General features: G+C 63.4%; 39 protein-coding genes (1 of these 39 only partly in view). 20 read left to right on the top strand and 19 right to left on the bottom strand.

The window, feature by feature from the left end:
• Positions 1–189 precede the first annotated feature (189 nt).
• Both HU767_RS03875 and HU767_RS03870 read left to right on the top strand, forming a co-directional pair.
• Positions 190–825: a ferric reductase-like transmembrane domain-containing protein gene (locus tag HU767_RS03875; RefSeq protein ID WP_186704926.1), complete on the top strand. Its 636-nt coding sequence runs from the start codon at positions 190–192 to the stop codon at positions 823–825.
• 17 nt (positions 826–842) lie between these two features.
• Entirely contained in the window at positions 843–1349 is a 507-nt protein-coding gene (locus HU767_RS03870) for a DoxX family protein (RefSeq protein WP_186704925.1), read from the top strand.
• 152 nt (positions 1350–1501) lie between these two features.
• Here HU767_RS03870 and HU767_RS03865 read toward each other — a convergent pair whose 3' ends face one another.
• The 3 genes from HU767_RS03865 to HU767_RS03855 form a co-directional block, all read right to left on the bottom strand.
• Positions 1502–2251, bottom strand: coding sequence for a putative DNA-binding domain-containing protein (locus HU767_RS03865; protein ID WP_186728568.1), 750 nt, complete (start codon positions 2249–2251; stop codon positions 1502–1504).
• A complete protein-coding gene (locus HU767_RS03860; RefSeq protein ID WP_186728567.1) occupies positions 2244–3089 on the bottom strand; it encodes a DUF692 domain-containing protein in 846 nt (281 codons plus the stop codon). The genes HU767_RS03865 and HU767_RS03860 overlap by 8 nt, the downstream gene beginning before the upstream one ends.
• Before the next feature lie 261 nt (positions 3090–3350).
• Complete coding sequence (locus HU767_RS03855; protein WP_072404447.1) at positions 3351–3737, bottom strand: EF-hand domain-containing protein; 387 nt, start codon at positions 3735–3737, stop codon at positions 3351–3353.
• Between the two features lie 426 nt (positions 3738–4163).
• Between HU767_RS03855 and HU767_RS03850 the strand changes: the two genes are divergently transcribed.
• From HU767_RS03850 to HU767_RS03840, 3 genes are all read left to right on the top strand, one after another.
• On the top strand, positions 4164–5963 hold the full coding sequence (locus HU767_RS03850; protein WP_186704922.1) for a thiamine pyrophosphate-requiring protein: 1800 nt from the start codon (positions 4164–4166) through the stop codon (positions 5961–5963).
• Between the two features lie 11 nt (positions 5964–5974).
• Positions 5975–6655: a DUF2238 domain-containing protein gene (locus HU767_RS03845; protein ID WP_186728566.1), complete on the top strand. Its 681-nt coding sequence runs from the start codon at positions 5975–5977 to the stop codon at positions 6653–6655.
• A gap of 107 nt (positions 6656–6762) precedes the next feature.
• On the top strand, positions 6763–9336 hold the full coding sequence (locus HU767_RS03840; protein ID WP_186728565.1) for an EAL domain-containing protein: 2574 nt from the start codon (positions 6763–6765) through the stop codon (positions 9334–9336).
• Positions 9337–9624: 288 nt separating this feature from the next.
• On the opposite strand, the gene HU767_RS03835 is transcribed toward HU767_RS03840, so the two are convergent.
• From HU767_RS03835 to gspG, 9 genes are all read right to left on the bottom strand, one after another.
• Positions 9625–22086 carry a filamentous hemagglutinin family protein gene (locus tag HU767_RS03835; RefSeq protein ID WP_186728564.1) on the bottom strand — a complete coding sequence of 4154 codons (12462 nt, stop codon included), beginning with the start codon at positions 22084–22086 and terminating at the stop codon, positions 9625–9627.
• Between the two features lie 279 nt (positions 22087–22365).
• The gene (locus HU767_RS03830) at positions 22366–23547 is read right to left on the bottom strand and encodes a substrate-binding domain-containing protein (protein ID WP_186728563.1); all 1182 of its coding nucleotides are present in this window, start codon (positions 23545–23547) and stop codon (positions 22366–22368) included.
• 515 nt (positions 23548–24062) lie between these two features.
• The gene (gene gspF, locus HU767_RS03825; RefSeq protein ID WP_186728562.1) at positions 24063–25274 is read right to left on the bottom strand and encodes a type II secretion system inner membrane protein GspF; all 1212 of its coding nucleotides are present in this window, start codon (positions 25272–25274) and stop codon (positions 24063–24065) included.
• Positions 25274–26692 (bottom strand): type II secretion system ATPase GspE, encoded by a 1419-nt coding sequence (gspE, locus tag HU767_RS03820; RefSeq protein WP_186728561.1) that lies wholly within the window; start codon positions 26690–26692, stop codon positions 25274–25276. The genes gspF and gspE overlap by 1 nt, the downstream gene beginning before the upstream one ends.
• Before the next feature lie 175 nt (positions 26693–26867).
• Positions 26868–29234 carry a type II secretion system secretin GspD gene (gene gspD, locus HU767_RS03815; protein ID WP_186704915.1) on the bottom strand — a complete coding sequence of 789 codons (2367 nt, stop codon included), beginning with the start codon at positions 29232–29234 and terminating at the stop codon, positions 26868–26870.
• Entirely contained in the window at positions 29231–29800 is a 570-nt protein-coding gene (gene gspM, locus HU767_RS03810) for a type II secretion system protein GspM (RefSeq protein WP_186728560.1), read from the bottom strand. The genes gspD and gspM overlap by 4 nt, the downstream gene beginning before the upstream one ends.
• Positions 29793–30965: a type II secretion system protein GspL gene (gene gspL / locus HU767_RS03805; protein WP_186728559.1), complete on the bottom strand. Its 1173-nt coding sequence runs from the start codon at positions 30963–30965 to the stop codon at positions 29793–29795. Before gspL ends, gspM begins: the two co-directional genes overlap by 8 nt.
• Positions 30962–31948, bottom strand: coding sequence for a type II secretion system minor pseudopilin GspK (gspK, locus tag HU767_RS03800; protein ID WP_186728558.1), 987 nt, complete (start codon positions 31946–31948; stop codon positions 30962–30964). Before gspK ends, gspL begins: the two co-directional genes overlap by 4 nt.
• Before the next feature lie 8 nt (positions 31949–31956).
• On the bottom strand, positions 31957–32406 hold the full coding sequence (gspG, locus tag HU767_RS03795) for a type II secretion system major pseudopilin GspG (protein ID WP_186728557.1): 450 nt from the start codon (positions 32404–32406) through the stop codon (positions 31957–31959).
• Between the two features lie 148 nt (positions 32407–32554).
• Between gspG and gspI the strand changes: the two genes are divergently transcribed.
• Entirely contained in the window at positions 32555–32929 is a 375-nt protein-coding gene (gene gspI / locus HU767_RS03790; RefSeq protein WP_186728556.1) for a type II secretion system minor pseudopilin GspI, read from the top strand.
• Positions 32930–33060: 131 nt separating this feature from the next.
• Here the strand turns inward: gspI and HU767_RS03785 are convergent, their stop codons facing one another.
• Complete coding sequence (locus HU767_RS03785) at positions 33061–33504, bottom strand: type II secretion system protein N (protein WP_186728555.1); 444 nt, start codon at positions 33502–33504, stop codon at positions 33061–33063.
• A 117-nt stretch (positions 33505–33621) separates the two neighbouring features.
• Here HU767_RS03785 and gspH point away from each other — a divergent pair, with 117 nt between their 5' ends.
• Positions 33622–34074 (top strand): type II secretion system minor pseudopilin GspH, encoded by a 453-nt coding sequence (gspH, locus tag HU767_RS03780; protein ID WP_186704908.1) that lies wholly within the window; start codon positions 33622–33624, stop codon positions 34072–34074.
• Positions 34071–34682, top strand: a complete 612-nt coding sequence (locus tag HU767_RS03775) for a type II secretion system protein GspJ (protein WP_186728554.1) — start codon at positions 34071–34073, stop codon at positions 34680–34682. Before gspH ends, HU767_RS03775 begins: the two co-directional genes overlap by 4 nt.
• 211 nt (positions 34683–34893) lie before the next feature.
• Here the strand turns inward: HU767_RS03775 and HU767_RS03770 are convergent, their stop codons facing one another.
• Genes HU767_RS03770 through HU767_RS03760 form a run of 3 tightly spaced genes read right to left on the bottom strand, consistent with a single transcriptional unit; the run spans position 34894 to position 37047 of the window.
• On the bottom strand, positions 34894–35835 hold the full coding sequence (locus HU767_RS03770; RefSeq protein ID WP_186704981.1) for a FecR domain-containing protein: 942 nt from the start codon (positions 35833–35835) through the stop codon (positions 34894–34896).
• Between the two features lie 37 nt (positions 35836–35872).
• Complete coding sequence (locus HU767_RS03765) at positions 35873–36418, bottom strand: sigma-70 family RNA polymerase sigma factor (RefSeq protein ID WP_053119708.1); 546 nt, start codon at positions 36416–36418, stop codon at positions 35873–35875.
• The gene (locus HU767_RS03760; protein ID WP_186704980.1) at positions 36415–37047 is read right to left on the bottom strand and encodes a secretin and TonB N-terminal domain-containing protein; all 633 of its coding nucleotides are present in this window, start codon (positions 37045–37047) and stop codon (positions 36415–36417) included. The genes HU767_RS03765 and HU767_RS03760 overlap by 4 nt, the downstream gene beginning before the upstream one ends.
• A gap of 205 nt (positions 37048–37252) precedes the next feature.
• Between HU767_RS03760 and HU767_RS03755 the strand changes: the two genes are divergently transcribed.
• The gene (locus HU767_RS03755; protein WP_186728553.1) at positions 37253–37594 is read left to right on the top strand and encodes a hypothetical protein; all 342 of its coding nucleotides are present in this window, start codon (positions 37253–37255) and stop codon (positions 37592–37594) included.
• A 136-nt stretch (positions 37595–37730) separates the two neighbouring features.
• Here the strand turns inward: HU767_RS03755 and HU767_RS03750 are convergent, their stop codons facing one another.
• On the bottom strand, positions 37731–38171 hold the full coding sequence (locus HU767_RS03750; RefSeq protein WP_186704905.1) for a carboxymuconolactone decarboxylase family protein: 441 nt from the start codon (positions 38169–38171) through the stop codon (positions 37731–37733).
• Positions 38172–38366: 195 nt separating this feature from the next.
• Between HU767_RS03750 and HU767_RS03745 the strand changes: the two genes are divergently transcribed.
• From HU767_RS03745 to HU767_RS03735, 3 genes are all read left to right on the top strand, one after another.
• Entirely contained in the window at positions 38367–39800 is a 1434-nt protein-coding gene (locus tag HU767_RS03745) for a PLP-dependent aminotransferase family protein (RefSeq protein ID WP_186728552.1), read from the top strand.
• A 121-nt stretch (positions 39801–39921) separates the two neighbouring features.
• A complete protein-coding gene (locus tag HU767_RS03740; RefSeq protein ID WP_122566412.1) occupies positions 39922–40215 on the top strand; it encodes an antibiotic biosynthesis monooxygenase family protein in 294 nt (97 codons plus the stop codon).
• Between the two features lie 300 nt (positions 40216–40515).
• Positions 40516–40920, top strand: coding sequence for a cupin domain-containing protein (locus HU767_RS03735; protein WP_186728551.1), 405 nt, complete (start codon positions 40516–40518; stop codon positions 40918–40920).
• A gap of 186 nt (positions 40921–41106) precedes the next feature.
• On the opposite strand, the gene HU767_RS03730 is transcribed toward HU767_RS03735, so the two are convergent.
• Entirely contained in the window at positions 41107–45975 is a 4869-nt protein-coding gene (locus HU767_RS03730) for an NAD-glutamate dehydrogenase (RefSeq protein ID WP_186728550.1), read from the bottom strand.
• Positions 45976–46403: 428 nt separating this feature from the next.
• On the opposite strand from HU767_RS03730, the gene HU767_RS03725 reads away from it, so the two are divergent.
• Entirely contained in the window at positions 46404–46757 is a 354-nt protein-coding gene (locus HU767_RS03725; protein WP_186728549.1) for a hypothetical protein, read from the top strand.
• Between the two features lie 206 nt (positions 46758–46963).
• Here HU767_RS03725 and HU767_RS03720 read toward each other — a convergent pair whose 3' ends face one another.
• Positions 46964–49117 (bottom strand): WG repeat-containing protein, encoded by a 2154-nt coding sequence (locus HU767_RS03720; protein WP_186728548.1) that lies wholly within the window; start codon positions 49115–49117, stop codon positions 46964–46966.
• Positions 49118–49350: 233 nt separating this feature from the next.
• On the opposite strand from HU767_RS03720, the gene HU767_RS03715 reads away from it, so the two are divergent.
• The 7 genes from HU767_RS03715 to HU767_RS03685 form a co-directional block, all read left to right on the top strand.
• Entirely contained in the window at positions 49351–50376 is a 1026-nt protein-coding gene (locus HU767_RS03715) for a substrate-binding domain-containing protein (RefSeq protein WP_186728547.1), read from the top strand.
• 86 nt (positions 50377–50462) lie between these two features.
• A complete protein-coding gene (locus tag HU767_RS03710) occupies positions 50463–51245 on the top strand; it encodes an AP endonuclease (protein WP_186728546.1) in 783 nt (260 codons plus the stop codon).
• Entirely contained in the window at positions 51238–52248 is a 1011-nt protein-coding gene (locus HU767_RS03705; RefSeq protein WP_186704897.1) for a sugar kinase, read from the top strand. The genes HU767_RS03710 and HU767_RS03705 overlap by 8 nt, the downstream gene beginning before the upstream one ends.
• A gap of 55 nt (positions 52249–52303) precedes the next feature.
• On the top strand, positions 52304–53602 hold the full coding sequence (locus HU767_RS03700; RefSeq protein WP_186704896.1) for an MFS transporter: 1299 nt from the start codon (positions 52304–52306) through the stop codon (positions 53600–53602).
• Between the two features lie 15 nt (positions 53603–53617).
• Complete coding sequence (locus tag HU767_RS03695) at positions 53618–54595, top strand: NAD(P)-dependent oxidoreductase (RefSeq protein WP_186728545.1); 978 nt, start codon at positions 53618–53620, stop codon at positions 54593–54595.
• A 567-nt stretch (positions 54596–55162) separates the two neighbouring features.
• Positions 55163–56335: a YcaO-like family protein gene (locus HU767_RS03690; RefSeq protein ID WP_238349409.1), complete on the top strand. Its 1173-nt coding sequence runs from the start codon at positions 55163–55165 to the stop codon at positions 56333–56335.
• A 33-nt stretch (positions 56336–56368) separates the two neighbouring features.
• Positions 56369–57671 carry the 5' portion of an ATP-binding cassette domain-containing protein gene (locus tag HU767_RS03685; protein WP_186728544.1) on the top strand. 413 nt of this gene lie beyond the right edge of the window, so 1303 of the gene's 1716 nt are visible here — the first part of the coding sequence; its start codon is at positions 56369–56371; its stop codon lies off the right edge, out of view.

Here is a 57671-nt window from a genome sequence, read left to right as displayed (position 1 = left end):
TTACCCAAATTCCCCTGTGGGCCTGCTCGCGATAGCGGTTTGTATACCAGTGTGTCTGCGGATGATCGGCATACACGAACTTGCACAATGCTGCGCCGCGGACACACCCCGCTTACACCGGCTTGAAAGACTCCCTCCCATCCCCGGCGACTATCACGACCGGGCCCTCGACATCCAAGGAGTCTTCCCATGCCTACCCCTATCGCATCCCCCTTTCGTTACCAAGGCTGGTCGCTGTTCAGCCTGCTCGCCGCCCTGGTGCTGTTGATGACCGGGTTGATCCTGATACTCAACCCGGACCTGACCGAAGGCGTGCGCAGCGCCATTCGCGCCACGGCTCGTTCGTCGTTCATCCTGTTCCTGCTGGCCTTCACCGCCTCGGCATTCGCGGTGCTGGTGCCCTCGCCCCTGAGCCGGGCGCTGGTGCGTGAACGGCGCTTCATCGGACTGGCCTTTGCCTTTTCCCACCTGGTCCACGCCGTGCTGATTTACACCTACGGCCAGCTCAATACCGAGTTCTGGCCCGGCCGCACCACCCTCGGCAACGTGCCCGGCACCGTGGGCTATGTGTTCATCCTGCTGCTGGCGCTGACCTCGTTCAAAAGCACCACGCGCCTGATCGGTTTCAAGGCCTGGAAGCGCCTGCATGTCACCGGCATGTGGGTGCTGGCGGCGATCTTTGCCTATTCCAACTTCAAACGCATCCCCATGAGCGACTGGTACGTGCTGCCCTTCGGCCTGATCTGCGCCGCCACCGCCGTCCGCCTGGTGGGCAAGCTGGCCCAGGCCACCCAGCGTCGCCAACGGCCGCAACACGCGGCTTGAGACCAGGGAGATCGATCATGTACGCAAATACCTTGAAAACACTGCATACGCCGCTGGAGAACCTCGGGGCATGGCTGGCGCCGCTGGGCCTGCGCCTGTTCCTGACCTGGGAGTTCTTCGAATCCGGCCTGGAGAAATGGAACGGCGCGAACTGGTTCGCCGAGATCCAGTCTGCCTTCCCGTTCCCGTTCAACCATGTACCGGCCCAATGGAACTGGGAACTGGCGATGTGGGCCGAGCTGATCGGTGCCATTGCCCTGTTGATCGGCTTGGGTACTCGCCTCTCGGCCCTGGTGCTGATCGTCGTCACCGTGGTGGCGACCGCTGCCGTGCACTGGCCGGCGGACTGGTCGAGCTTGAGCGAACTGGCCCAGGGTTATGCGATTACCAACAAGGGACACGGCAACTTCAAGCTGCCGCTGATCTACCTGGTGGCCTTGCTGCCGTTGCTGTTGCAAGGGGCTGGGAAGTTGAGTGTGGATGCGGTGCTGAGGGCAGGCCTGCATCGCCGAAACAAGGCCTGACAAAAAACCTTGTGGGAGCGAACTTGCTGTGGGAGCAAGGCTTGCCCGCGATACAGACGACTCGGTCAATCAGTCAGACCGAGGGGGACCCATCGCGAGCAAGCTTTGCTCCCACAGCAGGGCCGCACAGGGGTTAGCATTTCAATGGCAGATTACAACGCTACGCCAACAACCCCTTCCTCCTGCATCCGCCGCAACAGCGCCACGGCGTTGTCCATGAATTCTGCCGAATCCACCCCCGCCTCCCGCGCCAACGCCAGCAACTGCCCTCGCCCCGTCAACCCTGGATAGGCCTCGATGCGCTCCAAAAGCCGCCAGGCCAACGGGCTGAGTTCGGAGAAACGCACCTCGAAACCAGGCGTTCGCCGCACCAGCAGCAGCGTCGGTTGCGCCGGTGGTGCCGAGGGCTGATAACTCGGCGCCAGGCGATGCACCGGCCATTGGTACGCCAGCGGCCAGGCCAAGGGCGAGACTCGCAGCGGCGAGCCGAGCAAGGACGTCTCGTCATGGGACGGCAACGGCTCGGCCTCGGATTGCAGCAGCGCCATCTCGACCCACTCGTAGTGCGCCAGCTCCGCCACGAACGGCGGCCAGTCCGGCGAAGGATGGTCTGCAAGGTAGCCAACGAATTCCTCGGCGATTTCACCGAACTTGGGCGTGGTACAGCGATGTTCACGCAGGAATCGGCGCACGCAGGCACGCCAGGGGTGCTGTCCCAGCAGGTTTACCAACACGGGAAAGGTGCCGCTGAGCAGCGCACGCATGTTCTCGAAGATCAGGTCGCGATACACCTGGGCCCGCGCCGCGTCCATGCCGGACGGGATCGGGCAGTGATCCGGGTCGCGCAGGTAGCTGGTCAGCGCTTGTTGCTGCTGATGCAGCGTCTGCCGGGCCTCAGCCATGGCTCACCGCCTGCCAGGTGCCGGCCTGGTGCTGTAACTGGCGAATCGTCTGCAGTTCGGCCACCAGGGCGGCGTAAGGCGGGAAGTTGAAGTCCCGTTCGAGCAAGGTCGGCTGTACGCCGAAACGTGCATAAGCCTCGGCCAGCAGCGCCCAGACCACCGGCTTGACGGGCGCGCCATGGCTGTCGATTTTCAGCGTGTCGGACTCGTCATAGTGCCCGGCCACATGCATCGCGACCACCCGCCCCGGCTCAAGACCCGCCAGGAATGCCTGGGGATCGAAGCCATGATTGACCGAGTTGACGTAGACGTTGTTGACGTCCAGCAACAGGTCGCAATCGGCTTCGCGCAACACCGCCCGGGTGAAATCCAGCTCGCTCATGTCCTGTTGGGGGGCGGCGTAATAAGAGACGTTTTCCACCGCCAGGCGGCGTCCCAGCACATCCTGGGCCTGGCGGATCCGCGTCGCCACGTGATGCACCGCTTCCTCGGTGAAGGGCAGCGGCAACAAGTCATACAAATGCCCCTCGTCGCCGCAGTAGCTCAAGTGCTCGCTGTACACCGGCACCTTGAAACGCTCGAGGAAAGCACGCACCTGGCCGAGAAACGCCAGGTCCAGCGGCACCGGCCCACCGAGGGACAACGACAGGCCGTGGCACGTCAACGGATAACGTTCGGCCAACGAATGCAAGGCGGCGCCATGGGGGCCGCCGATGCCGATCCAGTTTTCCGGAGCGACTTCAAGAAAGTCGAAATCCCCGGGCGGTGCCTGGCGCAGTTCAGCGAGCAAGGCCCGGCGCAGGCCGAGGCCTGCCGAGGGTTGGGGTAGATTCAACATGACACATCTCCTTGGAAAGCAAGAGATGAGGGGGGCGCAGCGAATGGTGCCAGTCGATCATCAAACTTGTGGCGAGGGGATTTATCCCCGCTGGGCTGCGCAGCAGCCCCAATGCAGCAGACTCAATCTTCCTAGCATACCGAGTCGGCAGGTTTCAGGGCTGCTTCGCAGCCCAGCGGGGATAAATCCCCTCGCCACATAGACAGCGCATGGCTCCTGTCTCATTGCAGCCATTCGCATACGCCCCTCACTCGTTAGAAGTCAGGACTCGATAGCCGCCCCGCACTTGCCTTCGCCACATTTGCCTTCCGCGGTCTTCGCCTGGGCCGACAGGTATTGCTTGGCTTCCGGCAACGAGATACCGCCGTCGTGGTTGGCGTCGATCTTGTCGAACTCAGCGGCTCGTTCCGGCGCGGCGGCGATGAATTCGTCGCGCGATACCTGGCCATCGTGGTTTTTATCGGTCTTGGCGAACTTGTCTTCGCCGCACTTGCCTTCGGCGGGTTTCTTCACCGTATCGGCGGCCGCCAGGGTGTAGCCCTGGGCCAGGTCGTTCATGGTCAAGGCCGAAGCCGCCGTGGAGAGACCCAGGCCACCGACCAAAGCCAGGCCAAGTGCAAGGGATGAATGACGGGAGAAGTTGAGCATGGGGTATTCCTCTGACGATTGACGATTAATCCGCCAGTCACCGGCACCGAGGCTCGGGGCCGGCTGGCTGGCGTAGTTAATCGACGGTGTGTATCCGGCCTGTGTCGCCGGCCCGGTGCTTCGTCAAGCAGATGTATCCGGGCCTGCGCGGTACACACTGCGATACACGCCGTCCCTCATCGCGGGCAAGCCTTGCTCCCACAGGGATCAGCTGTGAACAGCGTATTTTGAGTTCGAGCATCAACCCTGTGGGAGCAAGGCTTGCCCGCGATGTCGTTCGCCCTGACATTGCCAGGCCCAAGGCTGACGCCGCGCACCTGGTTGAAAAAATCGAAACCTTGGACGGCGTGCACCGGTCAAGTCCTGTATGAACGTCAACCGCTGCACGTCGCGCCGAGCGACCACAGCCCGAAACGAGGGACAGACATGAGCATGACCGTCGGTGATTTCCTGGTGGAACGTCTTTATGAATGGGGGGTTCGCCGTATCTATGGCTATCCGGGCGATGGCATCAACGGCGTGTTTGGCGCCTTGAACCGCGCCCAGGGAAAAATCCGCTTCATCCAGGCCCGCCACGAGGAAATGGCCGCGTTCATGGCCTGCGCCCACGCCAAGTTCACCGGCGAACTGGGGGTCTGCATCGCCACTTCCGGACCCGGCGCGTCCCACTTGGTGACCGGCCTCTACGATGCCCGAATGGATCACATGCCGGTGCTCGCCATCAGCGGCCAGCAGGCCCGCGCCGCGCTGGGCGGGCATTACCAGCAGGAACTGGACCTGGTGAGCCTGTTCAAGGACGTGGCCGGGGCGTTCGTGCAGCAAGCCAGCGTACCCGCCCAGGTGCGTCACCTGCTCGACCGCGCCGTACGCACGGCGGTGGGCGAACGCCGGGTCACGGCGCTGATCCTGCCGAACGACCTCCAGGACATGGAATACACCGCGCCGCGCCACAAGCACGGGACCGTTCACTCCGGCGTCGGCTACCGCAAACCCAGCGTCGTCCCCTACGAAGAGGACTTGCGCAAAGCCGCCGAGGTGCTCAATGCCGGCAAGAAAGTCGCCATCCTGGTCGGTGCCGGCGCGCTGCACGCCACCGACGAAGTCATCGCCATCGCCGAGAAACTCGGCGCCGGTGTGGCCAAGGCATTGCTGGGCAAGGCCGCCGTGCCCGATGACCTGCCCTGGGTCACCGGCACCATCGGCCTGCTTGGCACCGAGCCCAGCGACAACCTGATGGCCGGCTGCGACACGCTGCTGATGATCGGCTCCGGCTTCCCCTACGCCGAGTTCCTGCCCCCTGAAGGCCAGGCCCGGGGTGTGCAGATCGACATTCAAGCGGACATGCTCAGCCTGCGGTATCCCATGGAAGTCAGCCTGCACGGCGACAGCGTCGATACCTTGCGCGCCCTGCTGCCGCTGATCGAAGAAAAAACCGACCGCACCTGGCGCAAGAAAATCGAGCATTGGCGGGAACGCTGGGAGCGCACCCTGGAAAAACGCGCCTTGGTAGCCGCCAAACCGATCAACCCGCAGCGAGTCACCTTCGAGCTGTCGCCGCGACTGCCAGAGCACGCCATCATCACCTGCGATTCGGGCTCCTGCGCCAATTGGTACGCCCGCGACCTGAAGATCCGGCGCGGCATGATGTGTTCGCTGTCGGGTGGCCTGGCGTCGATGGGCGCCGCCGTGCCCTACGCCATCGCGGCGAAGTTCTGCCATCCGCAGCGCCCAGTGATCGCCCTGGTGGGCGATGGCGCCATGCAGATGAACAACATGGCCGAGCTGATCACCGTCGCCAAATACTGGCGCACCTGGGCCAACGGCACCTGGATCTGTGCGGTGTTCAACAATCGGGACTTGAACCAGGTGACATGGGAACAACGGGTGATGGAGGGCGATCCAAAATTCGAAGCCTCCCAGGACATTCCCGACGTGCCCTACCACCTGTTTGCCGAGTCCATTGGCTTGAAGGGCATCCTCGTGTTGCACGAAGACGACGTGGCCACGGCCTGGGAAACCGCGCTGGCGGCGGATCGTCCGGTGCTGATCGAATTTCGCACCGACCCCGACGTGCCGCCGCTGCCGCCGCATATCAAGCTGGAACAGGCCAAGAAGTTTGCCTCGACCCTGCTCCAGGGCGACCCGAACGAGCGAGGCATCGTGGTGGAGACCGCCAAGCAGGTATTGAGCAGCCTGCTGCCGGGCCATCGCACGGATAAAGAGTGAGGCGTGACACGATGCCCACCGTTGAGCTGCATCGTCGCTATGAAAGGTCCCTACTGCTGGCGTTCTGCGTGGTCTGGGGCTGGCTGGCCATCGCCCCCCTGAAACGCAGCGACTGGCTGGCGGAAAACCTGCCGGTGGTTGTGTTGCTGGTCGTGCTGGTGGCCGTTCATCGGCGATTCAGCTTTTCCCGGCTGTCCGCCACACTGCTATTCGTGTTTCTCTGCATCCATGAAATCGGCGCCCACTACAGCTACGCCAAGGTGCCCTACAACCAGTGGTGGCAGGCCTTGACCGGGGGCCCTTCGCTTGACCAGCTCATGGGGTTCCAACGCAACCAATTCGATCGGCTGGTGCATTTCAGCTATGGCCTGCTGCTGGCCTATCCGCTGCGGGAGGTTTTGCTGCGGGTAATGCCTGCAAAGGGGTTCACGGGCTATTTGCTGGCCTGGAGCCTGATCCTCGCGTCGTCGGCCATTTACGAGATCATTGAATGGTTGGGCGGTGCCTATATCGGCGGTGATACCGCCAAGGCCTTTGTCGGCGCCCAACGGGACCCGTGGGATTCACAGAAGGACATGGCCTTGGCCGCGCTTGCCGCGTTCATCGCCCTGCTGGCCGCCGCCGGGGTCAGCTACCTGCGCCAACGGGACGTCGCCCTCCAATGGGCATCCCGCTTCAAGGCCCGCACATGACAACAACGCAGTCTGTCGGCTGCTTCGTTAACACGACTAAGTAAATCAGCCCACCCGCCGATACAAGACAGGTGCGGGTGAAATCGCTTTTGGCTGATGACTTTTTTATGACTGAAAATGCTGGCAATGACTCGACTGTCCTTTCCCCGGGCTCGCCAACCCGTAGTTTCACCCGTCGCACGTTCCCGGCCATCATGCTCCTGCTGTTTGTCATGTCCGCACTGGCGATCGCCGTGCTGCTTAACATCACCGCGGCCCAGGACCGGCGCGCCCGCGAACAGAGCCTGTTTTTCGCCCAACGGGCCATCGAGGGCATCCGCACCGGCATCGGCCGCGACCTGAGCGACTATTCCAAGTGGAGCGACGCCTACCGGCACCTGCATGTCGACGTCGACAAGGAATGGGCCTATGACCAGGAAAACGTCGGCAGCAGCGTGTTTTCGCTCTATGGCTACCAGGCGGTGTTTGTCATTTCCCCGACCGGCAAGACCGTTTATTCGGTGATCGATGGCCAGATGAGCGAGGTCGATGCCGACACCTGGCTGACCGGCGACCTGCGAGCACTGCGGAACAAAGCCAGCACGGCGGAAAATCACGACGAAGTGGTCGTCGAGCTGCTGCACCACGACGACGCCCCGGCGTTTGTCGCCGTGTCCGCCATCACCACCGGCACGGACAACAGCGTGGCGCAAATTCCCGGCCCGCCCAGCCTGATGCTCTTCGTCAAGGTCCTGGACCCCGGCGCCCTGGAAAACCTGGCGCGGGACTTCGCCCTGCCCGACGCCCATATCGCCAGGACCCCGGGCCCCGCCAATACCGCCCAGTTGCTGCTCGACGATCTGACCCAAGAGGCCCTGGCGTGGCGACCGCAGACCCCGGGCCAGGATCTGCGCAAAGTCCTGCTGCCGTTGCTGGCCGTGGCGTTACTGGTGCTCGCGATCCTGGCCCTGGCCGTTCTGCGCCACGCCTTGACGATGCTGCGCGCCCAGGAAAGCCAATACGCCAGCCTGCTGGCCCACCGCAAGGCTTTGGAGCGCAGCGAAGAACGTTTCCGCGACATTGCCGAAGTCTCCTCCGACTGGTTGTGGGAGGTCGACTCGACCGGGACGCTGACCTACCTGTCGGAACGCTTCGAACAAGTGACCGGATTCAGCCCCACGGAATGGCTCGGCAAACCGCTGCATCGGCTGCTCCACCCCCATGGTGGCTCGATCTCGATTGCCCAATGGTTGCTCGGCGGCGCCAACAGCCTCTCTTCGGCACCGCTGCTGTGCGAGTACACCGCGCGCAACCAGCGCATCCGCACCTGCAAGCTGTCGGTACGGGCCATCGAAGCCGGCACCTTGGGTTTTCGCGGCACCGCCACGGATATCACCGACGAGTTGCGGGCGCTGGCCCAGATCAAGCACCTCTCCCTGCATGACCCGCTGACCGGGCTGGCCAACCGCAACCGTTTGTTCGATTGCCTTCGCGAACACCTGGATCGACCTGATCGCCCGCCCCTGGTGCTGCTGAACCTGGACATGGACCGATTCAAGCCGGTCAACGACTCCCTGGGCCATGCCGTGGGCGATAAAGTGCTCAGGGAAGTGGCGCATATCCTCCAGCAAAACGTCCGTGGCACCGATCTGGTGGCGCGCCTGGGCGGTGATGAGTTTGTCATTGTCATGCCCGATCCCGGCGATCCCGACGATCTCGATCAACTCTGTGCACGACTGATCGACTGCATGCAACGGCCCATGCACCTGGACGGCAACACGCTGTACCTGGGGGTGAGCATCGGCGTCGCCTGGTCGCAGCCCGGCGACGAACGGGCCGATGAGCTGTTGCGCCACGCCGACATCGCCTTGTATGCGGCCAAGGCGGCGGGCCGCAACACCTGGCGCGTGTATGTGGAAGCCATGGGCAACCTGGCCCGCGACCGGCGGCAATACGAGCAGCAACTGCGCAACGCCATGCAGCACGACCAACTGGAACTGCGCTACTTGCCTCGCTTCGACGTGATCGCCGAGCAACTGCACGGTTTCGAAGCCCAGATCTTCTGGCACCACCCCGAAAAGGGTGAGCTGGGTGGGGCCGACTTCATCCCCGTGGCCGAAACCTCGGGTCAGTTGGAAGAACTGGGTACCTGGGTCTTGATCAACGTCTGTGAAGAAGCCGTGACCTGGCCGAGCGATGTCAATGTCTCCCTCGCGGTTTCACCCCGGTGGTTCAACAGCAGCTTCCTGCTCAACCAGGTGCAGGAGGCGCTCGAAACGAGTGGCCTGGCGCCTCACCGGTTAACCTTGGAAGTGGCCGAAGGGGTGCTGCTGGCCGACCACAAGGCCGTCGCTGCCACCCTCCATGCGCTCAAGGATCTTGGGGTGCGGATCAACATCGATAAGTTCGGCACCAACATCGCCTCCCTGCGAGAGGTGCTGGACCAGCCGTTCGATGGCATCCGCTTCGATCGCAACATCCTCTCGCAGTTGGGCCTGGAGGACGACAAGGAAGGTGTCCTGGCGATGATCCGGTTGAGCCGCAGCGTCGGGCTCATGGTCACCGCCGAGGGTATAGAAAATGCCCGGCAATTCAGCCAATTGCGCAACGTGGCCTGCGACCATGTCCAAGGCCCCTACTTCGGCGCGGCACTGCCCCGCTCGGAAATGGCCTCGTTCTTCACTACGCCGAGGTGGCTGTAACCCGTCGCGCCACGGCTATCGCGAGCAGGCTCGCTCCCACAAAGGGGCCTGTGTCGTACCCAAACCTCAAGGCCACCCAATAACCCTGTGGGAGCGGGCTTGCTCGCGAAGGCGGTGGACCTGCTGGCATATATGTTGGCTGTGCCGCCGTCTTCGCGAGCAAGCCCGCTCCCACACTGAGACCTGCGGTGCATGCAAAAGCTCATGAACACCGCAGCCCCCCCTTGTGGGAGCGAGCTTGCTCGCGATGAGGCCAGCACTGCCAACATCACCGCAAGCTGAATTCCCCTACAAACTCAACCGCCCCCGCTCCTCCTCCGTCAGCCGCTGGCGGCTCTGTTCATCCAAAGGCCCCGCGCCCAGGACCTGGACCGGGCTGGCCGGGTCGTAGGCCCGTGGGGCTTCGCGGCTGGCGCCATCGCGGGACGGGGCCAGTTGCTCGGAGCCAAAGCTCACCACCTGCACGGTGAACACCGACGCCTGGTTCTGCCGCGCGGCGTTCTGTTGCTGGCGGGCCACATCCTCAGCCGCCTGCGTCGCCGAAGACGCCGCCGAACTGGCCGAGGTGATCGCCCCGGTGTTCACCGAAGCCGCCAGCGGCACGCCAGAGGATTTGCCCTGGGTCTGGATGTTGGCCGCGTTCACCACGGTCAAGGCCGCGATGTTGACGTTGCCCGACACCCGGATCCCCGCCTCGCCCGCATCGATGGTGCCCAACGGCGCGATCAGGTCGATGTCTCCCGGCGTCACTTCGGCAATCGGGTTGAGGGTGGCGATACCCGCGCCGGTACTCGGTACCGATGGCGACAAGGTGACGTTGCCCCAAGTGTCATACACGCGCCTTGGCGGCGTGTAGACCACCGTCGTCTTCGAACCACGCCCGGCGTTGATATCGCCCCCGGCCGACCAGCCGAGGATCGAACCGCCAAAGGTGGTCATGATCCGGCTCTGGCCCAGCAAAATGCTGCCTTGGGCGTACAACTGAATGTCACCCTGGCCCTGGGTGATGACCCCGGCCGAGGCCGGTGGCGCGTCACCTTCGATCCCGAATACCTGCTGCCCGCCCGGGGTCAGCACCTGGATATCGCCGCCAAAGTCAGTGTGGATCCCCGAACCGCCGTAGAGCGTGATGTCACCGTCGTAGCGAATGGTGTTGCCCGCCACATCCTTGCTGGGGAACAGCGCGGCAATCGCCTCGCGCCCCCGGCGGTAACTGCCACTGCGCTCGCCACCGACGGTGTTGTATTCGCGCCCCCCGGCCTTGAGTTCGGCGAAGTAGATCTGCCGGGCGAAGACGTTCTGCTGTTCCGTCGGCAGGCCGGCGAAAAACGCCAGGGCCTGGTCTTCGCCAGCGCTGTAGCCGAAGCGTTGACTCAGCCACTGGTTCAGTTCGCCGCGATAATCTTTCAGCGCCGCGCCTGGTTGCAGGTAACGCGCCAGCAAACCCCGATAGTTCGGCCCTTGGGGGCCAGCCCCGGCAATCAGCGCGATCGAGGCGCCACCGTCACGGACCTGCGCCGCCGGGTCGACATTGCCAATGCTGTTGAAGCCGCTCTCCTGGTACAACTGCCCCACGCCCGGGCCCGACCCGTACAGGTTGCGCCCGGCACTGACCTCCAGCAGGCCGGGACCGGCAATATTAAAGGTGCTCAGGCGGATGTCACGCCCCGCGGAAACCTGGGAAATTTCATCGCTTCGACTGTGCACGATCAAGTTACCGGTGGATTGCCCGCCAGCCGAACCACTGACGGCAGCAGGCACATCAGTCGCGGTGTTCAACGGCAAGCCGGAGTTGACAATGTCACGCCCAGCCATCACCCGCAGCGGGCCGCTGCCTTCGTAGCGCACCTCGTCACCCGACGCTGGATAACGAATCACTTCGCCGGTCCGCAGGCCGACGATATCGCCCTTCACCGCATAAAAACGCACCGGCTCGCGCCGGGTATACGGCTGGACGCTGAAGGTATTGGCGCCAAAACTGAATAACGGGAATTCGCTCGGCGCGACATAGACCCCAGTGCCGTAATTATCATAGTTCGGATTGCTGTTGATCCCGCTGTAGCCGGCGAAGGCCGGGCGCAACGGACTGGACAACAGGGCCGGATCGGCCCCCGACTGCGTGACCGCATAACCGCCGGCATAAATCGAATCGGCGGCGATCAGTTGCAACTCGGCATTGGCCGAGGGCGCAGTCATCAACGAGAACCCCGATGCCACGTCACTGACGCCACGGGCCGATGGTCCGTAGTAAAGGCTGCCATTGGCGGCGACGGCCCGCAGGATCGAGGGGTAGACAAAACGTCCGCCGGAGACTGAGGCATTGAGACCGGCCAGTTTTTCAATGGCGACGATGGGCGTCAGGTTACCGCCGACACTAAACAGGTCGATGGCGGTATTGCCGGTCCACAGGGAGAATTGGCTCAGGCCACCGCCACTGCGATAGGCACCTTCGCGGTCGGTGTAGCCGGTGGAGTTCTGCATCAACACCCGTCCCGGATCGCCCACTCCCTGCAACACCAGGTCGCCACGGCTGTCCAGGCTGACGCCGGCATCCCCCGGCATCAGGGTCACGCCGCCGCGAGCGGTGGCCATGGTGGAAACGTAAGCGTCATAGGCCCGAGACTCTTTCGGATCCTGGAAAGCGTCATAGCTGCCGTAGGTCAGGCCCAACGCTCCGATCGCTCCAGCCTGCAACTGCAATGAACCGCGCAGGTTGGCCAGCATCCCGTTCAGATCAGCCGCCGCGCTGACACTCTCTCGTGCCGCCTGGGAAGGGTTGAGTTCACCGCCGATGCGCAACCGCAGGTCGCCGCCACCGGTCAACACCAGGCTGCCATCGGCGGCAACCCGGCCACTGCTGCCCACGGCCAGCACCAGCCCCTGGCTGCGCTCCACATCGGCGCCCAGGACACCGAGTTGTTGGGAAATCAAGCCGGCGTCGCCGCCCACATCGACGCTCAGGTTGCCGCCGCCCAACGTGCCGATCCCGGTAAAGCCCGTCAGGTAGGGATCTCCTGCCTCGGTGGAAGGCTGCTGGGCGAAGGTGCCGAAGTTGATCCACCACGCGGTAGGGATTTGCGTGGCCGGATCGGCCGTGGTGCCTGTGCCTTGGCGCCATAACCAGTTGCCCATTGCCGCAGACGTGTTCTGTGCCCCACTGCCGACGTTTCTCTTGGAGAACGAATCGCCGTGCAGGTCACCGCCCACCGTCAGCTTGAGGTTACCGCCTTGCTCCGGGTACCAGGCCTGGTAAGCGCCACCGGTGGTGAGCGATTCATAGGCGGCACCCGCAGTGCCCAGCACACTGCCATCGGGTTGTCGGCCACGGGCCTGCTGATAGGGGTCGTTGGCGCCCGGCGCCAACGAGGCCGACTGGGTGCCGGCGGTGTAGACCCCGAACAGCGACCGCATAGTGAAATCACCGGCACTGAGCAGTTCCAGATCGCCGGTCCCGGTGCGCAAGACGCTGAACAGCTGGCTGCCGGGAGTGACCTTGGTGCGGATCGGCTCCGGAGGGTTGTCGGGAACCACAGCCAACACGCACCAGTCAGGAAACCAGGTGCAGAAATCCAGCGCATCAGGCGGCACAGGCTCCCCTGGTACACCATAATTGTTGGTCGGAGACCAGACCAAAACCGTTTTGGGCGGTGCTGGGATACATTCACCTGGAATCCAGGTGCAAAAATCCAACATATCGGGTGGTACGGGCTCTCCTGGCACGCCGATATTGCTGCCTGGCGCCCAAACCAACCCCGTTCCGCCACCCCCTCCGCCACCGCCACCGGTCTGCTCGCGCTTGGCCAGGTAATGCCCATCGGCCAATTGCAAACTGCCCGCCTCTGCATGAGGGCGGGTGATGCGGGTATCAGCCGCCTCGGTATCGGCCCCCGCCACCCAACGCATCGACCAGGATTGCGAGCCGTCCGGCAGCAGGCTTGCGACCGCCCAATTTCGGCCCTGGATACCGTTTTCGACCGGGCGCAATTCGATCAGGTCGACCCCCTCCGCCAGCTTGACGTCGGTGCCGGAAGGAATCAGCGCGCCGGAGCCCAACGCCAGGGCGCTCCGCAACGTCAACCCGCTGCCCGGCACTGCGACCCCCTTGGGCCAGGTGCCGTCCTTGACGGTTATGCCCATCGGCAAACGGGTACCGGCTTCCAGGCGCGTGTCGACCGGCAAGCTGACCGCCTCTTTGAGCAAGGTGCCAGCGGCATATAGGAGGTTGCCGCTGGCATCGCGGATGGCGGCCTGCAACAGCGTACCCGCCGGCAGGTTCAGCGCCTCGCCCAGGCTCAGCGTGGTCGGCAGCTCGAGCCCCGCCGGCAGGCTGCCGCCCTTGAAGGGTACGTCATAGTTGAGCAGGCTGCCGGCCGGATACAGGGTACCCTCAGCCAATTCGACACCAGCGCCCGGCACCACCAGGTCAGCACCGAACGGCTGTTTCCCAGCGATCAGCAACCAGCCATTGCCATCGGTGCGCAACGTCGGGTCGCCAGCCTCCGGCGGCGCGAAACCATCGTTGATGCTGCCATAGATATTCAGGTTGCCACCGGCGCGCACCACCAGGTTGCCCGCCTCGCCGGAGCCATACACATCGGTCTTTTGCGTGTGGCGGTTGAGGCTGGCGTAGCGATAACCGGACAGGTCCAGGTCACCCTCCACCACCAGGTCGCCGTCCGGTGTCTTGCTGAGGATTTCCACGCCGGGCCGCAGGTGCAGCGCATCGGCGTAAGCCGCATTGTTCAGCCCGGCCAGTTTGCCGTTGAGCAGATTGCCGTTGTTCAGCGCGGCATTGATGAACGCCTCGCTGTCATTGTGTTTATCGTTCAGGTATCGCTGATCGATCACTTGATAAGGCCGCCCATCCACCGCCGGCGCGGTGCCGTAACGGGCATCGGTATAACGAGCAATCGCATTGACGTTGATGGAGCGCGCGCCGAGCACCGACACGTTGCCGGAGGCATCGATGGCGATATCGCCGTACCGCGGATCATCGACCCGCAGCCGCGGGGCATTGAGCTCCAGGGTGCCACGGGCCCGGCCGTCGTTTTGTCCCGGGCCATTGCCCAGCGGCGCGCCGGTGCCGTGGCGCAGGTCCAGGCGCGCACCGCTGGCCAGGGTCAACTGGCCGTCCCCGGAGTTGAGTTCGATCAGCGCCCGGTTGGGGCTGTCGATGATCTTGCCGTAGCTGTCGACCCGCAAAATGCTGCCGTGGGTATCGAGCAGCGCGCTGCCGGCGACGGTCAGCCCGTGTTTCGCCGCCAGACGGATACTCCCGACCGCTTGCCCGCTGGCATCGACAGTGCCGAGCACGGTCAGGCTGCCGTTGTCCACCGAGACATTGATGGCATTGGCCTTGAGTTCGTTGCCGATCACCAGGTCGCCTTGCTTGAGTTGGAAGCTGCGCGAGCCAAACACTTGGTCACGGTTCAGCCGCCCGTTCAGCGCAGCGAAATCCCCCAGGGTTTGCCCGCGCAGGTCCACCGCGCCGCTGGCATAGGGCACCAGGGTGCCGCCGGCGTTATAGGTGCCGGTGGCGGAACCGAGGATGCGGCCTTGCAGGTCGATCAGGCCGGCATCGGGGTCGAGGGCGATCGCACTGAGCAGGCCGGCGCGGTTGTTGCGGGCGCTGAGGTCGACGGTCGAACCGGCGGCCTGACGGATATTGCCGGTGCGGCTGTCGAGAAACAGATCACCACCCCAACTGTATTTGCGCACATCGTTGAGCACCACCTCGCGCCCGGCCAGGTCGATCCGGGCGTTGTCACCCAGCACCACGTCGCCGCTGGCGCCGAGGGTGAGCTTGCCGCTGGGCAGGCGGACCGTGCCGTCAAGCAGCAGGCTGCCGGCCTGTAGCTGCAACTCAGCCCCCAGCGCCGCGTTGTCGACGGCTGCGGCCGACACCCCGGCAATGCCCGCCACCGTCAGCGCGCCACCGGCGGTGATGCGGTTGACCGAGCCTGCCTCGCCGGTCCACAGCGGTGTGTTCACCCGCAGGTCGCCGCCGCTGTAGCTGTAGCCTTTGCCGCTGACATAGTCGCCACGGGACTGGTACACCTGCAACGCGCCTTTGTGGTTGGCGGTGATGCGCTGGCTGGCGGTGAGGTTGACCTGGCTGAAGCCCAGCGTGAGGCGCTGCGGGTTGTCGAGGTTGTTGGCCTGGGCATTCGGGCCGTAACCGAATTCCAGCACCTGGGCCTGGATATCCAGCACCCCGCTGCCGTTGCCAGGTCCGGCCAGCAGCGGCGCGCCGGCCGGCGTCAGCGCACCGTTCCACACCAGGGTGCCGGTGCGAATGCTGGCATGGTCACCGGCCGCGCCGTAGCCGTAGATCGCCGGCGTGCCGAGGACCAGCCGCTGGAGGCTGGACTTGCCCGTCAAGGGGTCCAGGGTGCTGAGCTCGACGCTTTCGTAGAAGTTCACCGAATCCCGGGCATTGAGCACCAGGTTTTCCAGGGCGGGCGCGCCCTTGAGGCGATCGCCGCGCAGCAGGCGGTCAAGCACCTGCTGGTTGAGGGTCAGCCCCTTGGGCAGCGCCTGGCGTTGTTGGGCCGCCGCCAGCGCCTGGGCCGAACCGATGTTGATCGCGCCCACCGCCAGCGTCAGGTTGCGCGTGCCGAAGCGCACCGACTCATCGAGGTTGAAGACATTGTCGGTCGCCGCGGTGATGGTGCCTTGGGAATAGAGTTCGGTGGTGCCGCTGCAATGGCCGGTGTCGCATTGGCCGATCAGGATCGAGCCCGGACCTCTTCCCGAAGCGCCCGCAGAGGGCGGCAGCACATCGAGCCAGCCGTTGGACACCGCCAGCAAGCTGTTCAGGCCCGGGTCGTAGACGAAACCGCTGCGGGAATCGAACGGTGCGCTGCCTTGGCCCAGGGTATTGATGCTCGCCCCCTGCTCGACCACGATGGCACCGGCCTTGACGTTAGTGGCAAGGAACACCTCACCGGCCTTGAGGCTGCTGCCCTGGCGCAGAACGATGTCGGACAGCGTCGAGTTGAAGGTCACCAGATTGCCGCCCTGGCCGTAGATGACTCCGGGCAGCATCCCGATCGACAGGCGCGGAGCCTGTAGAGCATTGAGCGCCTGATCATGGAGCGAGGCACCGGCGAACCCCGCCGTGGCCTGTTGGCCGACCGGCAGCACTTCGAGGCGGGTGGCGTCGGCGAAAATGCCGACGCTGCCGCCCAGGCCGCCCTCGGCCGGTTTGAAACGGGCTGTTCCGTTGAATCGGAACGTCTCGGCAGGGTCGCCCACCCCTTTGAACTTGAGCTTGAGGGTCTTGCCATCGGCCTCGATCATCGCCCGCGGCACGCCTTTGAGCGTGGCGTCGGCCTTGGCGAACGCTGCGTAGCCGGTTTCGTTGTATTGCGAATAACGCCGCAGCACGGCCGCCGAGGTCAGGATCACTTGGCTGGACAGCGCATCGCGAATATTGCTATGGGCAATCGACAACCCTCCCGAGGTGGCCCAGGAGCCGTTGCGCATGGCCAGGCTGCTGGTCATTCTTCCGCTGCCAGCCAGGCCATTGAGTTCGACCCGGAACGCCCCCGGCAACAAGGCATAAGTCGAGGGCAGCAAGGTGTAGGTGCCCGCCGGCAGGCCTGGAACACCCGCGTCCAGGGTAATGCGCTGGCCAATCAGCGGATCGCGCGCCCCGGCCTCCCCTGACGGCGGCGCGTAGCCGCGCTGGTCGCCGGGGACGATGGCGTACACCGGGTTGGTGTCCAACCCCGGCAATACCAGGCTACCGTCCGCACCGATCTGCACCAACGGGTTGTAGCGCGCGTCGGTCGAGCCGCCCCGCCCGGAAATGAAACCGGCGCCGGCCAGTTCGCCGCCACCGGACAGATCCAGCACGGCACCGGGTTGCACGTCGATGCTGTGGCCGATCATCGAGACGCCCACCGACAACACGTTGACCGACGTGCTGCCCCCCGCGCCGATCAATTGGACGTCCTTGCCGTTGTAGCGATAGGACAAGCCGTCGACCGTGCCGCCATAAGGCATGTTCAAACCGGCCCCGCTGACCGACGTGACACTGCCCGGCAACAACTTCAAGGTCTGGATATCGCCCCCTTCTTCGCCCAGGCTGAGCAGCCCCAACGGCGCCCGCAGCACGCCGCCCTGCAATAAGGTGCCGGCGTCCAGGCTCAGCGAACCGAACACCGAATACGGTTGGGCCGGCAACGTGTCGGTGGTACGCCCGATCCGCAGGGTCGAATCGGCGGTGGTCTTGACCCGCGCCGTGGCCCCCGTGGTCGGATAGATCTGCGCCGCCAGCAGGGTCAGGTCAGCGTTGCTGAGCAGTTGCGTGGCCGTACTCTCGATATTCAGCGGCGAGCCGCCAAGAAAACGCAGGTCGCCCCGGCTGCTCAACTGCGCCTGGGCAAAACCGCGGCGATCGATCTCCAGGGCCGGGCCCTGCTGGCGCGCCAGCACGCCATGAGCGCCCAGGGTCAGGACGTCGCGCAGGTCCAGCAGATCGGCATTGACCTGCAATTGGGCGGCACTGTCCTGCACCGACAGGCCACCCTGGATAGTCGGGCGTACATGCACGTCGGCGCCTCGCGCCGCGGCCCCGGCCAGACGCACATAAGGGGCGTTCAAGGCTATCCGGCTGTCACCCGGCGCGCCCTCGGCCAGCGCCAGGGAGCCGGTATAGATTTGCAGGCTCTGCGCCAGGTTCAGGTTCACATCACCGGCGAACGACAGGATGCCGTTGCTGAGCAAGGTCAGGTTGGCGAACCCACCGCGGCCGACTTTATCGACGTCCAGGCGGCCCTGGCCGTAGCTCATCAGGCCATCGGTGGCAGCGCTGCCGGTGCCCCGGGACAGGATCAACTCACGCGGCACCCGCACCTGATCGTCCACCGTCGAGCGATCGTACAGCGGGGTTTCCAGCGCCACCGACAGGCTGCCACCGGCAGCGCCCACACCGCCGGAAGCCGCCTGGAACTCGCCGTCCAGACGCAAGCCATTGTTCGAACTCAAGGCGATGCTGCCGCCCGCGCTGCTCAGCGTCGTGGCGCCTTGGCCACGGATATCCAGCTCGGCCTGGGCGCCGTTGGCCAACAGCCGCGCGCCCTGCTTCACCACCACGAACAGGTCCGGCGCGCTGGCCGTGCCTTTGTCGGTGTCGACGCTGCCACCGATGACAATGCTGCCGGCGTCATCCACCCGGCCGTAACGCCGGTTCTGGGCATCCACTGCCGTGACTGCGCGGGCCGAGACGTCCAGCCGTGCATGTTCGCCCAACAGGATCGAACGCTGATGGGGACGTTCGACCACTGGAATATCCGCCAACCCCGCCGGCTTGATCTGGGTCAGCAGGATTTTCCCGCCCCAGGCATCGAGTTGCCCGTCGACGCTCAACTGACCGACGCTGGCCAGGCTCAGAGTGCTGCCTGGATCGACACTGATCCGCGCGCCCGTACCGACCACCAGCGCCGCCGTTTCCCGCTCGCTGGCGGTGGACAGGATGCTGCCGGCCTGCAGGCTCAGGTTCGCGCCCTTGCGCTGGCTCAACACGCCTTTGATCGCATCCTGCTGGTACAGCTCAGGGGTCCAGAGCGACAACAGCGTCTGCGGGTCACTGCCGGTCGCTGCGTCCTGAAGGTTATCGCCAAAGTGGTACACCGGCATGCTGACGTCCAGCTGGGTGCCATCGCTGACGGTCAGTCCCTGGTTACCGGTAATGTCGTAGGCCGAGAAGCCCTTGTTGAAGAAGTCATTGCCCAACACCAGGCCGGCGTCGGCGTCCGCCACTGGGTGGTCGCTGAGGGTCACCTTGCCGGCCTGCACGCTCAGGCGTCCGCCGCCATTGACCCCATGGCCGCGCAGCTCACCGTCGAGGCTCAGCACCCCTTCGCCGGCGGACGTATTGGCGTTGGCCGCCAGGGTCAGGTTACCGCCCTTGCCACCCCGTTGCTTGCCATCGGCCAGCAGCGCGGCGCCCGATGAAACATCGATCAGGCTGCCGCTCGCCAGCGTCAGGTCGCCGCTGCTGCGCAGGGACACGTTGCCGCCATTGAGGAACGGCAGCGCGCTGCTGTCATTCGGATTGTGCAGTTGATTGCTCCAGAGGCCACGGGTATCGAGGGTCACGCCCTTGCCCACGCGAACGGCGGCGCGACTGCCGTCAACGGCATCGATCCGGGTGTCCTCGATCCGGGCGCTCTCACTGATTTGCTGCAACACGTTGCCCAGGGCAATCTCGCCGCCCCGCGCCGTCAGGTTGGCGTCGACCTGGACCTGCGGCCCGTACAGGGTAATGCTGCCGGCCGGCGCGACCTGCAGGTCTCCTTCGACCTTGATGCTGCCGGTGGCGGCGATCTTCACGGCGCCAAGGCCGAAGCCGTTGAGCTGTTCACTGTTCAGGTACAGGCGGCCTTCGCGCCCTTCAGCCACGGTGTCCTGGAGCCCCACTCCGGCCGCGAGGGATTGATCCTCGGTCCCGAGGACGACGTCCTGCAGCGTGCCGGCATTGGCGCGCAAGGCGTATTGCAGGGTACCGCTGCTTTTCACGTAGTAAGGCACGTAGTTGCCAACGATCAGTTGCGCGCCACGGGCCACCGCCTTCGCCGACTGGTTGTAACCGTCCAGCCCGACCTGGGCGGCCTGCACCTGGCGGTCGCTCTGGAAGGTGTCGCCGACCACCTGGCCTTCCAGCACGGCGTTGCGCGTGCCGATCACCAGGGAGCCGGCATCGCGACCGACGCTGTAGCCCTGCTCGAAACGTTCCCGGGGTGCGATCAGCGGACTGTAGTAGAACCGGCTCTGGCCCCAACGCGTACTGTGATCCTCGTAACCCTGGTACACCCCTTCATAGAGGATGTCGCCAGGGGCGCTGGAGATTTCATACAGTCGCCCGTTCGCACCCTTGAGCCAGCTTTGCTTGACCATGCCGGACTGCACATCGAGGGTGCCGCCGGACAGGTTGATCTGCGAGCCCTTCTGCGTCACCACATCGTTACCGCTGAAGGACACCGTACCGCCCTGGGCCATCCACTCACCCACGCTGTGCACGCGGGTGCCCAGGTAGCCGCTGACCTCCAGCAGGCCACCGGCGGTGTACCAGCGATCCGTCGCGTAGCCGTTGGTTCCGGCGGGCACGAACACCAGGTCGCGGGTGTCGACCCACACGTCCTTGCTGTTCAGGCCGCCCTTGTCGCGGTTACCGGGGGCGTCGCGCTGTTCGTTGCCCTGGACGTTGATCTTGATGCTGTTGGATTCCATCGCCACCTTGACGCCCAGCGCACCGGACACGTCGATGACCGCGCCATCGCCGACCCGACTGCGCTGGGTCGCGCGGACGCCGACCTGGCCACCGCTGGCGAGGGTGATCGAGCCTTTCTGGAAGTCGACGGTGCCGGCGCTGTCGATGGCGATCAACGACTGGTCGCGGCGATAGCCGTCGACCGCGACGATAGGCGAAGTGTTTGCACTGGGCGGTTGCAGCAGACCATTGCGCTGGCTGTCCAGGGCACTGCTGCTATCGAGCAGGATCGCACTGGTGGCGCCCTCGCCCAGGGTCACGCTGCGACTGGCGGTCAGGTGCAGGGTGCCGCGTGAATCCACCGAGGTACTGGCCAGCGCCACGCCGTTTTGCCGCACGTCCTGGCCGGTCAGGCTCACGTCGCCCAATGCTGCCTGCAGCAGGCCGCTGTTGCTGACTTCGCCCGTGCCGCTGGCGACCACTTGATTGCCGCGCACCGATGATTGCGCGTTACCGTCGGTGCCTTGGCCTTTCTTGATCACGAAATCACTGCCGGCGGCCAGAGCGACCTGGCCCTTCTGGGCGCTGATGGTCCCGGCATTGTCCACTTCGCTGCCCAGCAACAGCACATAACCGCCACCGGCGGTGGAGCTAGCAGGCGCGTGGGTTTCGATCCGCGCGCCCTGCTCGACCCGCACCTTGCCGCCGGCGTTGGTGAAGGTCGGCGCCGCGCCGGGGCTGTAAAGGCCATTGTTCTTGAACTGGTTGTCGTCGAATGCGGTGGCGGCGGCCACCAGGTTGCGCACGTTGATCTGGCTGCTGCCGCTGAAAACGATGCCGTTCTGGTTGAGGATCAACACCGTGCCATTGGCCTTGATCGCACCTTGGACCTGGCTCGGCGAGGTCGCGTTATTGACCCGGTTGAGCACCGCCCAGTCGGCGTTCTGCTGGAAATTGACGGTGGTATCGCGCCCGACGTTGAAAGTGTCCCAGTTGATGATCGCCTTGTCGGCCGTCTGCTTGATCGAGACCTGGGTCTTGCCGCCCGCCTCGGTCTGCACCGGCGCCTCGACGTTGCTGAAGACCGGTTTGCCATCGGCGCCGATCACCAGGTTCAGGCCATTGCCACCCAGGCCGTTATGAATGGTTTGCGGATTGGCGAAGGCTGACGCACGGCCCGCCGCCTGCAAGGCCTGCTGCGCGGCGATCGCCGCCACCGTGTTGTTGAGGTTGCTCAGCGAGCGCTGCAATTGCTGGTTGGCCGTCTGCTGTTGCGCCAGCGGTGGCGGCGCGCCTGGAACCTGCCCGCCCGGGCGGGCGGTATTGGTGGCCTGCGCCGCGCCCTTGGCGGCAAACCAGCTCGAACTGAAAGCCGCCGGCTGCGCGGCCTGGGCCGTGCCCGTGAGCACCAACAGGCCAATCGCCTGGGCCAGGGGGGTCAGGTACAACGCGCCCTGCTCCAGTACCGAGCGAGAGGATCCAGGGGCGAAGCCGCGAGGCGTCGGTTTCGAAGTTTTTTTAGACAGACGCATCACTATCCGATCCTTTTCCCAAAGCACAGAGTTAGGTCACACAGCCGCCCCGAGGTGGCCGTATCGATACCTGATAGGCGGTTACAACGGTGCGCGACCGAACGCTTGTCATACAAAGTTCATCTGCGTGCCGGCCGGGCAGCGAAATCATCTGGAACAGCGAAGCGCGCAAGGTTTCCAGGCGCAGAAAAACAACATCGGCAGCGCCAACCTGGCCGCTACCGATGCTGTTTTCAGAGTGGCCACATCCTGTGGCCTGAGCGGCTTCCTGCGTGCGGCTTACAAACGACCTTTGCCGTTGCAGACGCTGATGTTGGCGATATCCAGGCCGTCGCCATAGGCGTTGTCGAGGAAGGTTTTCTTGATTTCGCCAGCCAGGTTGGTCGGTGTTGCGCTGGTGCCAGGGACGATGGCGAACGCGTGGGCGTTGATGACGGTGTTTTTGGTGCCGGTGTACAGGCTGGTCAGGAAGTTGCGGATGGCGGTGGCATCGGCAGCGGTCTTGTAGCACTGACCCACGAGCAGGTTGGTGTAACCCACGATCGGGTACTGGTTGGCGCCTGTGGGAACAGCGGTGTCATTGGCGGCGGAACCGAAGGTAGGGACCCACTTCAATGGGTTGGCACGATCGGCAGCGGTAGCCGGGACTGGAGCGGTACCCAGGGCGGCGGTGGTGTTGGCCAGGCTTGGCAGTGGCGCGGTGCCGGCGGCTACGGCGTTCTTGCTGACGCGAGCAACCACGGCGTTGTTGTTGGGAGAAACAAAGTCAGGGCTGACATAACCGATGGCGCCATTGGTGGCGTTGACCGCGGTCACCACGTCAGCGCTGCCGGCAACGGCTTGCCAGTTGGCAGGCTCGGCGCCTACTTTGGCAGTGGTAAAGGTGCTGCTGACACCGAACTGGGTAGGGCAGGAATCATTCAGGAAACGGGCGAACAATTCGGTGGTGCCGCTGCTGCCGGAACGGTAGATGACCTTGATCGGGGTGGCGTCGCTGTTACCCAGGATCGGGCCCCAGGTGGTCACGGTGCCGGAGAAAATGTCACACAGTTGGGCGCCGGTCAGTTGCAGGGTGGTGGTGCCGGTTTTTTTGTACGGAACGGTGACCGAAGTGCCTACCGATGGAATCTGGATCAGTTTGCCGAAGGTGGCACCGAAGGCGTTGTTGTAGTTGGTCAGGTCAGTCTGGTTGATGACCGAGTCGCTACCGGCGAAGTCAACCGGGGTACCGGCAGGCTGGTTGATCGAAGCAGGTGCGTTGGTCAGGAAAGCCGTCTTGCCGGCGCCGCTGCCGACACCGGTGTAGCTGAAGTCTGTCGGCAACAGGCGTGGCAGAGGCGAAGCGCCGTTGTAGAGTCTCTCAGGCAGGGTGGCACCGCCACCGACAACCGCGGCCATCGATTGGGCCGAAGCCAGGGCGGCTACTGCCAGGGACGCTGCGATCATAGTGCGCTTAAACATGAAGAATCTCCTTTCGTCGTGTTCGTACGTAGGTTGAGTGACGCATGCTTGCCGTCATGGCGCTCGGTCCTGTGCCGATGGCGATGGGGTGAGGCCATGGGTTAGAAATTCGCAGCTTCCGGTGACAGATAAAGGAAAAAACCTCGGGAGCCGAGGGTTGTTTTCAGGGTGTTTTTCTCGGGTGTTCGAGGGCTCTGGACTGGGGTTTCAGGCGGGTTTCACGACTGAGCCCTGCACAGCGGGAGTGGAGGTCGCGGCGGGTGGTCGCCTGGCGAGCGAACATGACAGAACGAGGAACCCGAGTTTGGCGTGGGCAAGGGTCGGGAGATGTCTGATGCATTGAAAAAAATTTTGCCGATCAGCTTTTGTGGCGAGGGAGCTTGCTCCCGCTGGGTTGCGAAGCGACCCCAAACAGGTCCAACGCGATCCGCCTGATGTACCGGGGTGTCAGGTTTTGGGGCTGCTGCGCAGCCCAGCGGGAGCAAGCTCCCTCGCCACGGTTTTTGCGCGGCGGGCTATTGAACCAACTGGTTGATCTCGATAATCGGCAACAACACCGCCATGACGATCACCAGCACCACGCCGCCCATGACCACGATCATCAGCGGCTCCAACAGTGCGGTCATGCCCATGGCGCGGCGTTCGATGTCGCGGGACAGGGTTTGCGCGGCGCGTTCGAGCATCGGTGGCAGGCAGCCGGTTTTCTCGCCGCTGGCGATCAGGTGGATCAGCACCGGCGGGAAGACTTTTTCCACCCGCAGCGCCGCCGCCAGGTTGACCCCTTCGCGGACCTTGGCCGTGGCCTCGCTGACGCTCTGGCTCAGGCGCTCGTTGGACAGCGTCTGGCGCGCGGCCTCAAGCGCTCGCAACAACGGCACCCCGGCGCCGCCAAGAATCGCCAGGGTCGAGGCAAAACGCGCGGTGTTGAGGCCCAGTACAAAACGCCCGATCAGCGGCAGGCGCAACACCCGTGCGTGCCAGTTCAACCGTGCCGCCGGTTTGCGCAGGTACAGCCGCCAACTCCAGAAGCCCCCGGCCAATACGCCAAAACATAACCAGCCCCAGGCACGGATGAAGTCACTGGCGGTGAGCATCGCCACGGTCAGCCCGGGCAGATCCTGGCGGGCCTGGGAGAACGCACTGACCACCTGGGGCACCACATAGCTGAGGAGGAAAATCACGATGGCGACCGACACCAGCCCCACCACCCCGGGATAGATGAACGCTGTGAGAATCTTGCCCCGCAAGTTGTTGCGTTCTTCGATGTAATCGGCCAGCCGCTCCATCACCTGGGCCAGGTCACCAGACTCTTCACCGGCCGCAATCAGCGCCCGATAGATTTCCGGAAAGTCCCGCGGCCGCGCCGCCAGGGCTTCGGCCAGGCGCATGCCGCTGCGCACATCGGCGCGCACCGCGCTCAGGGTCTGGGCGATGTGCTTGCGCTCGGCCTGTTCCACCGTGGCGCTCAACGCCGCTTCCAGCGGCAGGCTGGCACCCAGCAGGCTCGCCAGTTGACGGGTGGCCCAGGCCAGGTCGTTGTCCGAGAGCTTGGCGCTGAACAAACCACCGCCGCTGGCCTGCGCCGTGTTGCGCTCGAGCTGCACCTGCAACGCGGTCAAGCCGCGACTGCGCAACAGATTGAAAGCGGCGCCCTGGCTGTCGGCTTCCAAGTGTCCAGACTCGATTTTGCCCTGGGCGTCGGCGGCCTCGAAACGGTAGCGATTCATCAGGCGTCCCGTGTTACGCGCAGGATTTCTTCAGGGGCCGTGGTGCCACTGCGCACCCAACGCTCGCCATCCTCGCGCATGCTGAACATGCCAGCCTGGCGGGCGGCGGCGCGCAGTGCCTGCTCCCCTGCCCCTTGGTGGATCAGCGTGCGAATGTCGTCGTCAATGCAGAACAATTCATGGATACCCGTGCGGCCGCTGTAGCCGGTCTGGTTACACGTTGGGCACCCCACCGGACGCCAGGTGCCGGGCGTCGCCGGGTCGGGTTGCTTGCACTGCGGGCAGAGCCTGCGCACCAGTCGCTGGGCCAGCACGCCGAGCATCGACGAGGCCAGCAGGAATGGCTCGACGCCCATGTCGATCAAGCGGTTGATGGCCGACACCGCGTCGTTGGTGTGCAACGTCGCCAGCACCAAGTGACCGGTCAGGGAGGCCTGCACGGCGATTTGCGCGGTTTCCAGGTCGCGGATTTCACCGATCATGATGATGTCCGGGTCCTGGCGCAGGATCGCCCGCAACGCCAGGGCGAAGGTCATGTCGATCTTGGCGTTGACCTGGATCTGGCTGATGCCCGGCAGGTCGTATTCCACCGGGTCCTCCACGGTGAGGATGTTATGGACGCTGGCGTCCAGCCGGGCCAGGGCGGCGTAGAGGCTGGTGGTTTTGCCACTGCCGGTGGGGCCAGTGACCAGGACGATGCCGTGGGGCTGGCGGATGAGGTGATCGAGCTTGCCCAGCACGCCCGGGTCCATCCCCAGGGTTTCCAGCTGCAGGCGTCCGGCCTGCTTGTCCAGCAAGCGCATCACCACCCGCTCGCCATGGCCGGTGGGCACCGTCGAGACGCGGATATCGATCGGGCGCCCGGCCACGCGCAGGGCGATCCGGCCGTCCTGGGGCAGGCGTTTTTCGGCGATGTCGAGCTGGGCCATGATCTTGATCCGCGACACCAGCGCACCGTGCAGGGCCTTGCGCGGCGAAACCACATCCCGCAGGGTGCCGTCGACGCGGTAGCGCACCACCGAATGGCTCTCGTAGGGTTCGATGTGGATGTCGCTGGCCTCGTCCCGGGCAGCCTGGGTCAGCAAGGCGTTGATCATGCGGATCACCGGCGCGCCGTCCTGGGTGTCCAGCAGGTCGGTGATCTCGGGGATGTCCTGCATCAGCCGGTCGAGGTCGACTTCGTTTTCCGCCGCGCCCACGACTGCGGCAGCGCTGCCGGTGTCGGCATAGGCGCTGTTGAGCAAGCCGTCGAGTTCATCGTCGCGCACCCGTTCCAGCCGCACCTCACCGAACTGACGGCGCACTTCACTGATGGACCAGCCCGGCGTGGACGGGCATACCATCAACACCGCGCCGTCTTCGGACTGGCGCAACACCAGGCGCTGGGCCTTGGCCCAGGCGTATGGGAGGGTAGTCATGCCGACACCTCCTCTCTGACTGACATGGCCCCTGTGGCGAGGGAGCTTGCTCCCGCTGGGTTGCGAAGCGACCCCAAACAGGTTGAATGCGATCTGCCTGACGCACCGAGGCGCCAGGTTTCGGGTCTGCTGCGCAGCCCAGCGGGAGCAAGCTCCCTCGCCACAGGTTGAATGCTCATTGTCCAACCGGCTCCGTTGCGGGCACCGCCTTGATCACCGCCCTGGGCGTTTGCAAGCTCACCGGCGCGGCGCCCGGAATCGCCCGGGCCGAGGCCGGCAGTTGCGGCGCCTGGACGTCCGGCAGTGCCCAGCTGCGCTCCGGTTGCAACAGGCCCTGGGCGCGGCGCATGAAGTCGTAGCGATTGAGGGTGATGCCGCGCCCCGCCGCCGTGTCGCGGATGATATAGGGCCGCAGGAACACCATCAGGTTGGTCTTGGTGACCTGCCGCCGTTCGTTGCGAAACAGCGCGCCGATCCCGGGAATGGTCGACAGCCACGGCACCGCGTCGTTGCTCTGGCTGTAACCATCCTGCAGCAGCCCGCCCAGGACCATGATCTGCCCGTCGTCGAGCAGGATGCTGGTGTCGATGGCGCGCTTGTTGGTGACGATGCCCGTGGTACTCGAAGCGCGGTTGTCGACACTGCTGACTTCCTGATAGATATCGAGCTTGACCGTCCCGCCTTCGGAAATCTGTGGCCGGACGTTGAGCTTCAAGCCCACCTCCTCACGGGTCACGGTCTGGAATGGGTTGTTGCTGGTACCGCCCCCGCCGGTGACGTAGCTGCCGCTGACGAACGGAATGGTCTGGCCAACGAAAATGCTCGCCGCTTCGTTGTCCAGGGTCAGCAGGTTCGGCGTCGACAGCACGTTGGTGCCGCCCTTGCTCTTCAAGGCCCGGGCCAGGACCTTGAGGTCGAGGATCTTGCCGATGCCGGGAATGTCCACGGTGCCGTTGACCAAGCCCAGGTTCAGGCCCTGGGGCAACACGTCGATGCTGGTCTTGCCATTGAGGTTGAGCCCCGTGCCGCCGAGATTGACCCCGCCGATCACGCCGCTGCCGCCAAGGTTGCCGGTCTGCCATTGCACACCGAATTCGCTTGCGTCGTCCTCGCCGACCTCGACGATCAGGCTCTCGATCACCACTTGGGCGCGACGCTGGTCCAGCAGGTCGATGACCTCCCGCAGGTTGCGGTACAGCGGGTCCGGCGCGGAGATCAGCAAGGTGTTGGTGGTGGCGTCGGCCTGGATGGTCACGCCGCCGGCGCTGAAGGCGGTGCCCTGCTCACTGTTCGTCGACGTCGTGCTGGGGGAGCCGTTGCTGCCCTGGGCGTAGCCGTTGCCGCTGCTCGACACACTGCCGCTGGTGGTGCTGCTGGTGCCGTCGCCACTGCTGCCCTGCCCGCCCTGGCCGTTGGTGCTGGCGCCCATGCCGCTGAGCACCGAGCGCGAGTTGTCGTTGCCCTCGCCTTCGCTTTCCCCGGTGAGCAAGCCGCGCAGGGCCTGGGCCAGTTTGCCGGCCTGGGCGTTGCGCAGGTACACCACGTGCAGGTTGCTCGGGTTGTTCTGGGCGTTGTCGAGTTTGTAGATCAGGTTGCGCGCCAGCTCCGTACGCTCGGGGCTGCCGGCGCGAATGATGATGGAGTTGGAGCGCGGGTCGCCGATCACATTGATCTTCTGGGTCTGGTCGCCGCCCTGGGTTTCCAGCAGGTCAGAGACCATTTGCGCGATGTCGACGGCGATGCCGTTGTGCACCGGCACCACATCGGTGTCGATGGCGCTTGGGGTGTCGATGCCTTCGATGAGCTGCGCCACCCGCGACAGGTTCTCCGCGTAATCGGTGACGACAATGGTGTTGTTGCCCGGGTAGGCATTGATCGGGTTGTTCGGCGACACGATCGGCCGCAACACCGGGATCAGGTTCACGGCGTTTTCGTATTGCAGGCGGAAGGTGCGGGTCAGCATGCCGTTGCCGGCCGGTTTGTCGGCGCTGTAGATCGGCCCACCCAGCAGCTTGGCATCCGCCTCCGGCACCACCTGGGCCACACCGCCGACGTCGACCACGCTGAAGCCTTGCATGCGCAGCGCGGCCAGCAGCATGTCGTAGGCCTGGTGGGCCGGGACCTGGCCCTCGGAGACCAGCGTCAGGTTGCCCTTGACCCGCGGGTCCACCAGGAACTGTTGGCCGGTGGAACGGGACAAGGCCCGCACCACCGCCTGGATGTCCGCCTCGACGAAATTCAGCGTCACCGGTTGATCCCCCAGGGGCGTGCGCGCCGACGCATTGCCGCGCGGCTCTCGGGCACGGGCGGTGAGGTCGACTTGATGCCGCACCGCCGGCTTGCGTTCACGCCCGTCCTGGGCCCGCTGGCGATCGAGCAATGCATCGCCGCTGCGCTGGGTACTTCCCAACGGAATCCCCAGTTCGCTGTCCACCAGCAACGGTGGCTGCGACGCGGGCGGCGTACTGTTGCAGGCACTCAACGCCAGCAACAACAGCGGTGCAGCCTTGCGCCAATGACGTGGGTATCGGGCCCCTTTCATGAAGCTTCCTTAGCGCTCTGCGCCTGATCCATGCGAACGGTTCCGGACAAGGTGCCGGCGCTGTTGTCGTGGTTGTCGAGGGTGTCGGTATTGGCCGGGACGGAACGCTGCAAACGAGCCTCGATCACCTCCAGGGAGAATTGCCGTGGGTTACCCAGTAGCCAACTGATGACCGCCTCCGCCGGGGCCTGGTCGAACGTAAGCTGCCAGGCACCGGGGCCCTCGGACATTTGCAATTGGTAGTGCTGGCTCAAGCCGCTGGCGTCCAGGCTCTGGCGCAAGGCGGCTTCGAGGGGCTGGTCTTGGGCAGGCCCCGCGACGTCACGCAACAGCACCTCAAGGGCTTCGGTCTGTGAGCGCAGCTTCGGGGTTTCGGCTTGCCAATAGGCGATGGTCTTCAGCGGCGGCTGGATCAGTGCGAGCCAGACCAGACAGCCACCCAGCACCAGCGCAGCCAGGGCCACGGCGGCTTGTTCGCGGGCGGCAAGCCCCTGCCAGAACGTGCGCAATTGCGTGCGAAAGGTTTGCCAACGGACCCGTGCCAGGGCCAGGGAGTGCTTATTCATCGTCGGCTTCCGGGGTTTCGTCGGGGGCGTCCTGGCCCGCTGGAGCCACGCGTAGGACCCAGCCCTGGTCGACGGCGGCGATGTCGATGCCGGCCTGGGCCAGGGGGATTTTCCAATCATCGTCGGCGGCGGGCTTCTGCGCCTCGGCCACGACATTCAGGCGCAACTCACCGTTCTCGAACGCCAGCGCCTGGACATTGCCGCTCATGAACGGCATGGCGCTGCCCGCCTGCTGCACCAGGCTGGCAAAGCGTTGGGCCGGGTCAGTCGCCGCGCCGCTCTGGCGCGCTGCGATTTGCTGGCGCGCCTGCTGCAGCGGGTTGAGAATCACCGGCAATTCGGGAAACGCCTGCTTCACCCGCTGGCTCATCTGCGCCTTGAGCCGTTGGCCCTGGGCCGCTTCGCGGGCGGCGTAGAGGTTCAGCCCGACCACCCACACCGCCAGCGCTGTCGCGCAGATTGCCGCCGCCCGCCCCCAACCACCGCGCTCGGCCGCGCTGCGGGAAAGGCCGGCATGCAAGCCCCAACCCGGCACAGGGCCAATCCAGCGTTGGCTGTCAGCCAAGGGGTCGAGGGAAGATTGCGGTGGAACTTTGCCCACCCAATGCAGCCCGCTCCCCATTTCCAGGAGCCACTCGTCCAGCGCCTCCTCCTGCAACGGTTGCACCACGGCGTGCTGCAGGCCATGGCGCACCAGCAGATGATCGTCCTCGATACAGGCCACCGGCCCCGGCAGCACCGGCAAGGCGTAGGCCGCCGGGTAGAGGCCACTTAGCTTCAAACCGGCCTGCTGCACCAGCCGCCCCAGGTGGGCGAGGGATTCACGGTCCAGCCAGGCGATCTGCACCTGCCCGTCGACGTCACGCGGACCGTGGGCCACCTGCATCTGTTCGCTGGCACCGAGCATCAAGGCCTGGGCCGCGCACGTCACCGCTGCGGTGATCTTGGCCGCCGGCAACAGCGGCAACTCCAGGCGGGTCAGCAAGCTGTCGCGGGGATGAAGGAAGCATTCCACTGATAGATTTTTACTGCCCTGGCCCAACGCCCGCAGGCTGCTTTGGCCTTGCTCGCGGACCTGGCCCTGGCGATCCAGCCAGGCAAACGCCACCACACTGTCGAGATCCAGGCTGCCCAGCGGCGCCAGGCCAATGCGCAAGCGGGTCATACGCCCACCCTTGACCAGATCACCTGGGGCAAGCGGTCCTCGCTGCGTTGTAGCAACGCCTCCAGTTCGACCCGGCGCTGACCACTGCGCGCCTGGCCCCGCAGGCGAAACCAGTCGCTGGTGATACCGACCTTGACGTTGGCGGTGTCCAATTCGGGCATGCGCAGGCGATTGACGAAATCCCCGCGGTTGATAAACCAATGGCCACCGTCGCGTTCCCTGACCAGCGCCTCGGCCCGTTGCAGCGACAGCCCCGGCACGTACGCGGCCAACACCGGGGCGCTGGCGGTGTTGCCGTTGATCCAGGTGTTGGCCGGCAAGATCGTCACGTACGGCGCCAGGGTGTCCAGCAACCGAGGGGTGACGCCCTTGACGCTGCGCAAGTCTTGCAAGGTGCGCAGCATCGGGCGCGTTGGTGAAAGCGGCTTGTTGGCGGCCAACGGCGACGTTTCGCGGCCGCTGTCGAAGGTATTGCCCTGTGGTGCCTGGTCCGACCGCTGCGGATTCAACAAGCGCGGATACGCCTCGACCACCCGTTCGACGATGCGCGTACGGACCGTCGCGGCCACACCCAACTGCTGGCACAGGCGTTCGAACGCTTGCACTTGTTCCTCGTCCACGCGCTCATTGGCGACGAGGTTGCGCAGGTTGAACTTGCCTTGTTCGTCTTCCAACTGGCCTTCGAACGGCATGTCGATTTGATCCGAACCCGGCATCACGATGGGTTTCGCCCAAGGTTGGCCGAAACGCGTCAGGGGATCGCGCTGACGAGCGTCCCAGAGCAGTTGGCGACTCAGTTGCAAACCGCCCTGCAAGCGCGCCGTACCCTGGACGCGCAACTGCTCCGCTTCCAGGCTGCGGGTGAACAGGGTCTGGCGGGTCAACATGCCCCCGGCGATCACCGCCACCACAGCGGCGATCAGCAAGGCACTGATCACCGCCATGCCGCGCTGCTTCGCCGCGAGGGGCGAATCCGTTCGCATCACGGCCCTTATAACTGCCAGGAGCCAATGTCGGCATTCACGCCGTCGCCGTCAGGCTGGCCGTCGGCCCCCAGGGAAAATATATCGACTTCACCGTTGGCACCGGGGTTGAGGTAGTTGTAGGGGCGTCCCCACGGATCATTGGGCAAGCGTTCGAGGTAGGAGCGCCAGGTGCCGTTTTTCGCATCGGTCGGTTTCTCCACCAATACCTTGAGGCCCTGGTTCATGTTCGGGTAACTGCCGTGGTCCAGGCGGTACAACTTCAAGGCTTGCATCAGGCCGCCAATGTCCTGTTTCGCCGCCGTTGCCCGCGCCTGGTCGGGACGGTCAAGCACCTTGGGCACCACCATCGCCGCCAGGATGCCGAGGATCACCACCACGACCATGATTTCGATCAGGGTGAAACCCAACTGCCCGCGAGGGCCTTGGGAACGGGCGTTGTAACGGGCGATCTGCATCTCGACGGTCCTTCGCTGGATTCGATTCGAGGCGCAGTGTTGCAAGAAAATATGTCAGTGATATTGAAATTGCTCAGGAGCTTGCGTCGTCAATCGGTCACGAACGCCGGCTAGCCTTGAAGGCTGCCCTCGCCCTCGAGCCCGCGCCATGCCACGCCCTGCTCCGCAAGCCGGCTTCACCCTGATCGAAGTGCTGGTGGCCCTGGCGATCATCGCCGTGGCCATGTCGGCCGCCGTGCGCGTGGCCGCCGTGATGACCCAGAGCAACGGTTTGCTGCGAGACAAGTCCATCGCCCTGCTCACCGCCCGCGGCCAACTGGCACAACTGCGTCTGGAAGGCGGTTTTGCCCCGGGCTCGAAAGTGTTCGAGTGCGACCAGGGGCGCTTGCTGCTGCGCTGCGAACAGACCCTGCGGCCGGCGGAAAACGGCCGGTTGCTGCGGGTTGAACTGAGCGTGTCGGACCGCACGCGTGAAGCACCGCCGTTGGCGCGGTTGGAGACGTTGGTCAGCCGGGAGAAATAAGGAGAGGCAATGCGATCCCCTGTGGCGAGGGAGCTTGCTCCCGCTGGGCCGGTCCGACGCCTCGGGCGAAGCGGCCCCAAGATCCTGCGGTCGCTGCGCAACCGAGCGGGAGCAAGCTCCCTCGCCACAGGTCAGCGCTGGTTTTCGGGATGGGTCAGCGAGGGCAAACTCACTGAATCCGGCAACCGCGCCAGGATTAGCCGGGTCTGTTCGTTGCCGCGTTCGATGACCACCGCCTGCGCCTCGATCGCCACCAAGCGTACCCCTTGGGCCACGCGCTCACCCACCAGGAAACTGCGCGGCGGTCCGTCGTTGAGGCTGAGGATCGCCACGGAAGCGTGGCTGCCGGCCATCACGCCGCTGACCTTGATGTCCACCGGTGCCGGTTGGTTGGAGAACCATTGCAGCGCCGGGTTATCGGAACGCTCGGCCATGCGTTGCGGGGCGACGTCCGGCGTGCGCGACTCGGCCGACGTGAGCAGCAGCGACGACCAGGTCGCCACCCCGGCCAACGCCGCCAACAAGCCCACGGCCTGGACGATTTGCGCCGGGGACACACGCTCGATGAACGCCATGGCCTGAATCTCCTTGTCTTGATTCCAGCTTGCAGCGTACGCGGCAATTCTCTCCGTTTTATTTCACATCCTTATCATCTTCGCCGTGCAGGATGAGGCTCACGCAAAGGAGCGCCCATGAACCTCGGCAAGCAACGCGGTTTCACCCTGATCGAACTGATGGTCGTGCTGGTGATTGTCGGCATCGCCAGCGCCGCCGTAAGCCTGAGCATCAAGCCGGACCCGTTGAAATTGCTACGCCAGGATGGCGAACGACTGGTGCAGCTGTTGCAACTGGCCCAGACCGAAGCCCGAACCGACGGGCGGCCGATTACCTGGCGCTGGGACGCCAAGGGCTTTGGCTTCAGTCGCCGCGCGGATCAAGGCACTGGGGCCGATCGCTTCGAGGACGACCCGCAACTGCGTCGACGGCGCTGGCAGAGCCCGTCGATGGAGGTTCGCGTGGAGCCCAGGCAGCGGGTCGTGCTGAATGCCGAATGGATCGGCGAGCCCTTGCAGATCCGTTTGTCGGACGGCCAGAACAGTCTCACTGTGCAACGCAGTGCCGCCGGGCGGGTGCAACTCCAATGAGCGCGCGGGAGACCGGCTTCACCTTGCTGGAAGTGATGGTGGCGATCCTGCTGATGGCGGTGGTCAGCCTGATCGCCTGGCGCGGGCTGGACAGCGTGACTCGGGCCGACAGCCATTTGCAGGCCAGCACCGAGCAGACCGAAGCGTTGCTGCGCGTATTGAATCAACTGGAGCGCGACGTTGACCTGCGCGCCAGCATCGAGCTGAGTGAACCGGTCAAACCCGGCGTCGACGACGAGCCCTCCACCGCCCCTCCCGCCCTCACCGTGCGCAGCACCGAGGGTCGGGGCTTTCGCCTGGATGTGATCCGCGTGGCTGCGGCCCAGGAAGGCGAGTTGCAACGGGTGCGCTGGTGGCTCAAGGGCGACACGCTTTACCGCGCCCAAGGCCAGGCCCGCAATCGCTACCCCCTGCCCGCACCCGGCCCGGGCGTGGCGGTGCTCAGCGACGTCAGCGACGCCGGGCTGCGGTACTGGGACACGGAAAAAGGCTGGCGCAAACTCAGCGGCAACCGCCAGGAAAACCCCGCGGGCATCGAGATCAGCCTGACTCGCCAGACGCCTCAGGGCGTAGAAAAATATCGACAGGTGCTTGGACCGCTGGAGTAGGTAGTTATTGGACCCTAGCACTGGTCCTTGTGGGAGCGGGCTTGCTCGCGAAGAGGCCTGTAGGCTCGACATCAATGTCGACTGTGATGCCGCCTTCGCGAGCAAGCCCGCTCCCACAGGGTTATTGGGTGATCTCAAGCCCTGGGCACAACACAAATCCACTGTGGGAGCGAGCTTGCTCGCGATGAGGCCCGCCCAGGCACCGCGAGGCTCAGCTCAGCACCACCACCCCACCCGGCAATTCGGTGCATTTGGCGCCATAGGCATCGCGGATCAACAGCGCCACGCCCGCCAGTTGGTCGAGGCGAAAGCGTGCCTGGACCTTGCGCTGGCCCAACTCGCGGTTGAGCAGCAGCAACATGCCGGGGCGATAGCGGTTGATTTCATCGATGACGCTGGCCAGGGTCGCGTCGTTGAACACCAAGACCTGCTCACGCCAGGCAACGGCCGCCGACACATCGGCACGCTCGGGAGTGCCCACCTGGCGCGGGTCATAGGTCAACTGCATGCCCGGCTCCAAACGAAACCGCTGGCCTTGCACCTCGACCTGCACCACGCCCTCCAGGCAAGTCGCACAGACGCTCTGGTCGGTGTAGCGGATGTTGAAGCGTGCCCGGGCGGCGCTGATCCAACCGGCGCCGGCCTGGACGCTGACCACCTGGGCACTGCGCCCCTGCACTTCAATCTCGCCACTGAGCAATTCCAACCCTTGCCCGCCATCGGCCAGCGAACGGTGACTGAGGCGAGTCTGGGTATTGAGTTCCAGGCTGACGCCCTCGGCCAGTTCCACCCGGCGCTGTTCGCCGACGTCGGTGATGTAGTCGGCCCCCAGCCCGGAGACACCGCCGGGCACCGTGGCGCGGATCAACAGGAATGCCGCCGATGCAGCGATTGCCCCACCCAACAACGCCCGCCGGCCGAAATGCCGGGGCGCCTGCAATGCGGTGGCGGCGGGTTGCAGCCCCTGCCACAACGCCTTGGCCTGCTCAAAAGCCCGCGCATGCTCGGGGCTTTGCCCGCACCATTGGCGCAAGGCCCTGGCATCGGCCACGGTGGCACGTCCCGAGGTCAGCAGGATCAGCCAATCTCGGGCCTCGCTGGCCAATCGGGCCTGGGGCGTGGCGTCAGGGGAAGCGATGCTGAAGATGTTCAAGCGCACACACACTCATGAAAGGGTCGGGTCTCTACTCTCAAGACGGTTTTCCCGCGCCGGGACCGAACCGCTGAATAACTTTTCTTTCCAGGCGCAGGGCGCAATGCCCCAGCGCCGCCTTGATTTCCTTCTCCACCATACGGGTGGAGATACCGAAGCGCTGGGAGATTTCCAAGTGCGGCGCTTCTTCCAGGCGGGCGGCGATGAAAATCCTGCGACGCCGCGCCGGCAGTTCGTACAAGGCCTTGAGCAACGTCTGCAACTCCTTCTGCCCACCCACCACCCGTGCCGGGTCCAATGCTTCATCCGAGACCTGCAGCAACTCCTCGATTTCATCCCCCGTGAGCAAGCGTGCATCGGCCTGCCGACGGTCAGCGGCAATGTTCAGGGCCATGCGATACAAATAGGCATTGGGCTGGGCGATGTCCGACGTGTCGACCATGCGATCGACCCGCAGGTAGGTTTCATGCAGCACATCGTTGGCCAGCTCCTCGGAACCCAGGCGCCGGCGCAAGCGCACCCGGAAATCCTCATAGGAGGTGAGGAACAGCTTCACCAACGGGCTGCGGCCGATGTCTTTCATCGCCCGGGCACCCCTTCCCCTGTTGTGCATTCCATGCTTCTTCCTGATGAGTCGGGTAACAAAAGCAGGGTCACCGGCTGGCGAAGCGAACTGGGCGCCGGGCGGTCGATCCTGAGGTTCTGCAAGCTATCGACCAAGGCCTTATCCCGCATCAGGTCGCCCGTGGAACTGACCAGGCGGCTGTGCTGGACCACGCCGTCCCGGCCGATCCACATTTGCAGCACCGCCCGGAAACTGCCCGGGCGGGTCAACGGTGAACCACATAAATTGCGCTGTATGACCGTCTGGATGGCGGCTGCGTAATTGCTGTCGCCCAAGCCCGGGGTAACGCCGGCAGGCAACGGCACCTCGCGGACCCGCACCGGCTGCAACGTAAACGCATCCGCCCGGGCATAATGCGCCGCCAGCCCGGTGCCGCTGAGCAACACCCGCAACCCTTCGGAAGGCGTGAACCGCCCCCGCACGCCCAGCGTATGGCGCTGGTCCGATAGCTGCTGGTCAACCAGCACGGCCATGCCGGTAAAACGACTGAACTGTTCCAGCGCCGTGGTCAATTCCTGGGGCGCGATATCCAGCTCTACCCAGTCGACTGCCTGGGCCGGCGCACTCAGCAGACACAGCAACACCACCAGCCACCCCAAGGGCGCCCCGGTCAATCCACGTCCTCGTCCGCCCTCGGCTCTGCCCTGCTGCACGACTGACGTATCCGTTGAAAATCGTCATCCTGAGGGGTGTTTATGAATGTCGTATGACAACTGATACAAATCCTCCAGGCCGCACTAGACTGATGCCCTGACAACGAACCGTCTTGCATGGCGGACCAGGAGGTCGGTGATGAAACAGTGGACGAAAACGGCGGCAGGCCTCGGGTTGCTCTTGGCCCTGCCCTGGGCCCAGGGCGAAGAAGCGCCGGGCTGTATCGAGGTGACTGTCGGTGGCTACAAGACGCCCGACTACAACTGCCTGAGCCGGCAGATGGGTAATGACCCCGAGGCCGCAACCGCAGCGCAACGGGCCCAGGAGGCCATGAACGTGCCAGTCAACGAACGCGCGCCGAACAGCGTCGGCCTGGCGACCCCGGCGGCCACGGGGGTGCGCATGGGCAATACGTTTGGCACCTCGGTCAAGCCCCAGCGGCCGCCGGTGCCGGCCAACACCTCACCGCTGCCCAAATAACGACACTGCTTTTTGTGGCGAGGGAGCTTGCTCCCGCTGGGCTGCGAAGCGGCCCCAAGATTTTGCGGTCGCTGCGCAACCGAGCGGGAGCAAGCTCCCTCGCCACAGGGATCACTTCAGAGCCTGATCCAGATAGTCAGCCCCCCGGGCTCTGGCGAAAACTCACCGCCAGCCGGTTCCAGCTGTTGATGGTGCTGATCGCCAGGGTCAGGTCCACCAGTTCCTCCTCGCTGAAGCAGGCCCGGGCCTGGGCGTAGACGTCGTCGGGGACTTGGCTTTGCGCCAACAGCGTCACCGCCTCGGTCCAGGCCAGGCCGGCCCGTTCGCGGGCCGTGAAGAAACCGCTGTCGCGCCATACCGCCACCGCGTAGAGCCGCCGTTCGGTCTCGCCCTGGCGTCGCGCCTCCACCGAATGCATGTCGGTGCAGAAGGCGCAGCCATTGAGTTGCGAAGCGCGGATCTTGATCAGGTGCAGCAGCGCCGGTTCGATACTCAGGCGACTGGTCAGGGCTTCCAGGCCGATCATGGCCCTCATCGCCCCGGGGGATGCAGCGTAGTAATCCAGACGCGGGCTCATGGCGGGCTCCGTGGCGTTCGAGCGTTCCACGGTAGGCCCTGGGGTCGGTCAATGACAGGTCCAATTCGGCGAAAAAACCGCAGACAAGTCCAATCGACGGGATTTTCCCCACGCAACTTCTACGCAATCGCACAATGCGGGTAACCTTGCACTTTTGACGCTGGCCGCCGACCAATCGCCCAGGAGCTTGCGGGTATGGAACTTCATGTTGTCATCAACGGCCGCAAGGACCTGTCGGGCCAGTTGTATCAACAATTGCGCAGTGCCATCGAGAGCGGCCGCCTGGCCGCCGGCACCCAGCTGCCGCCCAGTCGCCTGCTGGCCGAGCAACTGGGTGTTTCGCGCAAGACCGTTTCCGACACCTACGCCCAACTGACCTACGAAAACTTCCTCACTGGCATTATCGGCAAAGGCACCTACGTCAATGCGCGGCCCGCCAAAGTGGTACGCAAGCAAAGCCACCGCGAACTGGCCGGTGCCGATGTCGTCGAGGCCTGGCGCACCATGCCCGACCTGATGCGCCATCCCACCCTCGAAGGTGCGCTGCGCTACGACTTCATCGGTGGCGCCACCGGCAAGGGCCAGTTTCCGCTGGACGACTGGCGGCGCTGCACCGCCCACGCGCTGCGCCAGATCGCCAGCGCCAAGGGCTTCTACAGCCAGCCCGAAGGCCTGCCGGCGCTGCGCAATGCCATTGCCCGGCATATCGCGTTTTCCCGCGGGGTCAATTGCCAGGACGAAGACGTCGTGGTGTGCAACGGCGCGCAGCAAGCCCTGGACTTGATCTCGCGGGTGTTGACCCGTCCCGGCAGCCTGGTGGCCATGGAAGACCCCGGCTATCCGCCGGCGCGGTTGCTGTTTGGCTCCCAGGGCGCCACGGTGGCCGGGGTGCCGGTGGACGAACAAGGCCTGCGGGTGGACCTGATCCCCGACGGCACGCGGTTGATCTACGTGACCCCTTCCCACCAGTTTCCCCTGGGCATGCCCATGAGCCAGGCCCGTCGCGAGGCTTTGCTGGCGCGGGCCTATGAGTTGGGGGCGATCATCATCGAAGACGACTACGACAGCGAATTCCGCTACGAAGGGCGGCCCGCCGATTCGTTGCAGAGCCTGGATGAACGCGGGATCGTGGCGTACGTCGGCACCTTCTCCAAGACCCTGTTGCCGGAACTGCGGCTCGGCTACGCGATCCTGCCGCCGGCGATCCTTGAAGCGGTGATCCTGGCCAAGCGCCTCACCGACCAGCACACCTCCACCCTGCCCCAGTGGGCGTTGGCGAAGTTCATCGCCGAAGGCTGCCTGCTCAAGCACATCCGTCGCTGCCACACCCTGTATGCCGGGCGCCGCGAGCGGATCCTGGCGCGCATGGCCGGGGACTTATCACCCTGGTTCGAGGCCGTGCCGACCACCGCGGGTTTTCATATGGCGGTGTTGTGCAAGGTGCCGATGGACCTGGCGCTGGTGATCGAGCTGGCGAAAAAAGCCGAGGTCGGGCTCTACAGCCTCGAGGGTTTTTTCAATGATGTGCCTGTGCGACCGGGCCTGTTCTTCGGTTTCGGTGCGATCGAAACCCTGGACATCGATGTCGCCCTGGACCGTTTGCGCGACATTCTGCAGCAGGTGGCTTGAGAATTGGACTGGGCATTTATCCGCCCATTGGCTGTTTGAGCCTTGCGCCGCCAGGCCTATCCTGCACGGGTGTCATTGATCGTGAATAACCACCGTCCGACTTGATTCAGGAGCCTGAACAATGTCTCGCCAAGTGATCAATACCGTACAGGTGCAAGCCGCCGCCGGTCGCTCGGAAGAACTGGGCCGGCAATTGCAGCAAATCGTCGAGACCTTGCGCGCCCTGCCCGGCTGCGATGCCTATCTGGTCGACCGTTGCCCCGACGATGGCGACCGCTGGAACGTCAGTGCCCGCTGGCAATCGGAAGCGGCCATGCAAGCCCACTTCAACTGTCCTGAAGTGCAAGGTTTCATCAGCCTGATCGACAACCGCCTGGCTCGAAGCGTGGATTTCAATAGTTTTCCGATTGTCTGAGACCACGAATCTATTCCTGCCAAGCACTTCACCCTGTGGCGAGGGAGCTTGCTCCCGCTCGGCTGCGCAGCAGACGCAAGACTGTGATAGAACGCGCCGCCTGTTCTGGGGCGGCTTCGCCACCCAGCGGGAGCAAGCTCCCTCGCCACAAGAGCTCCATCGGCCAATGGCTTCATCGACCCAGCCAATTGGTCTACCCACCTTCCGAAAGATTGGACGTTTGCTTGCCCCGCCTCGGGGCTTAGGGTGACCCATCGCCGCGACAGCGCGAAATCACTCGAAACCAAATAGGCCATCCCCATGAAAACACTCTATCTGCTCGCCGCCCTCAGCCTGCTGCCCATTACCCAGGCCTACGCCCACGAAACCGCGCCTTCGGAGAAGGTCACGGTGTTGCAGGAGCAAATGCTGAAAAATGTTCCAGGTAAAAAAGCCATGATGCTGACCGTCAACTACGCCCCCGGCCAAGCGTCCATTGCCCACAAGCACGAGGGCACGGCCATGGCCTATGTACTCGAAGGCGCCATCACTTCCCAGGTCAAGGGCGAGGCGGCGAAGACCTACAAAGCCGGGGAATTCTGGTATGAAGCGGCGGGTTCCGAGCACCTGGTGTCGAAAAACGCCAGCGCGAGCCAACCGGCTAAATTGCTGGTGTTCATGGTGATGGGCGAGGATGAGGCGGTGTTGATTCCGTTGAAAAACTAACTCACCTAGACGCAGTCCCCCTTGTGGGAGCGGGCTTGCTCGCGAAAGCGGTTTCCCTGACTAAGCTTTGTTGACTGACCCACCGCTTTCGCGAGCAAGCCCGCTCCCACAGGGGCCCACAGTGGATCCTAAAAACAAAAAAAGCCCCGCATCTCTCAATGCGGGGCTTTTTCATTCAACGTCGGATCAGTTGGCCGTCACGACCGCCTGACCACTCATTGCCACGTCCAGCAGCTCGCGGTTGGCGACCGCGTACATGGCGTAGTCGGTACCGCTGGCGGCACGGATGTCCACCAGCATGGCACGCCACCGCTCGACCATTTCGTGGTGCTGCTCCAGCCACAGTGCCAGGCGCGTTTCCACGTCCTGGGCGCCATCGCCCTCTTGCAGGACCGAGATGGTGATCGCCCGCTGTTGCCAGTCGACATCATCACGGAACGCTTCACGGGCCAGTGCCTGCCAGTTGTTTTCCACCGGCAGTGCGCTGATCTGTTGCAGGTACCAGGTGATGTCCAGGGCGCTGCCCACGGCGAAGTAAGCCTTGGCCACATCGGCGGCGTTCTGACCGGTAACGTCGGCAGCCTCGATGATCGGCAGCAAGGTGTACAGGTGCGTCGTGCCGGCAACCATGCGCGCCAGCAACTCCGGCACGCCGGCGGCCACGTAGGCCTGGTAGCGGGTCTGCCAGCCTTCGCGGGTCGGACCTTCCAGCAGTTCGTCGAGCTTGAGGCCCAACGCGGCCAGGTGCGGACCGAAGTGAGCGACGTCACGGGCAGCGTTCTGCTCGTTGCGGCGGCTGCGCAGGAACCAGCGCGTGGCGCGACGGCCCAGGCGCATCAGCTCGTCCATCAGCTCCAGTTGCACGTCGGCCGAGACCTGGTGGTCCAAGGCTTCAATCTGGCGGAACCAGTGCGGGAGATGGAAGATGTCCCGAACGATCACATAGGCACCGGCCACGTTCGCCGGGCTCATGCCCGTCGATTCTTTCAACCGCTGGACGAAGGTGATGCCCATGTGGTTGACCAGGTCGTTGGCGATCTGGGTGCTGACGATCTCACGCTTCAGGCGATGGCGACGCATGGCTTCGGAGAACTTGCTCACCAGCGTTGGTGGGAAAGCCGTCTCCATGTCACGGGTCAGGTAGTCATCGTCCGGCACCAGGGAGTTGAGCAGCGCTTCCTTGAGGTCGATCTTGCTGTAGGAGATCAGCACCGACAGTTCGGCACGGGTCAGGCCATGGCCCGCCGCGACACGTTCGGCCAGTTGCTCTTCCGTCGGCAGGAACTCGATGGCACGGTCCAGCTTGCCCCGGGCTTCCAGGTCGTTCATCAGGCGCTTGTATTCGGCGATCCGCACGAAGGCGCGGCGTGCCGCCAGGGACAGGGCCTGGGTCTGCTTGTAGTTGTTGCCCAACACCAGGCCACCGACTTCGTCGGTCATGCTCGCCAGCAACTGGTTGCGTTGCTTGTCGGTCATGTCGCCGGCCTGCACCACTTCGTTGAGCAGGATCTTGATGTTCACTTCGTGGTCGGAGCAGTCCACGCCACCGGCGTTGTCGATGAAGTCGGTGTTGGAACCGCCGCCATTGAGGCCGAACTCGACGCGACCCAGTTGGGTCATGCCCAGGTTGCCGCCCTCGCCCACGACCTTGCAGCGCAGTTCGTTGCCGTTCACGCGCAGCGCGTCGTTGGCCTTGTCGCCGACATCGGCGTGGCTTTCGCTGCTGGCCTTGACGTAGGTACCGATACCGCCGTTCCACAACAGGTCCACCGGCGCCTTGAGCAAGGCGTTCAGCAGTTCGGTCGGGGTCAGTTTGTCGGCCTTGATGTCGAAGCGCTCTTTCATCTGTGGCGAAATCGCGATGCTCTTCGCGCTGCGCGAGAAGATACCGCCGCCTTCGGACATGATGCTGGCGTCGTAGTCGGTCCAGGCCGAACGCGGCAGGTCGAACAGGCGCTGGCGCTCGGCAAAGCTGCTGGCCGGCTCCGGGTTCGGGTCGATGAAGATGTGCAGGTGGTTGAAGGCCGCGACCAGTTGCAGCTTATCGGACATCAACAAGCCGTTGCCGAACACGTCGCCGGCCATGTCGCCGACGCCCACCACGGTGATGCTGTCTTCCTGGACGTTAATGCCGCGCTCGCGGAAGTGACGTTGCACACCGACCCACGCGCCCTTGGCGGTGATGCCCATTTTCTTGTGGTCGTAGCCGGCCGAACCGCCGGAGGCGAACGCATCGCCGAGCCAGAAGCCGTAGTCGATGGCGATGCCGTTGGCGATGTCGGAGAAGGTCGCAGTGCCCTTGTCCGCCGCCACCACCAGGTACGGGTCATCGTCGTCATGGCGCACGACGTTGGCCGGCGGTACCAGCGCGCCGTCCTTCAGGTTGTCGGTGATGTCCAACAGGCCCGAGATGAAGATGCGGTAGCAGGCGATGCCCTCGGCCGCGATCTCGTCCCGGCTGCCGCCCAGTGGCAGGCGACGCGGCAGGAAGCCGCCCTTGGCGCCCACCGGCACGATCACCGAGTTCTTCACTTGCTGGGCTTTTACCAGGCCCAGCACTTCGGTGCGGTAGTCTTCTTCACGGTCGGACCAGCGCAGGCCACCGCGGGCAACGTTGCCGAAGCGCAGGTGCACGCCTTCGACCCGTGGCGAGTAGACGAAGATTTCGAACTTCGGCACCGGCTTCGGCAGTTCCGGGATCAAGTGCGGGTTGAACTTGAAGCTGAAGTAGGACTTGTTCTGGCCGTTGGCGTCGGTCTGGTAGAAGTTGGTCCGCAGGGTCGCCTTGATCAGGTCCAGGTAACGACGCAGGATGCGGTCTTCGTTGAGTACCTGCACCTCGTCGAGGGCCGAGAGGATCGCTTGCTCCAGGCGTAGCTGCTTGTCTTCCAGGTCATCGCCGCTGAGCTTGCGCGCCAGATAGAAGCGGGTCTTGAACAACCGGGTCAACTCGCGCGCGATGTCGGTGTGGTTGTTCAGGGTGCTGGCGATGTAACCCAGGTCGAAGCCCAGGCGGATCTGCTTCAGGTAACGAGCGTAGGCACGCAGCAATGCCACGTCGCGCCATGGCAGGCCGGCGGTCAGCACCAGGCGGTTGAACGCATCGTTCTCGGCATCGCCACGCACGATGTGGACGAAGGCGTCCTGCAAGGTGTCGTTGAGTTGCTGGATGTCGAGGTCCAGGCCTTCGGCGGCGGTGAAGGCGAAATCATGAATCCAGAATTCGCGGCCGTTGGTGTGGCGCAGGCGGTACGGGAATTCACCCAGCACGCGCAGGCCGAGGTTTTCCAGGATCGGCAGCACGTCGGACAGCGCCAGCGGCGTGTCGGCGTGATACAGCTTGCAGTGCAGCTCGCGCTGGCCGGAAACCTGGCCCAGCGGCTGGTAGAAGCTCATCACCAGCGGATTCTTTTCGTTCAGGCTCAGCAGGTGCTGCATGTCGACCACGGCCGAATGCGCGGCAAAGCGCTCGCGGTAGCCGGCCGGGAAGCCTTTCGGGAAATCCGACAGCACGTTGGTGCCCTGGGCTTCGCCGAAACTCTCGATGACCAGGCTGGCGTAGTCGTCCTTCCAGCTGCGGCAGGCCTGCACGACTTCTTTTTCCAGCAGCAACGGGTCGATGTCGATGCGGTTCTTCGGGTCCACCCGCAGGATCAACTGCACGCGAGCCAGTACGGACTCGGAGAAGAAGGTCCAGAACTCGCAGTCCGAGGCCTTCAGGCGATCCATCAGCACTTGCTGGATCTTCTGGCGCACTTCGGTGGAGTAGATATCACGCGGCACGTAGGCCAGGCAGTAGCAGAAACGGCCGTACGGGTCTTTGCGCAGGAACACGCGGATCTTGTTGCGTTCCTGGATCTGCACGATGGACATGACGGTGCTGAACAGCTCGTCCACCGGGGTCTGGAACAGGTCGTCGCGAGGCAGCACTTCGACCACCTGGGCCAGTTCCTTGCCCAGGTGCGCCTTGGCCTGGAAGCCCGAGCGACGCTCGATTTCCGCGACCTTGCGGCGGATGTACGGGATGACCCGCACGCTCTCGCCATACACCGAAGAGGTGTACAGGCCCATGAAGCGGCATTCCTTGATGACCTTGCCGTTGGCGTCGATTTCACGGATCGACACGTAGTCCGGGTAGGCCGGACGGTGCACGCGGCTCGGGTGCGCGGCCTTGGCGAACGACAGCGGCGTCGGTTCGCGCAGGTAGTTGACGGCGTAGTCTTCGATGCGCAGGTCCTCGGCGGTCAGGCCGGCGCGCAGCAACTTGGTCAGGCCGAGGAACGAATCGGGGTTGTACTCGATGTGGCCGCCATCGGCCTCGTCGCGCACCACGAACTCTTCGTAGCCCAGGAAGGTGAAGTGGTTACCCACCAGCCACTCCAGGAAGCTCTTGATCTCGCTCTTTTCATCAGCGTCGATGGCGTAAGCGCTGCTGTCCAGGCTGTCGAGGATTTCCTGGACCTTGGCTTTCATCGGTTCGAAATCGGCCACGGCCACGCGCACTTCGCCCAGCACTTGCTCAAGTTCCTTGCTCAGGACGTTGAGTTCGGCGGCGTTGGCGCAGCGGTCGATTTCCAGGTACATCAGCGACTCTTGCAGCACGTCGTCGCCCTGGGTGCCCTTCGGCAGGATCTCCAGCAACTCGCCCTTGCTGCCGCGACGCACGCTCAGGACGGTGGTTTGCAGGGTATGGATGCTGTAGCCGCGACGGTTCAGCTCGGTGCGGACCGAGTCCACCAGGAACGGCAGGTCGTGGTGCAACACTTCCACGGCGGTGTGGGTCGACTGCCAGCCGTGGCGTTCGTAATCGGGGTTGTAGACGCGCACCTGCGGTTGCGTGTGGTCGAAGCGCTCAAGCAGGCGCCAGGCAGACAGGGTGCAGCCGGCGAGGTCGGACAACCGGCGCTGGGTAAGTTCATCGAGGGAAATGATGCCGAAGAATTGTTCAGCGAACAGCGCCACTTGTGGCAGTGCCTGTTCACTGATGTGCTGCGCCAGTGCCGCTTGCAGTTGGTGCTGGAAGTCGGCTTTGCTGGCTGCGGTGAAGAACGCCATCTGTGGTACTCCGCTTGGGCTTGTTATTGATGGTAGCGTCGCGTGCAACCCCTTTCGGGGCCGTCGGCCATCCCGTTCCTGATTCTCGGGCAGAGGAAACAGGATGACAGGTGGGTGAAGCTGGACAGGACCCGCAGGTCACATCCTTTTCCATGTAATTTCATGTCATGGACACCTGCAAAAATCACCCCGGGTGGACTTTGCAGGTGCACATCCGTTGCGCAGCTTAACGAGTGCGACATCCTGCCTGCTTGCAGCGCTGCGACATATTCGGTCATCGGCTAGCTAAACAGCCGGTGCGCACCGAACAACCCTAGCAGGCTGGGGACCAAACGGCACCCCGAGGCGGTAAACCAGCAGAAAATCCTTCAGGCTGGCAAAATCCACTTTTTGCACCCCGCCGGTGCACTCGATCCTGGAGCATCACCATGCAAATGACCACCGCCCTTCTGATCACCAACCCGTGCGACGACGAAGAAGACAACATGGCCATGCTCTGCTGCCACAGCGCCCAGGGCGAAATGTTCCTGATGACGCGCTACCCCGACGAAGACGAACTGGAAATCGCCCTGGATGGAGAGCCTTCGACCCTGGACGGCGTCAAGGTCACGCTCAGCCCGACCCGCCTGCTGATTGAGATTGCCCCGGCGGATGCCGATGCGTTGAATGGCGACGATGTGCTGGAGATCATCCACGGCACCGATGCGGCGGACCTGGCGGAAGTGGAACTGACGTTGCAGAACATCCTCAAGGGGACGGGGACCTATATAAGCCAGCTCTGAGATCCGGACACGAACACGCTCCTGTGGCATCAGCCACCCCTGATCCAAAGGCACCCCGTGGCGAGGGAGCTTGCTCCCGCTGGGTTGCGCAGCAACCCCAAAACCAGGCGCTGCGATGTGATGGGCAAGCTGCATAGGCCGCCTTGCGACTGCTGCGCAGTCGAGCGGGAGCAAGCTCCCTCGCCACAGGTTCAGTGCACCAGCGGTTATTCGTCTTTCTTCACGAGATCGCCATCAGCGTCATAGACCAGATACTCGTCATCGTTCTTCGGGTCCCTCACATAGTAACGGGCCTCATTGCCGTTATCCGGCACCTTCATGCTGGTGTAGGACCCCAGCGCCTTGATCACCTTGTTGTCCTGGCTGATCAAGACCAACGTGGTCCCCCCACCCGCCCGGATGGCCGCTGCATAACGGGTCTGGAACGCGTTGATCTGCTGGTAATCCAGTGGCACTTGCAAGCGGCCCGCCAAGTCGATGGCACCGTAGCTGTCATCGCGCCCGACCACCGCCATGCCGTTGGAAAACGGCGTCACTTCGTCATAAGGCAACTTGATCGGTAGCCGCGCGCCCTGGCGATCGATAAAAGCGAACTTCCTGCTTTTGGTGTCCTGCACCAACAGCGGCTGCTGCCCCACAAACCGGCCTACCACGTTGTAACCTGGAAGGTTGATCCGTTTGCCTTCCAGGTCGAAAACATCCTCACGACTCCGATCGGCGGAGCTGGCGTAGAGCAGACCCGCGCTGTGCTCGATGGCCGAGAATTGCGTTGGCAGGATCTCCTTGCCGTCCAGGGTATAAGCGCCGTACAGGCCTTCCATGAGATCAGTTCGCTTGCCAAGACGGGCGATGAAAAGGTTATCGGTCACGGTGGGGTTGACGAATTTCATCGGCAACACAAACCGATGATGCCTGGCATCGTAGAGCCCATAAGGGCCGTTGGTTTCACGCTCCACCAACAGCAGGCCATTGCTCAGCGCCTCGGTGATGTGTTCGAACGGCAGGTCGACGAGCTTGTTGCTACCAGCGGGGAAATAGGCGAGCTGGCTGCGCAACGCCTGCCACCCCGATTCCGGGTCGCTGGACTTCTCCGGGTAAAACAACGTGTAGGTATCGGCCACCGGGCTGTCTTGCACCTGCACCCAACGGGGTTTGATCAACCATTGGCCGGCCTGGTCGATGAAGCCATAGCGCTCGGCCTTGCGGTCCAGGGCGATGTAACGCGTTTGTTGCGCAAGGACGTTGTCGACCTGGGTGAACTCAACGCTGTTGTCTTCCATCGGATCGAGTACATGAATGACGATGCGTTGCGGGGTGGCCTCGAATTGGTAGTCGACCTCGGTGTTCTGCAACGGCCCCGCCTGAGCGACCAGCGCCTCGGTCACGCGCTCCAGCTGCTGTTGCACCGCCTGGCCGGTCTTGAGCTGCTCGAGGTCGTCCTTGGTCTGCAGCAGCGCGCTGTAATAGTCCTGCAACGCCGCGATATCGCCCTCGGTGGGGAACGCCCGGGAGCTGTTCCCGTTGCTGTAGAGCGCCCTGCCCCCATCGTCCAGCCCCTGCACCACGAAAGTCGACAATTTCAGCGTACTCAAGCGCACGGAAGCGCTGCCATCACCCAGGGCCGTGAGCTGGAAGGACTGGCCGTCGTCCAGGGTCACTTTCGGCTGATCCTTGTCCAGCACCACTTTCCTGAACGCCGGATAGCTGCGGTAAGCGACCGTCAGGCCGAGACTCGCCAGCGGTTTGTTCACCGCAAGTGCGAAGGCGTCATGGGATGCGATCATGTCGTCGGACCCGACCTTGGGCGGCGCCTTGAGCTCGGCGAAGGTTTTTTCGCTGCCATCGCGAAAAACCAAGCGCTGCGGCAAATACTGCTCGGCCGTCGGCTCATCCGGCATGGCGGCGCGCTTCCAAAGAGGATCGAGGCGACTGGTATCGAGCCGCACTTCGGAACCGTCGGCGAACAGTTTCTGAGCAAAACGCAGGTCCTGGATCGACGCCAATTCAGCTTTCAGTTGCGCGCTGGTGAACGGGACGAACAGCGGCTCGTATTGCAACGGCTGTTCGCCGGCAGGCTCGGTCGTCTCGACAGTCAGGCTCAATTGCACGTCACTGACCCGCTCCAGGGACCTGAGGGTTTCACCGGTGTCCTGGATCAAATAATTGAGGCGTTTCTCCACCTCCGGCAGTGCCAACGTGCCGATGTCTTCCATGCCGCCTTCGTTCAATTGCTCGGCGGCGAAGCCTTCATCGGCTGGGGCGCCGCTGTGGCGAAACAGGATGTAGGACGTAAAGCCCACCACCAACAAGGTCACACTCAGTATCGACAGCAATCTCAAACGAGGCTGGGAAAAGGTCATGGTGGGTTCGGTCGTCAAAGGGCTGGGGAAGGCAGGCAGCTAACCACACGGCCTGGCGTGCTGCAAATCGGCCGGGTGGCCCGGCGCTGATGAATCGGCGTCACCGTGCGACTGATGTGAAACAGCCGCCGGTCGTGCCTCTGACATTTCGCTCTTGACGACTGATTGGGTTCTGGTGTTTCCTGAAACCGGTTTCAGAGCCACTAATAAATCCAATAAGCAGGTTTCAATCCGTGAATTCTTTCTCCGCCGCCCAGCGCAGCCGCGTGACCATGCTCGACGTTGCCGAACGCGCCGGGGTCTCCAAGGCCAGCGTCTCGCGTTTCATTGGCGAAGACCGTGCCCTGCTCTCCGAAGCCATCGCCCGGCGCATCGAGCAGGCCATCAACGAGCTGGGCTACCGGCCGAACCAGATGGCCCGCGGCCTCAAGCGCGGGCGCACACGCCTGATCGGCATGCTGGTGGCCGATATCCGCAACCCTTATTCGATTGCCGTGATGCATGGCGTGGAAACCGCCTGCCGTCGCCATGGCTACAGCCTGGTGGTGTGCAACACCGACCGCGATGACGAGCAGGAACGCCAGCACCTGGCGCTGCTGCGCGCCTACAACATCGAAGGGTTGATCGTGAACACCCTGGGGCATCACCGCGACGAGCTGTTCGAGTTGCGCAGCGAAATGCCGCTGGTGCTGGTAGATCGCAAGGTCGATCGGCTCGACAGCGACCTGGTCGGGCTGGACAACCCGGCGGCCATCGAAATGGCCCTCGATCACCTCGAACAACGGGGCTACCGCGATCTGTTGCTGGTAACCGAGCCGTTCGACGGCACCAGCTCGCGGATCGAGCGGGTCGAGAGTTTCAAGGCCGGCCTCCAACGGCGCCCTGCCCTGGCCGGCACCGTGGTGGAAACCTCCGATCAGTTGACCACGCGCATCAAGACCTTTCTTGCGCAGCCGGGCCCAGGCCCCAAGGCATTGTTCTGCGCCAATGGCATTGCCGCCCTGGCCGCCACGACGGTGTTGCGCGAGTTGGGTTGTCACTTGTTCGACGATGTGGGCCTGCTCGCCCTCGATGACCTGGATTGGTACCCGTTGGTAGGCAGCGGCATCACGGCCCTGGCCCAACCGACCGCGGAGATCGGCGCCAGCGCGTTCGAATGCCTGCTCAAGCGCTTGCGGGGTGACAACGGGCCGGTGCGGACGCTGGATTTTGCGGCGCGGTTGATTGAGCGTGGGTCGACGCTTGGGAATGGTCGGTGATGGTGAGGGCCTGCTCGCGATGAGGCCCTAAAGCAAACCACCTTTTTTTGCACAAAACTGAAACCGGTTTCAGAGGTACAACAACAATGCACACCCCACCCGTCTCCATCAGTCTTTCCAGCTACGGCGCCGACCTGGTGCGCCAGCATGGCCAAGGCAGCTTCATCGATCTGCTGGCCGCCGCCGGTGCTTCGCGCATCGAATGGCGCGAAGAATTGCTCACCACCGAACACCCTGCGGAACTGGCCGTCGCTGCCCGGGCCCGGGGCCTGCACAGTATCTTCTCGTCGCCTCTGGAGCTGTGGCTCGCCGGCCAGCCCAGGCCCAACCCTGCCCTGGCACTCGCCCTGCAACGCGCCGAGGCGTTCGGTTCGACCTGGCTGAAAGTCTCCCTCGGTCACTTCACCGACTCCAATGACCTGTCGGCATTGGCCCAGGTGCTCTCCGCAAGCCCGGTGCAGTTATTGGTGGAAAACGACCAGACCTTGCAAGGCGGGCGGATCGAACCGTTGCAACGGTTCTTCACCGCCGTCGAATATCAAGGGTTGCCCGTTGCCATGACCTTCGACATCGGCAACTGGCAATGGCAGGACCAATCGGCCGCCGTGGCCGCCCGACAACTCGGACGGTATGTGGCCTATGTGCATTGCAAGGCCGTGGCCCGGCGCGCCGACGGCAAACTCGTCGCCGCGCCTCCGGCCATGACCGATCTGCATCTGTGGGAACAACTGCTCAAGCACATGCCTGCCGGCGTCATGCGCGCCGCCGAGTATCCGTTGCAAGGCGATGACTTGCTGCAATTGACCACCCGCCATGTCGCCACCCTGTCCCGTCTCGGGCAATCGCGCCGGGAGCCTGTCCATGTCTGAATTCGATGTGTTGTCGTTCGGCGAAACCATGGCGATGCTGGTGGCGGATCAGCGCGGTGACTTGGCCAGTGTCGACCAGTTTCATAAGCGTATCGCCGGGGCCGACAGCAACGTGGCCATCGGGCTGTCGCGACTGGGCTTCAAGGTCGCGTGGCTAAGCCGGGTCGGCGCCGATTCCCTGGGACGCTTCGTGACGCAGACGCTGGAGAACGAAGGCTTGGATTGTCGCCATGTGGCGGTCGACCCGGAGCACCCCACCGGCTTCCAGTTCAAATCCCTTACGGTTGATGGCAGCGACCCGCAAGTCGAGTATTTCCGGCGCAGTTCGGCGGCCAGTCATCTGTCCATCGACTCCATCGCCCCGGCGTTGCTTGACGCCCGACACTTGCACGCCACTGGCATCGTCCCGGCGCTGTCGGACAAGGCCCGCGAGATGTCATTTGAGCTGATGACCCGTATGCGCGAGGCCGGCCGCAGCCTGTCGTTCGACCCCAACCTGAGGCCAAGCCTGTGGCGCAGCGAGTCGATGATGATCACTGAAATCAATCGCCTCGCCGCCCTCGCCCACTGGGTCTTGCCGGGACTCGGCGAAGGCCGGCTGCTGACGGGTTTCGACGATCCGGCTGACATCGCCGCGTTCTACCTGGACCAAGGCGCCGAAATCGTCGTGATCAAGCTCGGCGCGGACGGCGCTTATTACCGCACGCCGCTGGACGAAGGCGTCATTGCCGGCGTGCCGGTAACCCAGGTGATCGACACCGTGGGCGCCGGGGATGGCTTCGCCGTCGGCTTGATCAGCGCATTGCTCGAAGGCCAGGCCATCACCGCGGCCGTGCAGCGCGCCAACTGGATTGGCAGCCGCGCGGTGCAGAGCCGCGGAGACATGGAGGGGTTGCCGACGCGCCTTGAGCTATTGGCCGAATTCAATGACGCCGATCGCGAGCAGGCTCGCTCCCACAGGGTCAGCGCAAATCCATGTGGGAGCGAGCCTGCTCGCGATTGAAGCCACCACAAACGCACCTGCTGCAACAAAAACAACAAGCTCAGGAGTCAATGACATGCAAACGCTCAACCTCGCCACCCGCCGCTGGTGGTACATCATGCCCATCGTGTTCATCACCTACAGCCTGGCCTACCTCGACCGGGCCAACTATGGCTTCGCCGCCGCCTCGGGCATGGCCGAGGACCTCATGATCACCCCAGGACTATCGTCGCTGCTGGGCGCACTGTTTTTCCTCGGCTACTTTTTCTTCCAGATACCCGGGGCGATCTACGCGCAAAAGCACAGCGTGAAGAAGCTGATCTTCGTCAGCCTGATCCTCTGGGGGTCACTGGCCACCCTGACGGGCATGGTCTCCAACGCCTACTGGCTGATCGTCATCCGCTTCATGCTTGGGGTGGTCGAGGCCGCAGTAATGCCGGCGATGCTGGTGTACCTGTGTCACTGGTTCACTCGGGCCGAACGGTCGCGCGCCAATACCTTCCTGATCCTTGGCAACCCGGTGACCATGCTGTGGATGTCCGTGGTCTCGGGTTACCTGGTGCAGCAATTCGACTGGCGTTGGATGTTCATCATCGAAGGTTTGCCGGCGGTGCTCTGGGCCTTTGTCTGGTGGCGCCTGGCCGATGATCGCCCAGCCCAGGCCAAGTGGCTCAACGACCAGGAAAAACACGACCTGGAAAGTGCCTTGGCGGCCGAACAGGTCGGCATCAAAGCAGTGAAGAACTACGCCGAGGCCTTCCGCTCGCCCAAGGTGGTCATCCTGGCGTTGCAATTTTTCTGCTGGAGCATCGGCGTCTATGGGTTTGTGCTGTGGTTGCCGTCGATCCTCAAGGCCGGCCTGCAGATGAACATGGTCGAGGCCGGCTGGCTGTCGTCCTTGCCGTACCTGGCGGCGGTGATCGGCATGCTGGTGGTGTCCTGGGCGTCGGACAAGGCACAGAAGCGCAAGCGTTTCGTCTGGCCGCCGCTGCTGATCGCCTCCATCGCGTTCTACGCCTCCTACCTGCTGGGGGCCGAGCACTTCTGGTGGTCCTATGGCTTGCTGGTGATTGCCGGCGCTTGCATGTATGCGCCGTACGGGCCGTTCTTCGCCATCGTTCCGGAAATCCTCCCGGCCAATGTCGCCGGCGGTGCCATGGCCTTGATCAACAGCATGGGCGCGCTGGGCTCGTTCGGCGGCTCGTACCTGGTGGGCTACCTCAACGGCACCACTGGCTCCCCCGGCATGTCCTTCCTGCTGATGAGCGGTGCGTTGCTGCTGTCGGTGGTCCTGACCCTCGCCCTCAAGCCTGGCGCCAGCGACCGGACCGTCTCCCACCCCGCGACGCCCAACCCGGCGCCCGCCCGTTCCTGAATCGAGACCCATCCCATGAAAAAGCACGTGGTGTTGTACAAAAAACTGTCAGCGCAACTGATGGAACGCCTGCAAGCCCAGGCCCAAGTCACGCTCATCGAACGCCTCGACGCCCAGGGCCTGACACAACTGCGCGACGCCCTGCCCAGCGCCCACGGCCTGCTGGGCGCGAGCCTCAAGCTCGACGCGGCGCTGCTGGACCTGGCGCCGAACCTGCAAGCCATCGCCAGCGTCTCGGTGGGGGTCGACAACTACGACATCGATTACCTGACCGAACGCCGGATCCTGCTCAGCAATACCCCGGACGTGTTGACCGAGACCACCGCAGACACCGGTTTCGCGCTGATCCTGGCGACCGCCCGGCGCGTGGTGGAGCTGGCCAATCAGGTCCGCGCAGGCAGGTGGCAACAGAGCATCGGCCCCCAGCATTTCGGCACCGACGTCCATGGCAAGACCCTGGGCATCATCGGCATGGGGCGCATCGGCGAAGCCCTGGCCCAGCGCGGGCACTTCGGCTTCGGCATGCCGGTGCTCTACCACAGCCATTCGCCCAAGCCTGCGGTCGAGCAGCGGTTCGGCGCACGTTATTGCAGTCTCGAAACGCTGTTGCAGCAGGCGGATTTCATCTGCCTGACCTTGCCGCTGACAGCCGAGACCCACGGGCTGATCGGCGCCCAAGCGTTCGCGCAGATGCGTCCCGAGAGCATCTTCATCAATATTTCCCGGGGCAAGGTGGTGGATGAAGCGGCGTTGATCGAAGCCCTGCGCAACCAGCAGATCCGTGGCGCGGGGCTGGATGTGTTCGAGCGCGAACCCTTGAATGCCGATTCGCCGCTGTTGCAGATGGACAACGTGGTCGCGACGCCGCACATGGGCTCGGCCACCCATGAGACCCGGGAGGCAATGGCACGCTGTGCGGTGGACAACCTGTTGGCGGCGTTGGCGGGGGAGCGGCCGGTGAATCTGGTGAATGCGGGGGCGTGGGTAGGCTGAGTTGTTGCCGCCTGCGAATATGCCATCGCGAGCAGGGTCGCGATGGCAACTGTGTTCCTTTAAATGCGCACGCAACACAATTTTTCCGGGCACACCTGCCTTAAAACACAACTGCCAGATTATCCTTTTGATCCTTTCTTAAAATAATATAAACACCCCAAACGGCGAAAACAGTAGAGAGAAACCACACTTTCAACAAAGCAGCTACATTCCTACACTCCCCTCCTACTCAACGGCAAGAACGAACCTACGCCAGCCTCGGAAGTCGCGCAATAGCCTTCACCTCACCCCAATGCTATTAATTAATCACTTGCGAACAAACGCAAGTTGGGCGCTCGCGTCGCGACGCTCATTAACTACATGGGAGTAAATCGACATGGGTAGGAAACGCTCTGAAATAAATCATACCTTTTTTGGTCTGCCGCAGGCATTAGGCCTTTCTAAAGATCTCCTCGCAACGGAAGCCGACTTTTTCGCGTCACTGACCAATTAAGCCAGTGACCGATTAAATATCGGCGAACAGATGCCGAAAGGATCTCCTTTCGGCATCCTTTAAAGGAGACCCACATGTCAGAACGAGAACTATCACCCACCGAAGCGCTATTCAATATAATGTCCACGCTCCATGCACTGGGCCTCAGTGCCGTAACACGGTACACGACACCATCCAAGCTAGTGGCGACTGCCGAACTGTTTGATGGCAACGATAACCTCGTTGAATCGGGGGCTGGCAAGGGACCTGACTCACTAATAGGTGCACTGGCAGAAAGCATTGAACACTTCAGCACGTTTCAGCCTCTTGCTGATGCTCCCATACGATACCGCTCCGACAAGATAGCTACTCAAAAAGTAGTTGCAGACGATGGAATCTTTACCAGCCTGCCTCACACCGAAAAATTAATCGAGTGTTTTAGGCTTACCTCACTCAACAATAATGAAGAACTATTCGCGCCGTGCCTCCTTCTATGCCCCGAAACGACACAAAACATCCACGAAGATTCGAATTCCGCACTGCGCTTTCTATCTCGCTACTCATCAAATTCAGGAATTGCTTTCGGTTGCACAGAGAACGAAGCACTGTTACATGGTGCCCACGAAACAATCGAGAGGCATATCCTGTCTCTTTTCTACATGGTTGTCTGTGGCCTCGGTCCGGCAATGGAGCTGTACACACCTTCTACCGCGTTGCTTGAAACAGCGCTGACGAGCCAACCCGCTGCCTTGGCGTCAGCGAACAGACTGCAAGTGATCATTATCAAGGACGTGCTGTCAGTTTATTTTGCAGTGGCATTTCCCAAGGCGGGCCCTGGAGGTCACCATCTTTCACCCATCGGTTCCGGATGCTCGCTTGAAATCCATACTGCAATCCAAAGGGCAGTTACTGAACAGTTCCAGTCCGAGGAATTATATGATGCCACTGAAGAATCCATAGATAGAGAAACCTTTGACCTACTATCTAAATCAAGGCATCTGAAACACCTGATCGACTTCGCACCACTCATAAGAGCGACACTTCCCACAATTGACTCCCCTGCACATATCGACTCCCCGACAGTCTCCGAACAATTAGAAAAACTGCAAAAAAACCTATCAAGCAAAAGAATGAAAATATTCCACCGAACGGTGGCTCGCTTTTCAGGCAACAGCATCGTCACTCAAATCTACATCCCAGGACTTGAGCGCTTCAATATCATTAGAAACGGTCGCCTGGTGGTGCCTCAGTACGTATTACGCGGTTGAACTATCGAACACAAAACAACCAGGAGCGAGTACATGCACAGCATTAGGGCAATGATAAAAAACGCCTATAAAAAACACACCAAACTTCTGATGACAACTATAATCACCATCATCGCACTCAAACTGATTACACTTGCCCCTCCGCTGTTACTCGGAACCATCATCGACACGCTGCAAGGCAACGTAAATCCAGCATCCAGCACCCTGCTCGCACTGACGGCAGGCCTGATTGTCGCGGGATGTATTCATGCCATCATCACGCCCCTGCAACTCCATGCGCTGTCCAAGCTGGTACAGAGCATTATCATGAACGCTTCCATTGAGTGGATCACCGAACTCATAGGCAAAGAATTTTCGTTATTCAACGCCTGGAGAATCGGCCATTTCATCAAATCGGTCGAACGCGGAATTACTGCCCACGAACAACTACTCACTTTCATTGTAACCATTGCGCTCCCCGTACTCCTGGAGTTCATCGTTGTTGGGGGTGCTTTTATTTACATAGGGGGCGGTGAAATTTTTTTGAGCATGACGGCGTTCGGAGTTATCTATCTGGCTGCCACCCATAAAATCATCAGATGGCGGAGAAAGCACATCGACGCAGTCAATGAACAGGAAGATGAATTAAGCGCTCACCTCTACAACACCCTCAACGCGGGAAAAATCATAAAACTGGAAAGTGCCGTACCTACTGCCCTGCACCCGTTGAACGCGGCGTTCGGACGTTATGCCAACGCCGCAGTGACTACGGCATCATCTGGCGGCCTGCTGAGCACCGCCAAGATACTGTTCGTAAGTCTTTCCACTGGGGGATTGCTCTACTGGGGCGTCGTAGACCAGCTTTCGGGCCAGCCCAGTATCAGTGTCGGGCAGCTGGTTGCCATTTTTTCAATCGCGGGGAGCTACCTGCTCAGTATTTCAACCTTGACTGAAGGGTATCGTGTTCTCGATCAGTTTCTTGCAGACCAGCGTCAATTTCAGGGTCTGCTATCGCTTCCGGATTTCGATCGCAGCAATCGGCTGGCCTGGGTTGATTTCCAGCGGTCCTCAGTTCTGGAACTCGACCCCTGCGAAGTGGCAGGAACGGGACCGCTTCGCCTGTCGATCAAGCGCTCCCTGGCATTTGCCCAAGGGCAGTCAGTGGCTGTTACGGGCCCTAGCGGCGCAGGCAAAACCACTTTTCTGGAAGTCCTCGCCGGGCTTGATGCATCAATGCGTGACCAACTGAGTATCGACTCGGTACCGGTCTCACTTTTGACCGGTCAAGCTCACTTGGATGCCTTGAGATACTGCCCCCAACAACCACGGTTCCTGGAAGGCTCTTTTGAACAATCGG

Source organism: Pseudomonas sp. SWRI179, from assembly GCF_014268705.1.
Taxonomy (GTDB): Bacteria; Pseudomonadota; Gammaproteobacteria; order Pseudomonadales; family Pseudomonadaceae; genus Aquipseudomonas; species Aquipseudomonas zanjanensis.
Note: the sequence above shows the minus strand (reverse complement) of the source record. Positions and strands in the feature narration are given on the sequence as shown.

What these genes read in the sequence shown, in the direction of transcription:
- gspM (WP_186728560.1), bottom strand. Translation starts at nt 29,800, where the DNA reads ATGAATAAGCACTCCCTGGCCCTGGCACGGGTCCGTTGGCAAACCTTT.
- HU767_RS03690 (WP_238349409.1), top strand. Translation starts at nt 55,163, where the DNA reads ATGTCAGAACGAGAACTATCACCCACCGAAGCGCTATTCAATATAATG.
- HU767_RS03740 (WP_122566412.1), top strand. Translation starts at nt 39,922, where the DNA reads ATGTCTCGCCAAGTGATCAATACCGTACAGGTGCAAGCCGCCGCCGGT.
- gspH (WP_186704908.1), top strand. Translation starts at nt 33,622, where the DNA reads ATGAACCTCGGCAAGCAACGCGGTTTCACCCTGATCGAACTGATGGTC.
- HU767_RS03830 (WP_186728563.1), bottom strand. Translation starts at nt 23,547, where the DNA reads ATGTTTAAGCGCACTATGATCGCAGCGTCCCTGGCAGTAGCCGCCCTG.
- gspF (WP_186728562.1), bottom strand. Translation starts at nt 25,274, where the DNA reads ATGAATCGCTACCGTTTCGAGGCCGCCGACGCCCAGGGCAAAATCGAG.
- gspD (WP_186704915.1), bottom strand. Translation starts at nt 29,234, where the DNA reads ATGAAAGGGGCCCGATACCCACGTCATTGGCGCAAGGCTGCACCGCTG.
- HU767_RS03750 (WP_186704905.1), bottom strand. Translation starts at nt 38,171, where the DNA reads ATGAGCCCGCGTCTGGATTACTACGCTGCATCCCCCGGGGCGATGAGG.
- HU767_RS03845 (WP_186728566.1), top strand. Translation starts at nt 5,975, where the DNA reads ATGCCCACCGTTGAGCTGCATCGTCGCTATGAAAGGTCCCTACTGCTG.
- HU767_RS03730 (WP_186728550.1), bottom strand. Translation starts at nt 45,975, where the DNA reads ATGGCGTTCTTCACCGCAGCCAGCAAAGCCGACTTCCAGCACCAACTG.
- gspL (WP_186728559.1), bottom strand. Translation starts at nt 30,965, where the DNA reads ATGACCCGCTTGCGCATTGGCCTGGCGCCGCTGGGCAGCCTGGATCTC.
- HU767_RS03850 (WP_186704922.1), top strand. Translation starts at nt 4,164, where the DNA reads ATGAGCATGACCGTCGGTGATTTCCTGGTGGAACGTCTTTATGAATGG.
- HU767_RS03865 (WP_186728568.1), bottom strand. Translation starts at nt 2,251, where the DNA reads ATGGCTGAGGCCCGGCAGACGCTGCATCAGCAGCAACAAGCGCTGACC.
- HU767_RS03840 (WP_186728565.1), top strand. Translation starts at nt 6,763, where the DNA reads ATGACTGAAAATGCTGGCAATGACTCGACTGTCCTTTCCCCGGGCTCG.
- HU767_RS03860 (WP_186728567.1), bottom strand. Translation starts at nt 3,089, where the DNA reads ATGTTGAATCTACCCCAACCCTCGGCAGGCCTCGGCCTGCGCCGGGCC.
- gspE (WP_186728561.1), bottom strand. Translation starts at nt 26,692, where the DNA reads ATGACTACCCTCCCATACGCCTGGGCCAAGGCCCAGCGCCTGGTGTTG.
- HU767_RS03710 (WP_186728546.1), top strand. Translation starts at nt 50,463, where the DNA reads ATGCACACCCCACCCGTCTCCATCAGTCTTTCCAGCTACGGCGCCGAC.
- HU767_RS03870 (WP_186704925.1), top strand. Translation starts at nt 843, where the DNA reads ATGTACGCAAATACCTTGAAAACACTGCATACGCCGCTGGAGAACCTC.
- HU767_RS03700 (WP_186704896.1), top strand. Translation starts at nt 52,304, where the DNA reads ATGCAAACGCTCAACCTCGCCACCCGCCGCTGGTGGTACATCATGCCC.
- HU767_RS03855 (WP_072404447.1), bottom strand. Translation starts at nt 3,737, where the DNA reads ATGCTCAACTTCTCCCGTCATTCATCCCTTGCACTTGGCCTGGCTTTG.
- HU767_RS03785 (WP_186728555.1), bottom strand. Translation starts at nt 33,504, where the DNA reads ATGGCGTTCATCGAGCGTGTGTCCCCGGCGCAAATCGTCCAGGCCGTG.
- HU767_RS03735 (WP_186728551.1), top strand. Translation starts at nt 40,516, where the DNA reads ATGAAAACACTCTATCTGCTCGCCGCCCTCAGCCTGCTGCCCATTACC.
- HU767_RS03725 (WP_186728549.1), top strand. Translation starts at nt 46,404, where the DNA reads ATGCAAATGACCACCGCCCTTCTGATCACCAACCCGTGCGACGACGAA.
- gspI (WP_186728556.1), top strand. Translation starts at nt 32,555, where the DNA reads ATGCCACGCCCTGCTCCGCAAGCCGGCTTCACCCTGATCGAAGTGCTG.
- gspG (WP_186728557.1), bottom strand. Translation starts at nt 32,406, where the DNA reads ATGCAGATCGCCCGTTACAACGCCCGTTCCCAAGGCCCTCGCGGGCAG.
- HU767_RS03875 (WP_186704926.1), top strand. Translation starts at nt 190, where the DNA reads ATGCCTACCCCTATCGCATCCCCCTTTCGTTACCAAGGCTGGTCGCTG.
- HU767_RS03745 (WP_186728552.1), top strand. Translation starts at nt 38,367, where the DNA reads ATGGAACTTCATGTTGTCATCAACGGCCGCAAGGACCTGTCGGGCCAG.
- HU767_RS03765 (WP_053119708.1), bottom strand. Translation starts at nt 36,418, where the DNA reads ATGAAAGACATCGGCCGCAGCCCGTTGGTGAAGCTGTTCCTCACCTCC.
- HU767_RS03705 (WP_186704897.1), top strand. Translation starts at nt 51,238, where the DNA reads ATGTCTGAATTCGATGTGTTGTCGTTCGGCGAAACCATGGCGATGCTG.
- HU767_RS03695 (WP_186728545.1), top strand. Translation starts at nt 53,618, where the DNA reads ATGAAAAAGCACGTGGTGTTGTACAAAAAACTGTCAGCGCAACTGATG.
- HU767_RS03755 (WP_186728553.1), top strand. Translation starts at nt 37,253, where the DNA reads ATGAAACAGTGGACGAAAACGGCGGCAGGCCTCGGGTTGCTCTTGGCC.
- HU767_RS03720 (WP_186728548.1), bottom strand. Translation starts at nt 49,117, where the DNA reads ATGACCTTTTCCCAGCCTCGTTTGAGATTGCTGTCGATACTGAGTGTG.
- HU767_RS03835 (WP_186728564.1), bottom strand. Translation starts at nt 22,086, where the DNA reads ATGCGTCTGTCTAAAAAAACTTCGAAACCGACGCCTCGCGGCTTCGCC.
- HU767_RS03775 (WP_186728554.1), top strand. Translation starts at nt 34,071, where the DNA reads ATGAGCGCGCGGGAGACCGGCTTCACCTTGCTGGAAGTGATGGTGGCG.
- gspK (WP_186728558.1), bottom strand. Translation starts at nt 31,948, where the DNA reads ATGCGAACGGATTCGCCCCTCGCGGCGAAGCAGCGCGGCATGGCGGTG.